Source organism: Flavobacterium frigoritolerans (assembly GCF_025847275.1).
Lineage (GTDB): Bacteria > Bacteroidota > Bacteroidia > Flavobacteriales > Flavobacteriaceae > Flavobacterium > Flavobacterium frigoritolerans.
Window position 1 is genome coordinate 57,672 of sequence record NZ_JAOZEV010000011.1, and the last position, 57,671, is coordinate 115,342.

At 32.2% G+C, this 57,671-nt stretch carries 52 protein-coding genes and 3 tRNA genes (2 of these 55 cut by a window edge); 17 read left to right on the top strand and 38 right to left on the bottom strand.

The genetic code is table 11. The annotated features are described in order from the left end of the window. From proS to rpsT, 5 genes are all read left to right on the top strand, one after another. A protein-coding gene (proS, locus tag OIU80_RS14010; RefSeq protein ID WP_264287623.1) for a proline--tRNA ligase crosses the window boundary here: on the top strand, window positions 1–1,153 show its 3' portion. The gene continues 326 nt to the left of window position 1, outside the view; the window shows 1,153 of its 1,479 coding nt (coding positions 327–1,479); its start codon lies off the left edge, out of view; the stop codon is at window positions 1,151–1,153. 76 nt (window positions 1,154–1,229) lie between these two features. Continuing rightward, window positions 1,230–1,301 (top strand) — tRNA-Glu (locus OIU80_RS14015). Between the two features lie 48 nt (window positions 1,302–1,349). Next, window positions 1,350–1,421 (top strand) — tRNA-Glu (locus OIU80_RS14020). Between the two features lie 44 nt (window positions 1,422–1,465). Beyond that, window positions 1,466–1,537: transfer RNA gene (locus OIU80_RS14025), tRNA-Glu, on the top strand. A 152-nt stretch (window positions 1,538–1,689) separates the two neighbouring features. Next, window positions 1,690–1,941 carry a 30S ribosomal protein S20 gene (gene rpsT / locus OIU80_RS14030; RefSeq protein ID WP_035622425.1) on the top strand — a complete coding sequence of 84 codons (252 nt, stop codon included), beginning with the start codon at window positions 1,690–1,692 and terminating at the stop codon, window positions 1,939–1,941. A gap of 109 nt (window positions 1,942–2,050) precedes the next feature. On the opposite strand, the gene OIU80_RS14035 is transcribed toward rpsT, so the two are convergent. Both OIU80_RS14035 and OIU80_RS14040 read right to left on the bottom strand, forming a co-directional pair. Beyond that, complete coding sequence (locus OIU80_RS14035) at window positions 2,051–2,467, bottom strand: response regulator (protein ID WP_264287624.1); 417 nt, start codon at window positions 2,465–2,467, stop codon at window positions 2,051–2,053. 1 nt (window position 2,468) lies between these two features. Beyond that, window positions 2,469–4,181, bottom strand: coding sequence for a PAS domain-containing sensor histidine kinase (locus tag OIU80_RS14040; protein ID WP_264287625.1), 1,713 nt, complete (start codon window positions 4,179–4,181; stop codon window positions 2,469–2,471). A gap of 172 nt (window positions 4,182–4,353) precedes the next feature. On the opposite strand from OIU80_RS14040, the gene typA reads away from it, so the two are divergent. Then, window positions 4,354–6,150: a translational GTPase TypA gene (typA, locus tag OIU80_RS14045; RefSeq protein WP_264287626.1), complete on the top strand. Its 1,797-nt coding sequence runs from the start codon at window positions 4,354–4,356 to the stop codon at window positions 6,148–6,150. Between the two features lie 136 nt (window positions 6,151–6,286). Here the strand turns inward: typA and OIU80_RS14050 are convergent, their stop codons facing one another. Genes OIU80_RS14050 through OIU80_RS14060 form a run of 3 tightly spaced genes read right to left on the bottom strand, consistent with a single transcriptional unit; the run spans window position 6,287 to window position 10,409 of the window. Next, window positions 6,287–8,626 carry a T9SS type B sorting domain-containing protein gene (locus OIU80_RS14050; protein WP_264287627.1) on the bottom strand — a complete coding sequence of 780 codons (2,340 nt, stop codon included), beginning with the start codon at window positions 8,624–8,626 and terminating at the stop codon, window positions 6,287–6,289. A gap of 31 nt (window positions 8,627–8,657) precedes the next feature. Continuing rightward, on the bottom strand, window positions 8,658–9,494 hold the full coding sequence (locus tag OIU80_RS14055; protein ID WP_264287628.1) for an ABC transporter permease: 837 nt from the start codon (window positions 9,492–9,494) through the stop codon (window positions 8,658–8,660). 3 nt (window positions 9,495–9,497) lie between these two features. Further along, a complete protein-coding gene (locus tag OIU80_RS14060; RefSeq protein WP_264287629.1) occupies window positions 9,498–10,409 on the bottom strand; it encodes an ABC transporter ATP-binding protein in 912 nt (303 codons plus the stop codon). Between the two features lie 98 nt (window positions 10,410–10,507). Between OIU80_RS14060 and OIU80_RS14065 the strand changes: the two genes are divergently transcribed. Together OIU80_RS14065 and OIU80_RS14070 are read left to right on the top strand one after the other, a co-directional pair. Beyond that, the gene (locus OIU80_RS14065; RefSeq protein WP_264287630.1) at window positions 10,508–11,560 is read left to right on the top strand and encodes a hypothetical protein; all 1,053 of its coding nucleotides are present in this window, start codon (window positions 10,508–10,510) and stop codon (window positions 11,558–11,560) included. A 17-nt stretch (window positions 11,561–11,577) separates the two neighbouring features. Then, window positions 11,578–12,438, top strand: coding sequence for an SdiA-regulated/phytase-like domain-containing protein (locus tag OIU80_RS14070; RefSeq protein WP_264287631.1), 861 nt, complete (start codon window positions 11,578–11,580; stop codon window positions 12,436–12,438). Here the strand turns inward: OIU80_RS14070 and OIU80_RS14075 are convergent, their stop codons facing one another. Further along, entirely contained in the window at window positions 12,439–16,173 is a 3,735-nt protein-coding gene (locus OIU80_RS14075) for a metallophosphoesterase (protein ID WP_264287632.1), read from the bottom strand. Window positions 16,174–16,198: 25 nt separating this feature from the next. Here OIU80_RS14075 and OIU80_RS14080 point away from each other — a divergent pair, with 25 nt between their 5' ends. Then, window positions 16,199–17,380 (top strand): Pycsar system effector family protein, encoded by a 1,182-nt coding sequence (locus tag OIU80_RS14080; protein WP_264287633.1) that lies wholly within the window; start codon window positions 16,199–16,201, stop codon window positions 17,378–17,380. A gap of 1 nt (window position 17,381) precedes the next feature. On the opposite strand, the gene OIU80_RS14085 is transcribed toward OIU80_RS14080, so the two are convergent. The 26 genes from OIU80_RS14085 to OIU80_RS14210 form a co-directional block, all read right to left on the bottom strand. Further along, window positions 17,382–19,751 carry a GAF domain-containing protein gene (locus OIU80_RS14085; protein WP_264287634.1) on the bottom strand — a complete coding sequence of 790 codons (2,370 nt, stop codon included), beginning with the start codon at window positions 19,749–19,751 and terminating at the stop codon, window positions 17,382–17,384. Between the two features lie 145 nt (window positions 19,752–19,896). Next, window positions 19,897–20,955, bottom strand: coding sequence for a nucleoid-associated protein (locus OIU80_RS14090; RefSeq protein ID WP_264287635.1), 1,059 nt, complete (start codon window positions 20,953–20,955; stop codon window positions 19,897–19,899). Between the two features lie 44 nt (window positions 20,956–20,999). Further along, window positions 21,000–21,359 carry a four helix bundle protein gene (locus tag OIU80_RS14095; protein ID WP_264287636.1) on the bottom strand — a complete coding sequence of 120 codons (360 nt, stop codon included), beginning with the start codon at window positions 21,357–21,359 and terminating at the stop codon, window positions 21,000–21,002. A gap of 109 nt (window positions 21,360–21,468) precedes the next feature. After that, window positions 21,469–22,008 (bottom strand): plasmid pRiA4b ORF-3 family protein, encoded by a 540-nt coding sequence (locus OIU80_RS14100; protein WP_264287637.1) that lies wholly within the window; start codon window positions 22,006–22,008, stop codon window positions 21,469–21,471. Between the two features lie 272 nt (window positions 22,009–22,280). Beyond that, complete coding sequence (locus OIU80_RS14105; RefSeq protein WP_264287638.1) at window positions 22,281–23,861, bottom strand: MDR family MFS transporter; 1,581 nt, start codon at window positions 23,859–23,861, stop codon at window positions 22,281–22,283. Between the two features lie 77 nt (window positions 23,862–23,938). Then, window positions 23,939–25,018: an HlyD family secretion protein gene (locus tag OIU80_RS14110; protein ID WP_264287639.1), complete on the bottom strand. Its 1,080-nt coding sequence runs from the start codon at window positions 25,016–25,018 to the stop codon at window positions 23,939–23,941. Window positions 25,019–25,030: 12 nt separating this feature from the next. Next, on the bottom strand, window positions 25,031–26,356 hold the full coding sequence (locus OIU80_RS14115; RefSeq protein WP_264287640.1) for a TolC family protein: 1,326 nt from the start codon (window positions 26,354–26,356) through the stop codon (window positions 25,031–25,033). After that, entirely contained in the window at window positions 26,346–26,975 is a 630-nt protein-coding gene (locus OIU80_RS14120) for a TetR/AcrR family transcriptional regulator (protein ID WP_264287641.1), read from the bottom strand. The genes OIU80_RS14115 and OIU80_RS14120 overlap by 11 nt, the downstream gene beginning before the upstream one ends. A gap of 187 nt (window positions 26,976–27,162) precedes the next feature. Next, window positions 27,163–27,843, bottom strand: a complete 681-nt coding sequence (locus OIU80_RS14125; protein WP_264287642.1) for a 2'-5' RNA ligase family protein — start codon at window positions 27,841–27,843, stop codon at window positions 27,163–27,165. 249 nt (window positions 27,844–28,092) lie between these two features. Next, window positions 28,093–28,854 carry a tryptophan synthase subunit alpha gene (gene trpA / locus OIU80_RS14130; protein ID WP_264287643.1) on the bottom strand — a complete coding sequence of 254 codons (762 nt, stop codon included), beginning with the start codon at window positions 28,852–28,854 and terminating at the stop codon, window positions 28,093–28,095. A gap of 71 nt (window positions 28,855–28,925) precedes the next feature. Then, a complete protein-coding gene (locus tag OIU80_RS14135; RefSeq protein ID WP_264287644.1) occupies window positions 28,926–29,663 on the bottom strand; it encodes a carbon-nitrogen hydrolase family protein in 738 nt (245 codons plus the stop codon). A gap of 168 nt (window positions 29,664–29,831) precedes the next feature. Then, on the bottom strand, window positions 29,832–31,013 hold the full coding sequence (trpB, locus tag OIU80_RS14140; RefSeq protein ID WP_195735802.1) for a tryptophan synthase subunit beta: 1,182 nt from the start codon (window positions 31,011–31,013) through the stop codon (window positions 29,832–29,834). A gap of 12 nt (window positions 31,014–31,025) precedes the next feature. Beyond that, window positions 31,026–31,658, bottom strand: coding sequence for a phosphoribosylanthranilate isomerase (locus tag OIU80_RS14145; protein ID WP_264287645.1), 633 nt, complete (start codon window positions 31,656–31,658; stop codon window positions 31,026–31,028). A 121-nt stretch (window positions 31,659–31,779) separates the two neighbouring features. After that, entirely contained in the window at window positions 31,780–32,559 is a 780-nt protein-coding gene (gene trpC / locus OIU80_RS14150) for an indole-3-glycerol phosphate synthase TrpC (protein WP_264287646.1), read from the bottom strand. Window positions 32,560–32,642: 83 nt separating this feature from the next. Continuing rightward, on the bottom strand, window positions 32,643–33,635 hold the full coding sequence (gene trpD / locus OIU80_RS14155; RefSeq protein WP_264287647.1) for an anthranilate phosphoribosyltransferase: 993 nt from the start codon (window positions 33,633–33,635) through the stop codon (window positions 32,643–32,645). A 74-nt stretch (window positions 33,636–33,709) separates the two neighbouring features. Next, window positions 33,710–34,117: a GNAT family N-acetyltransferase gene (locus OIU80_RS14160; RefSeq protein ID WP_264287648.1), complete on the bottom strand. Its 408-nt coding sequence runs from the start codon at window positions 34,115–34,117 to the stop codon at window positions 33,710–33,712. Window positions 34,118–34,220: 103 nt separating this feature from the next. After that, window positions 34,221–34,787 carry an anthranilate synthase component II gene (locus OIU80_RS14165; protein ID WP_195735797.1) on the bottom strand — a complete coding sequence of 189 codons (567 nt, stop codon included), beginning with the start codon at window positions 34,785–34,787 and terminating at the stop codon, window positions 34,221–34,223. A gap of 87 nt (window positions 34,788–34,874) precedes the next feature. Next, window positions 34,875–35,333: a hypothetical protein gene (locus OIU80_RS14170; RefSeq protein ID WP_264287649.1), complete on the bottom strand. Its 459-nt coding sequence runs from the start codon at window positions 35,331–35,333 to the stop codon at window positions 34,875–34,877. Window positions 35,334–35,388: 55 nt separating this feature from the next. Beyond that, entirely contained in the window at window positions 35,389–36,789 is a 1,401-nt protein-coding gene (locus OIU80_RS14175) for an anthranilate synthase component I family protein (protein ID WP_264287650.1), read from the bottom strand. Window positions 36,790–37,091: 302 nt separating this feature from the next. Beyond that, window positions 37,092–38,369 (bottom strand): hypothetical protein, encoded by a 1,278-nt coding sequence (locus OIU80_RS14180; protein ID WP_264287651.1) that lies wholly within the window; start codon window positions 38,367–38,369, stop codon window positions 37,092–37,094. Window positions 38,370–38,625: 256 nt separating this feature from the next. After that, window positions 38,626–39,192 carry a YceI family protein gene (locus tag OIU80_RS14185; protein ID WP_264287652.1) on the bottom strand — a complete coding sequence of 189 codons (567 nt, stop codon included), beginning with the start codon at window positions 39,190–39,192 and terminating at the stop codon, window positions 38,626–38,628. A 39-nt stretch (window positions 39,193–39,231) separates the two neighbouring features. After that, window positions 39,232–39,864 (bottom strand): NAD(P)H-dependent oxidoreductase, encoded by a 633-nt coding sequence (locus OIU80_RS14190; RefSeq protein ID WP_264287653.1) that lies wholly within the window; start codon window positions 39,862–39,864, stop codon window positions 39,232–39,234. A 14-nt stretch (window positions 39,865–39,878) separates the two neighbouring features. Continuing rightward, entirely contained in the window at window positions 39,879–40,340 is a 462-nt protein-coding gene (locus OIU80_RS14195; protein WP_264287654.1) for a MarR family winged helix-turn-helix transcriptional regulator, read from the bottom strand. Window positions 40,341–40,587: 247 nt separating this feature from the next. Beyond that, window positions 40,588–41,004: a YeeE/YedE family protein gene (locus OIU80_RS14200; RefSeq protein ID WP_264287655.1), complete on the bottom strand. Its 417-nt coding sequence runs from the start codon at window positions 41,002–41,004 to the stop codon at window positions 40,588–40,590. An 11-nt stretch (window positions 41,005–41,015) separates the two neighbouring features. Next, window positions 41,016–41,585, bottom strand: a complete 570-nt coding sequence (locus OIU80_RS14205; RefSeq protein WP_039116026.1) for a YeeE/YedE family protein — start codon at window positions 41,583–41,585, stop codon at window positions 41,016–41,018. Window positions 41,586–41,742: 157 nt separating this feature from the next. Beyond that, on the bottom strand, window positions 41,743–43,158 hold the full coding sequence (locus tag OIU80_RS14210) for an MBL fold metallo-hydrolase (protein WP_264287656.1): 1,416 nt from the start codon (window positions 43,156–43,158) through the stop codon (window positions 41,743–41,745). A gap of 331 nt (window positions 43,159–43,489) precedes the next feature. Between OIU80_RS14210 and OIU80_RS14215 the strand changes: the two genes are divergently transcribed. Together OIU80_RS14215 and cydB are read left to right on the top strand one after the other, a co-directional pair. Then, window positions 43,490–44,821 carry a cytochrome ubiquinol oxidase subunit I gene (locus OIU80_RS14215; RefSeq protein WP_264287712.1) on the top strand — a complete coding sequence of 444 codons (1,332 nt, stop codon included), beginning with the start codon at window positions 43,490–43,492 and terminating at the stop codon, window positions 44,819–44,821. A gap of 2 nt (window positions 44,822–44,823) precedes the next feature. Continuing rightward, on the top strand, window positions 44,824–45,900 hold the full coding sequence (cydB, locus tag OIU80_RS14220) for a cytochrome d ubiquinol oxidase subunit II (RefSeq protein WP_264287657.1): 1,077 nt from the start codon (window positions 44,824–44,826) through the stop codon (window positions 45,898–45,900). 374 nt (window positions 45,901–46,274) lie between these two features. Here cydB and OIU80_RS14225 read toward each other — a convergent pair whose 3' ends face one another. The 4 genes from OIU80_RS14225 to OIU80_RS14240 all read right to left on the bottom strand — a co-directional run bounded on the left by OIU80_RS14225 (window position 46,275) and on the right by OIU80_RS14240 (window position 49,674). Beyond that, complete coding sequence (locus tag OIU80_RS14225) at window positions 46,275–46,691, bottom strand: helix-turn-helix domain-containing protein (RefSeq protein WP_264287658.1); 417 nt, start codon at window positions 46,689–46,691, stop codon at window positions 46,275–46,277. 136 nt (window positions 46,692–46,827) lie between these two features. Further along, window positions 46,828–47,865 (bottom strand): SMI1/KNR4 family protein, encoded by a 1,038-nt coding sequence (locus OIU80_RS14230; RefSeq protein ID WP_264287659.1) that lies wholly within the window; start codon window positions 47,863–47,865, stop codon window positions 46,828–46,830. A gap of 204 nt (window positions 47,866–48,069) precedes the next feature. Beyond that, window positions 48,070–48,855, bottom strand: a complete 786-nt coding sequence (locus tag OIU80_RS14235; protein ID WP_264287660.1) for a sulfite exporter TauE/SafE family protein — start codon at window positions 48,853–48,855, stop codon at window positions 48,070–48,072. Between the two features lie 192 nt (window positions 48,856–49,047). Continuing rightward, window positions 49,048–49,674: a Crp/Fnr family transcriptional regulator gene (locus OIU80_RS14240; protein ID WP_264287661.1), complete on the bottom strand. Its 627-nt coding sequence runs from the start codon at window positions 49,672–49,674 to the stop codon at window positions 49,048–49,050. Between the two features lie 375 nt (window positions 49,675–50,049). Between OIU80_RS14240 and OIU80_RS14245 the strand changes: the two genes are divergently transcribed. From OIU80_RS14245 to OIU80_RS14255, 3 genes are all read left to right on the top strand, one after another. Further along, window positions 50,050–50,361 (top strand): rhodanese-like domain-containing protein, encoded by a 312-nt coding sequence (locus tag OIU80_RS14245; protein WP_264287662.1) that lies wholly within the window; start codon window positions 50,050–50,052, stop codon window positions 50,359–50,361. Window positions 50,362–50,430: 69 nt separating this feature from the next. Further along, window positions 50,431–52,011 (top strand): NADP-dependent glyceraldehyde-3-phosphate dehydrogenase, encoded by a 1,581-nt coding sequence (locus OIU80_RS14250; RefSeq protein WP_264287663.1) that lies wholly within the window; start codon window positions 50,431–50,433, stop codon window positions 52,009–52,011. 132 nt (window positions 52,012–52,143) lie between these two features. Then, window positions 52,144–52,755 (top strand): hypothetical protein, encoded by a 612-nt coding sequence (locus tag OIU80_RS14255; protein ID WP_264287664.1) that lies wholly within the window; start codon window positions 52,144–52,146, stop codon window positions 52,753–52,755. Window positions 52,756–52,849: 94 nt separating this feature from the next. Here OIU80_RS14255 and yaaA read toward each other — a convergent pair whose 3' ends face one another. Next, window positions 52,850–53,608: a peroxide stress protein YaaA gene (gene yaaA, locus OIU80_RS14260; protein WP_264287665.1), complete on the bottom strand. Its 759-nt coding sequence runs from the start codon at window positions 53,606–53,608 to the stop codon at window positions 52,850–52,852. 317 nt (window positions 53,609–53,925) lie between these two features. Between yaaA and OIU80_RS14265 the strand changes: the two genes are divergently transcribed. The 3 genes from OIU80_RS14265 (at window position 53,926) to OIU80_RS14275 (ending at window position 57,438) form a co-directional block, all read left to right on the top strand. Next, window positions 53,926–55,347 carry a CCA tRNA nucleotidyltransferase gene (locus OIU80_RS14265; RefSeq protein WP_264287713.1) on the top strand — a complete coding sequence of 474 codons (1,422 nt, stop codon included), beginning with the start codon at window positions 53,926–53,928 and terminating at the stop codon, window positions 55,345–55,347. 219 nt (window positions 55,348–55,566) lie between these two features. After that, a complete protein-coding gene (locus OIU80_RS14270; RefSeq protein WP_264287666.1) occupies window positions 55,567–56,595 on the top strand; it encodes a COX15/CtaA family protein in 1,029 nt (342 codons plus the stop codon). Between the two features lie 66 nt (window positions 56,596–56,661). After that, complete coding sequence (locus OIU80_RS14275) at window positions 56,662–57,438, top strand: CDP-alcohol phosphatidyltransferase family protein (protein ID WP_264287667.1); 777 nt, start codon at window positions 56,662–56,664, stop codon at window positions 57,436–57,438. A 178-nt stretch (window positions 57,439–57,616) separates the two neighbouring features. On the opposite strand, the gene OIU80_RS14280 is transcribed toward OIU80_RS14275, so the two are convergent. After that, window positions 57,617–57,671, bottom strand: the 3' portion of a protein-coding gene (locus OIU80_RS14280) for a LytR/AlgR family response regulator transcription factor (RefSeq protein WP_264287668.1). Its footprint extends 713 nt past the window's final position; only the last 55 of its 768 coding nucleotides appear in the window; its start codon lies beyond the right edge, outside the window; its stop codon occupies window positions 57,617–57,619.

Here is a 57,671-nt window from a genome sequence, read left to right on the forward strand (position 1 = left end):
TGATCCTAATGCTAAGTTAGAAGAAGAGCTAATTGTTCGTCCAACAAGTGAAGCTATTATATGGTCTACATATAAAGGATGGGTACAGTCGTATCGTGATTTACCTTTGTTAATCAATCAATGGGCAAATGTGGTTCGTTGGGAGATGAGAACTCGATTGTTTTTGAGAACAGCTGAATTTTTATGGCAAGAAGGGCATACGGCTCATGCTACAAGAAGTGAAGCTATCGAAGAGTCTGAGAAAATGATGAATGTATATGCCGAATTTGCTGAAGGGTTTATGGCAATTCCGGTTGTGAAAGGACTTAAGACAGAGTCAGAGCGATTTGCAGGAGCAGAAGAGACATATTGTATCGAAGCATTAATGCAGGATGGTAAAGCATTACAAGCCGGAACATCACATTTCTTAGGTCAGAACTTTGCAAAAGCATTTGATGTGAAGTTTGCTAATGCAGAAGGGAAACAAGAATATGTTTGGGGAACTTCTTGGGGAGTATCTACTCGATTAATGGGTGCTTTAGTAATGACACACTCTGATGATAAAGGATTGGTCTTGCCTCCAAATTTAGCTCCTATACAGGTGGTGATTGTTCCTATCCATAAAACAGATGAGCAATTGGCTGAAATTTCAGTTGTGGTTAATGAGTTAGTCTCTCAATTGAGAAAGCTTAATATAGCTGTGAAATATGATGACAGAACGACACAGAAGCCAGGATTTAAGTTTAATGAATATGAATTAAAAGGAGTGCCGATTAGAATTGCGGTTGGTCCTAAGGATTTAGAAAACGGAACTTTTGAAATTGCAAGAAGAGATACGTTAACAAAAGAAGTGGTTTCAAAAGAAGGAATTGTTACTTATGTGAATGATTTATTGGCTCAAATTCAAGTTGATTTGTATAATAAAGCATTAGATTATCGAAATTCGCATATTACTGAAGTAAATAATTTTGAAGAATTTAAAGAGGTTTTAGAGAATAAAGGAGGTTTTGTATCAGCACATTGGGATGGAACTGCAGCTACAGAAGAGAAGATTAAGGACTTAACGAAAGCAACCATTAGATGTATTCCTTTGGATGGAGTAGAAGAGGCGGGAAGCTGTGTTTTTACTGGTAATTCTTCTACTAGAAGAGTGCTTTTTGCTAAGGCATATTAATTTTTTTAATTTTTTTTGCTTTAGCTATTGTGCAACTAAAAAATAGGTGTATCTTTGCATCCGCATTAGGGAAGCAGGCCCGTTCGTCTATCGGTTAGGACGCATGGTTTTCATCCATGTAAGAGCGGTTCGATTCCGCTACGGGCTACTACTTTTTTTGCGTGTTAAAAGTTATTTGAAGATTGAATAATAAAATGGCCCGTTCGTCTATCGGTTAGGACGCATGGTTTTCATCCATGTAAGAGCGGTTCGATTCCGCTACGGGCTACAAATTCAATTTTTATTTAAATTGAAAAAACTTAGAAGAATACTGGTCCGTTCGTCTAGGGGTTAGGACTTCAGGATTTCGTCCTGGTAACAGGGGTTCGATTCCCTTACGGACTACTAAAATTAGTTGTGAATAAGTTTTGTAAAATAACAGCTGGTGTCTCGGTTTTTATTTTATTAGTTAAAGCTAAAGTGATTGTTTTGCAATTATGGGAGGCTTTTCTTTTTTAACTAGTATCTATAATTATTACATCTAAAATTAAAAAAAAATGGCAAATCATAAGTCAGCATTAAAAAGAATCAGAAGCAACGAAAAAAGAAGAGTTCTTAACAGATATCAGCACAAAACTACTCGTAATGCTATTAAAGCATTAAGAATAGCTACTGACAAGCAAGATGCTACTTCAAAATTATCAACTGTAATTTCTATGATTGATAAATTAGCGAAAAAGAATATCATTCATGATAACAAAGCGTCTAATTTAAAATCTAAATTAACGAAACATGTAGCTAAATTGTAATCATACAATTTGCTTAAAATATATGAAAAAACTCTCTTTTAGAGGGTTTTTTTTATGCTTAAAAAAAACTCCTTAAATAATTGTTTTAATTATTTAAGGAGTTTTTCTGTTAAATACTCATTTTGTTTTTTATGTATTCAAGCATTTGTAGGGTGATTGGTTTTGAGAGAAAGTCAAGTATCATCGGGTAGTTTTTTGCTTTTTCTAAATCTTCTGGATCAATTGTAGAGGATAATATGATTATGTTGGTGGTATTGAAGTCAGAGTAGTTAGATGTAGAGAAGTGGTCTAGGAATTCCCAGCCACCCATTACGGGCATGTTTAAGTCTAAGAAAATAAGCCGTGGTTTTTTATCGTTAAGATCGGTAGGCTTAGTGTTGTATTTAAGAGAGTTGAAGTATAATAAAGCTTCTTCACCGTTTTGTGCAGTCATTATTTCTTTAGAAAACTCAGCTTTTGTGATTACTTTTTTACATAACATTAGCGCTATGGGGTCGTCGTCTATGCATAAAATTTGATCAAACATTTTATTTGTTTTTAAATATTAGAGTAAATGAGGTTCCTTTGTCAACCTCGCTGTCTATACTGATTGTTCCTCCCATTGTTTCTACTTGAGATTTTACTAGGTATAATCCAAGTCCTTTGCTGTCGGGGTAATTGTGGAATCTTTGGTAAAGTCCGAAAACTTTATCTCTGTTTCTTTCAAGGTCAATTCCAATTCCGTTGTCTTTAAAGGTTAGTATTATGCTGTCTTCGGTTTGATTGGCTGAAATGGTGATTTTTAATTTGCGGTCTTTTGATCTGTATTTAATAGAATTGGTTAATAGATTTAATAATATACTTTCTAGGTAGGCTTTGTTGATGTTTAATACTGTTACTTTTTCGAAATTTAGTTTTATTATTGGTTTGTGTAATTCAATTTGAAAATTTAACTGATTGAATACATTCTCGAAAACTTCGTTTAGTAAAACTTCTTCCTTTTGGATTGATGGGTTGTCTTTAATTATGATAACTTTTACTAAATCATTAATAGTTTCGTTTAGTAAGTGAGTTGACTTATTGAATCCGTTTAATATTTCTTTTAACTCTTCATTTTCTATCGGAATGTCTTCTATGAGATTTAATAATCCGGTTAGGTTTGATAATGGCGATCTAAGATTATGAGAGGTTATGTAAGAGAATTGTTTTAAGTCTTTGTTGTTTTGAGTTAATTCTCTGATTAGGTGCTCTTTTTCTTTTTCTAGTTTTTTTTCTTCAGTTGTGTCTCTTTGTATTGATATCCAGTGGGAAACTTCATTTTCGGAATTAAAAATAGGGATCATTGAATAGCGAACCCAGTACTCCTCTTTGTTTTTGGTGTAGCTAATAGTTTCTATTGAGCACTCTTCTTTGTTTTTTATTGCTTTTATTAGTTTTCGGAGTTCGCTAGAGTCGGATTTTGGACCTTTAAAGATATTAGGTGATTTTCCTACTATTTCTTCAGATTGATATCCTGACATTTTTGAAAAAGATGGATTTACGTATACGATTTGAGGGATTTTACCATCATGTGAGTCAGCTTCGGTAATTAGGATAGAGTCTCGAGATTGAGTAATTACAGTTTCAAGTAGTTTTAATCGTTGTTCTTCTTCCTTTTGTTTTGTGATATCTTGTATGGCACCAATCATTCTTGTGGCTCTTCCGTTTTCATCTTTTAATAGAAAGCTACGGTGAAGAACGTATTTATAAGTAGCGTCAGCACATCTAAAACGATACTGATCTTGCCATTTTTCTGTTTTTTGTTCTATAAATGAATATAGTTTTACTGACATTCTGATGCTGTCTTCGGGATGGATTTTGTCAAACCACCATCTCGAGCTGTCGCCAACTTCTTCTGGTTTATATCCGAAAACACTTTCGATTCCTTTGTTCCAAGTAATGTTGTCTTCTTGGATTTTCCAGTCCCAAATTGTGTCACTGGTTGCTTTTGCAACTATGTTGTATTTCTCGTTGGATTCTTTGATTTCGTCATTCGATTTTTTTAGTTTTTCGAATACTGTAATGTTTCTGGCGTCGTTTTTTGATAGTATATACCTGAAGAGAAGACCAGTTAGAATAATGAAAACAAGATCTTTTATGAAACTGAAATAATAGTATTGAGTATTTGAGATATTGTTAAGCAAGTATTTGTGGCAAATGATTGCCAGAAATAGAGAAATGACAAAGTAAATTAATGTAATTTGATTGGTTTTGTTTTTCATTACTCAAATATAATTAATAATTACCAAATTATTAAACATCAATTATAAGATATTTGAAAGGCTTGAAATAAAGCTAGTTTTTGTACGTAATCAGTTAAGAATATGTAAACTATTCCCGAAATAGTTTTTATATTAAAAAAAAGTGTACCTTTGCACCCATTAAAAATCTCAGATGGAATCTATTAGAAATATTGCAATTATTGCCCACGTCGATCACGGTAAAACCACTTTGGTTGATAAAATTATGTATCACTGTCAGTTATTTCGTGACAACGAAAACACAGGTGATTTAATTCTTGATAATAATGATTTAGAGCGTGAGAGGGGTATTACTATTACTTCTAAGAACGTTTCGGTTCAATACAAAGGAACTAAAATCAATATTATCGATACTCCTGGTCACGCCGATTTTGGTGGTGAAGTAGAACGTGTACTAAACATGGCCGATGGTGTATGTTTGCTAGTAGATGCTTTTGAAGGACCAATGCCACAAACTCGTTTTGTATTACAAAAGGCAATCGACTTAGGTTTGAAGCCATGCGTAGTTATCAACAAAGTTGATAAGGAAAACTGTACTCCAGAAGAAGTACATGAAAAAGTTTTTGACTTAATGTTTGAATTAGGTGCTTCAGAAGAACAATTGGATTTTCCAACTGTTTATGGATCAGCTAAAAATAACTGGATGTCTGATGATTTCAGAAATCAAACAGAAAACATTGAGCCTTTACTAGATATGGTAATTGCTAATGTTCCAGCTCCTAAAGTTTCTGAAGGAACTCCACAAATGTTAATTACATCTTTGGATTTCTCTGCATTTACAGGTCGTATCGCTATTGGTCGTCTTGAAAGAGGAATTTTAAAAGAAGGTATGCCAATTTCTTTGGTAAAAAGAGATGGTAAAATTATAAAATCAAGAATTAAAGAATTACACACTTTTGAAGGACTTGGTCGTAAAAAAGTAGAGCAAGTAATTGCAGGTGATATCTGTGCTATTATTGGAGTTGAAGGATTTGAGATTGGTGACACTATTGCTGATCACGAAAATCCAGAAGCTTTACAAACAATTGCTATTGATGAGCCTACAATGAGTATGTTGTTTACAATTAATGATTCTCCTTTCTTTGGTAAAGAGGGTAAATTTGTAACTTCTCGTCATATTAGAGAAAGATTAACAAAAGAATTAGAGAAAAACTTAGCTATGAAGTTAGGTGAAACTGATTCTGCTGATAAATTCATGGTTTTTGGTCGTGGAGTACTTCACTTATCTGTTCTTATTGAAACAATGAGAAGAGAAGGTTACGAATTACAAATCGGTCAACCACAAGTTATTATCAAAGAAATTGATGGTAAAAAATGTGAGCCAATTGAGGAATTAACAATCGATTTACCAGAAAATCTTTCAGGTAGAGCAGTTGAGTTCGTAACAGTTCGTAAAGGTGAAATGTTGAGTATGGAGACTAAAGGTGAGCGTATGATTATTAAATTTAATATTCCATCTCGTGGAATTATTGGATTAAGAAATCAATTGCTTACTGCTACTGCTGGTGAAGCGATTATGTCACACCGTTTTATAGGATATGAGCCTTTCAAAGGAGAAATTTCTGGACGTAACAAAGGTTCATTGATTTCTATGGAAAAAGGAAAAGCTATTCCTTATTCTATCGATAAATTACAAGATCGTGGTAAGTTTTTTGTTGAACCAAATGCCGAAATCTACGAAGGTCAGGTAATTGGAGAAAACTCTCGTGCTGATGATATGTGTGTAAACGTAACTAAAGAGAAAAAACAATCTAACGTTCGTTCATCAGGAAATGATGAAAAAGCAAGAATCATCCCTCCAATTATTTTCTCATTAGAGGAAGCATTAGAGTACATTCAAAAAGATGAATATGTAGAGGTAACTCCAAAATCTATTCGTTTGAGAAAAATCTATTTGACAGAAACTGATAGAAAAAGATTTAAAATCTAATCAGAATATATATAGTACTAAAAAAGCCATTCACATTGTGAATGGCTTTTTTTATGCTTGTATTTTTTATAAATATTGTTTCATGATATTTTGAAACTAATGGCAAGTTTCAAAATTTTAATGATTTGTAGATTGGTTATCTTTTTAAACTGAAGTGGCCTTTGACTTCTTTTCCATTTTCAAATAGCAAAGTAAACCAGTAATCATCAGAGGGTAGTTGGCGCCCTGTATAATTTCCATCCCATCCTATGTTTGTAGAGCTCATTTGTTTTATCAACTTTCCATAACGATCAAATATAGAGATAGAGTAATCGGGCATCTGATCTAGATTTTTGATTCTCCAAGTGTCATTATAACCATCTCCGTTAGGAGTGAAGAATCTTGGGTAGTCAAGAACGTAAAAATCGGATGATATAGTTGTTCCGCAACCATTCTTATCTCTTGCGTATGCTTTGTAAATTCCAGCAGAAACATCTTTAAATAATGGATTGTCTTGATAATCTATTCCGTTTAGTGAAAATTCATAATTTCCAATTCCAGTATATTCTACTAAAACTGAATTTTCATTTGCAGAAAAATCTTTAATCTTGGTTTCTGTAATTATAGCCACATCTGAAGCAACAACATTGAATTTCTTAGTTTTTTCACAACCATTTATATCAGATACTGTAATAGAATAATTTCCAACACTATTTACAGGAATTGTATTTGAGGTTGATCCTGTGTTCCAGTTATAACTTTCAAACCCTGTAGCAACAGTTAAATCAATTGTAGCATCTTTACATAAAAAGACAGTTTCAGTATCAAAATTAGGAGGGTTAAATATATTGATTACTAATTCAATTGGAGTTACAGCATAACAGTCTGGACCATTTATAATACGAGCATATATGGTTTGATTAAATGCAATGGTATTTTTGAAATTATTTGGTAGAGGATTTGCTTCAGTGATTGCATTGTTTTTAGTTGTATAATAATTTACTAATAACCCTAGAGGTAGCCCGTTTATAAGCTGTGGAGTAACTTGACTGTCTAAATTAAATTCATATAATCCATCTGTGTCTTCATCGCAAACAGCAATAGGATTTTGTGGAAGTATGATGTTGTTTGATATTTTTAATTGAAGCTCAGCATATTTAGCACAGCCAATTTTATTTTCAACTCTTGCATGAATAATTTCTGTAGGTGAATTATTAGTGTAACTTTTAGGATCAGCAATTGGATTTAATTTTGCTTGAGCATCTGCTAATGATCTGTAATATACGATGTTTAAATTGGGATCATTGTTCTTAATTATTGCATCAGCTTTGGTTAGATTAAATGTAGTACTGTTATCTGAATCTATGTCACATTGAATTAATGTCGCATTTGTTGTTGTAATTTCTGGCGCATACTCAATTTTTATTTCATCAGAAGCAGTACATGTCGAGGGTGCCATTAAAACATTTACTTTGTATGTTCCAGCTTCCTTAACTGTAAATGTGGGACCTGTTACTGTATTGTCTTTTATGCCATCTTTATACCATTCATAGCTATAATTTGAGCCTGCTGGAGAATATAATTTTGTGTCTAGTACTAATTCAGCTCCATAGCATAATGGATTGTTTGTGGTTGTTTCTCGGTCTTCTCCCAAGTCTATTTTTGAAGTAAAGCTTCCTGCTTCAAGAAAAATAGCCGAATCATAGTATGCATTTCTATCATCGGCGATTACTAATTTTATGTGATACGTTTTTCCTGCAACTACATTAGTTTCAGATTTCATTACAATAGTTTGCCCTGCATAATTTGTAGCGCCTGATCCAACGGTATTAAATCCGTTAAAATAAATTTCATTTACTGCTTGGCATCCTGGAACTATATTACCTTTATTATCTGTAACTGAGGCAGTTTTTGGGCGAACGTTCATAGATGAAACTGGTGTATTGGTGTTTGGCAATACTGCTAAGTTTTTATATGGCTCACTGCTGTTTTTTTCTTTTATCAGAAAAGCAAACCCATCAGAATAATAGCATGGATATACATTTTGGTATTCATTAGACGCAAAAATATAGTTGAAACTTATGAAATTTGTTAATGGTGAAAAATCAAATTCCAAAACAGTAGCATTTATAGATTTTATGCCTAATATCTGATCTAAATCTGAATCACCCAACCATGAGTTACTTCCGCCACCGCCATCATCATTTTGTAAAGGGCCAATCGAGTTTTGGCTGCTCCAAGTGCTAAGTACAACTCCTTCTTTAAAGGGGAAATTGCTCGTGCCAGCATTAAAATAAGCAAAACTTTGTTGTCCTGGAGTATGTTCGTCACCACTCGTTTGAGGATTTTTTACGGTAGCGCAGGAACTATTCACCAATACTTTTTCTATTAATTCCTGAGATGTTTTGGTATCATCAATAATAATGTATTGCGCATTGGATTTTGTCCCAAGACAAAAAATGAAAATTACCGATATGATTATTTTTACTGACTCCATTATTTTCTAAAAAAGGGTACAAACAAATATACTATAGATCTCGATTCTTTAGTAGTTTGTATGAAAAGAAAATGAAAAGGAATGTCCAAATCAAAACAATTACAACCGAAATGTAATCAACATTATAGTTTTTTATGTTTTCAACTCCCATTTGTGCTCCAATATTTTTTATTACTGATAATCTTGTAAATGGTTCAACAATTAAATTAGACATAGCTTCTAAAGGAAGTAAGCGAATAAAATAATCAGCAAATTTACTTTCTGGAAAAAGTATAAATGCAAAAATAGTTTTTATAAAACCTTCAAGAATACTCCAAACAAGTAAGAATCCCAATGCAAATGCCGAACGTTTTACCAATATTCCTAAAAATAAACAGAAGGAAAAGAACCCAATTAGTTTTATGAAAAATGCAAAAAGATATTCCATACCCGAAAAAATAATTCCAATTTCGGTATAAGAAGAAAAACACAAACCTAAGATTAAGCTCATTATGAATACAAAAACTGTAGAGCAAAATGCAAATAGAATTACGGTGTAGAACTTCGATAAAACAAATTCTTTTTTGCTTAGACCATCAATAAGATTTTGTTTTAAAGTGCCATAGCTGTATTCATTTGCCATCATTGAGACAATTACTATTGCTAAGAAAAACTTTAACCAAGCTGCAATATAAGTATTGAAATGCCAAATGAAAGGAAAGTTGAAAATTCCTATTTCGGCTAAATGAAATTTAAAAACCCCCAAGTCAAATTTGATAGAGGCAATTAATGCGATAAATGAAAGAAGAATAAAATAGGTTAACGTTAAGACACGGCTGGCTTTATTTTTCCAAATTTTTTGTAGTTCTATAGAGAGAAGTCTGTTCATGGGTTATTTATTTTTTATAGAAGCGTTATTGGTTAGTTCTAGAAATTGTTCTTCTAGGCTATTTTTACGTTTTACTAAATGGTTTAATGTGATGTTTTGTGAAAATAAAAAACGGTTTAAATCTGCGGCATTTAAATCGTTTTTTAAATAAACCAGAATCATTTCTTTTTCTTTTATAATACGATCGACTGCAGGATGAGTTTCTGTTACAGTAATTAATTTTTCAGTATCATCAGCTTGTATTTCAAAGAAACCTTCATTTGCTGACATGCCACCAACTGGGCCAGAATATAAAATTTCTCCTTTTCTTAAAACAACAACATCAGTACATACTTTTTCGACTTCATCTAATAAATGAGAGGCAAGTAATATAGTTGTTCCTTGTGAGGCTATTTTTTTTATGATATCACGAATCTGATGAATTCCTTGTGGATCTAAGCCATTTGTAGGTTCATCAAGAATTAATATTTCGGGGTCATTCAATAAGGCTGATGCAATAGCTAAACGCTGTTTCATCCCTAATGAGAAAGTACTAAACTTGCTGTTTTTTCGCTCGTTTAAACCTACTAATTCTAATTTTTCATTTATTTTAGAATAATCTATGTTCTTGATTTTACAAACCAATTTCAGATTTTCTTCAGCAGTCATGTAAGGGTAAAAGTTAGGTCTTTCGATAATGGCACCTACTTTTTTTAATGCATCATGGGTTTGTATTTTTCCACCAAACCAGCTGTATTGCCCAGAAGTTTTGTTTACTACATTTAAAACGATTCCTAATGTTGTAGATTTTCCGCTTCCGTTAGGGCCTAGAATTCCATAAACGCGGCCTTTTTTTATTTCGAAAGAAATATCCTTCAGAGCCTGAATTCGCCCATATCTTTTATGAAGGTTCTGTATTGTAAGTATTGTTTCCAAATTTATTTGCGGTTTTAGTTTTTAGTAAGACGTGTCAGTTTAGTTTTTGTTACTGAATGGTTTATATTTAATGTAAATTTGTATCAAATATATTCAAAATGAGTGAACCTTTAATGTTTTTTAAAAAACCATCATATCCATTAACAAATCCGCTGTTGGATTATTTAGAACGTTATGAACGAATCTCAAAAGTTTCGGTTTTTTATGATGATTTATTACGTTTTTCAGGTGCTATAAATGTATATGATAAACACGATAAAGATACCTTATGGATCCGTGTTTATTATAATGAATTTGAGAGAAATGAAATTGATTTGAATCTAAAGAAGATTTATTCGCTTTTGCATTCTGATGGTAACACAGATATTATCCAATTCTTGAATATTGATGCAATTGATTATTGTACGTTTGGTAATTCTAAACCTTTCAGAATTAAAGTTCGAAATATTTTAAATGATAATTATGTTCATTTTTATATTAAAAAGGCAGATGCTTCTCGAATTTATGGTCTTGAATTAGAGGAAATACTATCTCCTGATAAAATAAACTTTTTGGTATATAAGGATACTTTAATCGAAGAGCATATAATTGGTATTCCGGGAGATATTTTTATGAGTACACTACTTAAAAATTGTACTGAAACAGAAAAATCTCAAATTGCTAAAGAATTTGTGAAATTCAATGAACGCTGTATGATTAGGCTTTTGGGTGATATGCGGGCGTATAATTATGTAATTGTCCCGATTCATGATTTTGACCAAGTAGTATATAAAATTCGTCCAATCGATTTTGATCAGCAATGTTATGAAGGGAATTTTAAAGTGTATAGGCCACAGTTTTTTAAAGAAAATTACCCAATGATTGAATTGATTAAAGATAAACTAGAAGATCGGTCAATTGTGCAATACAAAGATGAGGAGCGTGCAATTTTAGCAAAACGTATTCACTCTGCTGATAGCAGAATTAAAAAGTTATTGCATATCATGAGTGAAGATACTATTTCGCCCGAAGCAAATTTAAATCAACTAAAAATGGAATTATACCGTTATACTAATGATTTGAATTTTAAAAATGCAAAATCAATGGGGCATATTATGTCGGCTGCATTTGGTTTTATTACTAGAAATTTTAAAAATACTAACCTGATATAGAATCTTAAATTTATTATATGAAAAATTATATCTCACTTATTGTTGCATTTATTTTGTTGGCTTGTCAGCAAGATTCTAGTGTATTGAAAACATTATATCCGTTGCCTAAAAAACTAAAAGAAGTTTCTGGAATTACTTATCTTCCTGAAAATAATATGCTTTGGACTTTAGAGGACAGTGGTAATGCTAATAAAATTTATGGATTAAATGCTCAGGGTGAAATTGCCAAAACAGTTACAATTACAAATGCTACTAATATCGATTGGGAAGATATTACAAAAGACAAAGCAGGTAATTTATACATTGGTGATTTTGGAAACAATGATAACATACGTAAAGATTTATGTATCTATAGAATAGATAAATCGGCTTTAGGAAAAGAAAATGCTGTCTCTAGTTATAAAATTTCATTTGCATATCCTGAACAAAAAGATTTTCCTCCTAAGAAAACCCAAATGTTTTATGACGTTGAAGGCTTTTTTGAGTTTAAAAATAATTTCTATTTGTTTACTAAAAACCGAAGCAAAAATTTTGATGGCACTGCATCTATTTATAAAATACCAAATGCGGCAGGAACACAAAAAGCTACTTTAATAGGTACATTTAAAACATGTAGTAATTACAATCATTGTGCAATTACTAGTGCTGCAATTAGTCCAGATATGAAAAAAGTAGTTGTTTTATGTCACGATAAAATAATACTTTTTCAAGGTTTTGGAGGAGATAAATTTTATAAAGGGACACAAACAGAGATTGATTTAGATCATTTTTCTCAAAAAGAAGCCGTTGTTTTTAAAGACAATAAAACATTATTAATAGCTGATGAAAAGACAAAAAAAGTTGGTGGTAAAGTATATGAATTTAGTTTTAAAAAATAATTAAAAACCAAATCCTATACCAAACGCAATTCTAGCTTCTTCGTCTACGCTTTTAAAATAAGTAAGTCTAGCAGTGATCACATCCAATCCGTTGAGCCATAAACCGCCTCCAAAGGATTGGTGCCACTTGTTTGAATTTTCTCCTGTAACCCAAACACGCCCATAATCAAATCCGCCAAGAATTCCGTAAGACATTGGCAAGATACTTTTTCTTATTTTTCCTAAATTCCAGCGGACATCACTACTTTGATAAAAAGACTGATTTCCCAAGAAACGCTGATTTCTATATCCTCTTAAATCATAATCACCACCTAATGTTGCTCCTTGGAAAAAATCGAAATTATTATTAAAGAGTATTTTTGATTTAATTATAGTTGCAAAAACAAGTTTACCATTTGAATCAATTTTGTGATTGAAATTAATTTTACTTTCTAATGTCGGAAAGTTTTGTTTGTTGTCATCCAGATTTATTTTCCAGCTTCCAGCCACCGAAAATCCAAATCCCATAGATGGGAATGATGGAAGATCGTAGTTCTCATAACTGTATTTTACTGTTGCTCCGGCATATTGTTGGCTTTTAAAAACATCAGGAGCGGCTACTCCAGGTGTATTTATAAATCTGCCTGATGTTTCTTCAATTCTAATTTTCTCAAAAGATGTCGCAAAATTAATTTCACTTCCATATTTACCTACTTTCTTAATGGATGGGGCTACTTTTATAGCACGCATACGAACACGGTTGTAATTCATACCTAAATCTTCATCATTGTTTACAGTCTCATTACCATAACCAAAATAGTTTATCGTAAAGTTAGGACTAGTTAAAACTGATTGTATGTCAAAATCCCATTTGCCTAAAACTTTTGGAAAATGCCCGTCGTAAATAAGTTCATATCCATCGGTTGCAAAAAAGTAATTGGCTTTTAATATGTGTTTTTGTGTATATGGGTTTTGGTTGAATTTGTTTACTGTATAGTTGGCAATAATACCTAATTTCACACCGTCATCAGGATTAAATCCACCAAAAGGCAAGCCTGAGAAAGCATTGTATTTTACTTTTTCATAATCATAAAGATTCGTTTGGTAATCATCTGTAAGTGCTGTTTTGGTTTTTGAATCTAAATCGTAAGTATTTTTTTTTGATTTAAAATCATAAATTTTTACTCTTTTTCCGTTGGTCACTACATATGAATCATTGTTTTGACCACCTATTAAACGAATGTTTATTCGAGAATTATGATCTCCTTTTACTTCAAAAACGTCATCATCATCTAATCCGTAAACCCAAAGATTTTTGGTTTTACCAGCTGTGAAATTTTTTGTGTAAATTAATTCTTCACCATTTTTCTTGATGCGATATACCTCGACATCAAGTTTGTTTTTTGCTTTATGCGTAATTATAAATTTATCTTTTTTGTCCGTTCCAACGATTAAAGCTGTTTTTTGTAGCACTCTATAATATTCTGTAGCATATTTTTGGAGTTTCTCTTTTCGTAGTTTTAATTTACGTTTAATGTCTGTAAGAGTTTCGTCTTGTACTTCTTTTGGTAAATTATTAAAAGAAGCATCTATTTCAGCGTCAGTTAGATTCTCTTGTATGTATTTGGCTTGATCAATCCAGTCTTTTTCATTGGCTGTTTTTAAGAAAGCAATATCCTGAGGATAAGGTTCACGGTTAAACCATTTTACATTCCTTATATCATCTTTAAACGATTGCATATGACGTAATGCGGGCATATGCATTAAAAGTGAAAGCAATGCACCATCGTATTTTGTAAAAGCCTGATCTCGATCTCTGGGAATTGGTTTGTAAATAATTTTATCTCCCTCGTTATATTCACCCCAACGCCATTGGTCACTGTGTCTGTCCCAATCACCAATGAGCATGTCAAATAATCGGGCTTTTATGTATTCTTTTTCGTCAATAGTATATTTTTCATCTTTATGAAGATTTTTCATCACATCATCGGTACTGATTATGTTTAGCGGTTTTCCAAAAGTCTTTAAACTTATTTGGCTACTAGATGGACGTTCTTCTACCATGTACAATTCATCTCCGAAATTATAATTATATCCTTTAAGAATTTCTTGTTTAGGAATATAATATAAAACAGGATTGGTATGTGATATTCCAACTTTATCTGCGAGATTACCTACCGCAAATGGGGTATAAGGATGAGAAGTTGTATAGAAGTCTAATAAGAAGTTCTCAGCATACGTATCATCAAATTGATCTTGTACAAATTGATCCTTAAATGCTACAGATTGAAGAAAACGGGAAGCGCTTTTTTTCAAAGCACGCATCACATATTCTTTTCCGTCTTTATCTACAATTCGCAATGATTTTGATTGATGTCCTCCGCCTTCTCTTTTTGGTGTAATACCGCCAAAAAGAGTGTCTAAAGAAACTGTTTTGGCTTCAATTGGCATGCTGTAATATTTTCTATAATGTTTTCCGAATAAAAATTTATGAAAAATACTTTTCTTAGTCATTTCACTCGAATAAATAGAAGCCTTTGTTGTTGCATTAAACTTGGCTGGTAAGTTTTCATGATACACGGTGTCTTTTACTGTGATGATATTTTGATCAAATAGCAGTTTTTCTTTTTTGTTTTCATTGCCATAAAAAGCAAGTCTGGCGTCTCCGTTTTTATAAAGAGTTAATGATGCATATCCATTGCCACCATATGAAAAATCATTCGGATATACAGCCCTTGCAGCTTCAGATTTTGAACCAGCACCGCTTATAATTTGTTTAATATTACTCTTGTTGATGTATTGTAAATTATGATCATGACCAGAAATTACGATAACATTATCTTGGCTTTGTAAAAGGGTTTTTACCCTTTTTACAAACTGTGTATATACTTTATTTTGTATGTCTTGCGGGCTTACTCCCGATGTTTTACGAAGCAAATTTATTACTGAACCAATAACAGGAAGAGGAATCTTTTGTTCTAAAGGGAATAGTTGTTTCTCTAACGAAAATTGACCTCCATGCGTACCATTACTCATTAAAGGATGATGAACCGCTATTAGAACAGTTTTTTCTCTGTTTTTATTTAAAATACTTTCTAATTCTTCAAAGAAAGCTTCACGGGTTTTAATATCGCAATTATCATTCATAGTAGGGTTGTCATCCCAGTCTTCTAAAAACCATTGACTGTCTATAACTATTAAAGTAGTTTGTTTGTTTATTTTTAGCTGTTCAATAGCACAGGATTTTTGTGGTAAGAATGCTTTTTTATTGTTTAAGTATGTCGTTACGAATTTTGATTGGCGTTCTATTCCTTCAATTCCGCTATACCAATCGTGATTACCAGGAATAAAAATTGTTTTTCCATTGTAACCTTTTGTTAATTCTAGCTGATTTGTTAGTTTTTTTTCGGCAAGAGCTGTAGCATCTGGATCTTTTTCACTAGGAAATCCGTAAGGGTAAATATTGTCCCCTAAAAATAAAAGTGTCGAGTTTTTATCTGAACTTTGGAGTCTCTTGTGTAAAAGCTCAAGAGTTTGTTGTGCTTGTTCCTCATCGGCATTTCCTGCATCTCCAACTAAATATAAAGTATGGGCAATTTTTGTAGTATCTAATGCGTTTTGTGAAATAGGATTTTGTACGTCTTTTCCAAATTGCGCATGATGCGTTGCACAGGACTGAATTAAAAAGAAACCAAAAAATCCAATTAAATATGTGTTAATCTTATTTGTAAAATGATTATCCGAAAACAATTTCATAATTTAGTTGTATAAAAATATGTTTATGAACCTACTAGAGCAGTCCGAAGATTTTGTTTATAACTTACTCAAAGATAAACTTTCTATTCTATATTCGTACCATAATTTTCGCCACACTACAAGTGTTGTAGATGCTGTTAAAGAGTTATGTGTTAATGAAAGAATAGGGAGTGATGACGAAGAAAAACTTTTGATTGCTGCCTGGTTTCATGATACAGGATATATTAAAGGTTTTGAAAATCATGAGATAGAGAGTGTGCGAATTGTTACAGAATTTTTAAGTGATAAAAATAAGTCTCCTGAATTTATAGCAAACATTTCAAGTTTAATTGCTGCTACAGCCAAATATCATGAACCTCTGACTCATTTAGAAAAGATAATGAAAGATGCAGATTACATTCATCTTACAACTAGAGAATATGCCACCAGTTGCGAACTTTTAAGAATAGAATGGGAGAATACAGAGAATAAAATATTTTCGAATGAAGAGTGGGAAAGAGTAAATTTAAACTTTTTAGAAAACATACATCGGTTTTATACTGATTATGCCAAAGAAAAATGGCAACCTTTAAAAGAAAAAAATTTAAAACGGATTCATAAAAAAATGGAGAAGAAAGAATCAAATAGCACCAACGAATTTGGTGAAATTATTAAGAAAAAGAAAGATAAGATAGAGAAACCAGACCGAGGTATTGATACTCTTTTTAGGGTGACATTAGGAAATCATACTCGATTAAGCGGTATTGCTGATAGTAAAGCCAATATTTTGTTGTCTGTAAACGCAATAATTATTTCGATAGCACTTTCAACAATTATCCCAAAACTGGATAGTCCTAAGAATGCACATTTGGTTATTCCTACTTTTATAATGTTGATATCTAGTGTGATCACTATAATTTTTGCTATACTTTCGACAAGGCCAAAAGTTACTACAGGTGTATTTACCCGAGAAGATATCGAAGCAAAAAAAATTAATTTATTGTTCTTTGGAAACTTTTACAAAATGCCTTTGCATGAGTATGAATGGGCAATGAACGAAATGATGAAAGACAAAAATTATTTGTACGATACAATGATTAAAGATTTGTATTTTTTAGGTATCGTACTCGAAAGAAAATACCGTTTGTTAAGAGTAGCTTATAATCTTTTTATGGTTGGTATTATTATTACAGTCTTAGCATTTATAATTGCATTTATTTCGCTTTAAGTTAGTTTAGTTCATCTAGTAAATCCTGATAGGTTATTTTTATAGCAGATGGTAGATTATTTACCACTTTAACCCGAATAGCTTTTAGACCTGAAACACCTTGTAAATCTTCTACCTCAAATTGTTCTATTTGAGGTTCTAGTATTTTCTTGAATTGTAGGTATTTAATGTATTTTAAATATTCTGCTTCTTCACTATTATGAGAATATACAATTGTTATTTTTTCTTTTTCCGTAATACGTTCTTTACTATCCTTGATATGCGCTTTATCAATACGTTTTTTTACCACTTCGTATCGGGCATTATAAGTTCCATCAACATCAAAACGTTTTTCATCCATTCTAAAACGGATAGAAATAGGGGAGCTAAATACTAAAATTAAAGATGTAACATCAAGCTCATACGGTAATGAAGCTTTAAGCTGATGGTGTGCTAATTCCATTTCGCATAATGTTTGTAATTGCCATAATCTTAAATTATGGAGATACATTACATCAAATGGTTTTGTAGGCGCAATAGAGGCTCCTATGTATAAATTATGTTCTACACCATCGGTTTTAAATCGTTCGTAATAATGAGGATATATTTGTTGCGCTTCGATTTGTTTTTTGTCAAGGATAACAGCTAGTTTCTTATTGATAATAGACATTGCATTATCAAATTTTTTTCTTTCCTGATAAAATAAACCTGTTTTTTCGTCTAAACCTTTAAAGTATTTTTGTTCTAGTTTTTCTGCTTCAGAATTACTTTTAGTATTTTTTAAAATAGGATGAATTTCGTCTTCAATATAGCGTTGTATATGTTGTTCCGAATCTGCTTTTAAGGGCGAATCAAGTTCTTCAAGAAGCGATTGTAATTCGAATTTACGCTGCTCTAAAAGAATTAAATTTGTGTTTTCTTTTTGACTCGCAAAAATTTGCAATAACATTTCCAGCTGATTTTTCAGATCGGCTTTTACAGTTTGATTTCGATGCTCCGATGAACCTTTAATATCAATTTGTCCGTATAACGGAAACACTTCTTTAAAGACAATTTCTTTAAAAATATAATCTTTCGTGTGATTGCTATTCTGAAAGTATTTTTGAGATTCTTCTCTAAATTTCCAATAAACACTCGGATGAATTGTAGTATATTCTCTTTGAATTACTGCTTCTATCTGATGTTGCATGTCATTGTTGTATCTTTCTATTGTGTCGACTAGATAAGGTAGAACCAGATCTAATTTTTTAGCATTTATAGTGTTAAGTGCTCTTGGTGTAGCCGAAACTAATTCGACAACGCCTAATAATTTATTATCTTTTATAACTGGAGCAAAAACGCAACTGCTAATGTTTTGACTACGTAAAAGTTCTCCAAGTTTTATATTCTCCTTTTGCTCTATAAATTTCTCAACATTCGAAATTATAAGAGGTTCTTTGTGTTCTAGTAAGTTTTCAAAAGTGCAACCGAATACAGCATTTTTACAATCCATTTCATGATTAAAAGGAAGTAAGAAGCTGGATAATTCGCTATCTTTTTCTAGCTGTGGAGGTTTTATAAATTTTTCCTGTTCAGGGTTGTAAATTAAAAAACCAACTTTAAGATTTGGTATCTTAAAAATAGATCTAAATATGCTTTCGATATTTTTACTTTCAGTTGCTTTTTTGGTGTCTGATTTTAATAAATTAGTCTTTAAGTTAGAAATAGCATTTTCTGTAGTAGCATCAAATAAAATAATAATACCAAAACCTTTTAGGGTCCAGCTTTCAACAGGGAATTTTTCTCTCCATAAAGCAATATCATCATAGTTGTCAATCAATAAATCAATATCCTCTTGTGTCAGCTTTGGAGCATTTTCAGAAGGAATGATTTCCATGAAATCAGCATTGTATAAAATACGGTAGTGGTTTATGATTCCGTTAGAATCTGGAATATCATAAAAAAAAGGTTTATTGAAATCTATGTTTTGTTTGTAGTAAGCCCCAAGAATTAAACAACAATTGGCAATGTAGAATTGTTGTTCATCGAAATCACGAATGGTTACATCAAAATTTGTACCTGCATCTTTAAGTATTTTTTTAAATCTTTCGGTATAATTGAATGTAAAGTTTTGAAACGGAATAGTAACAGCTTTAATTTCGTTATTTGTTAATGCTGTAGGGAATAAATCGGCTAATAAATGATTGATTATAGTCTCATGTTTTTTTATCACCGAAAAATCTTCAATTCCTGTTTGTAATTCAGGAATAGCTTCTATTTCCTTTAAAAGTGCCTTGGCATAATTAGACCGATAATCAATATCTGATTGTGCAATTTCCTCTAAAGCTTCAATAAGTTTATGAAATGATATTAGAGTTTTAAAAGGGCTTTCATCGAATAAATGATACTTCATGGCACTATTATTTATTAGTATACAAAATTACTAATAAACAGCATCTAAGCCCTTTATTTTTGCCTTTATTTTTATAAAAAAAGCCTCAACTATTGCAGTTGAGGCTTTGATTTTGAGTAAGTGTGAAATTGAATAAGAATTAATATTAACTCTTCTCTTCTTTATTGAAGTAAACTAAGTAATAATACATTTGTTTTTCTTCATCCCAACCTTTTTCTACAAATTTTTCAGCACTTTCAGGATTAATAAAATCCATCTTGATTTGTATATGTGTATCTAGATTGATAACGTTTTTGATTGATTTTCTTGCATCAGAAACGGCAGAGTTAGCAATAGGGAAAGTTGTAATATCTTCGATACTGTATTTCTCTCCTTTATCAACTTTGTAGTTTTTAAATTCAGGAATTAAATCTGGATTATCTAATACTTCGTTAAGGAAGTTAGTTTCTTCAAACTGGTCGTTCTTTGCGAAATAATTCACAGAACGGTTCATGAACATTACTTCTTCTTTTTTATCTTCTGCTGGTAAAACTACATCTTTAGCAAAGCTCTGACAGAATTTTAAATACTTCTTAGTAATGAAGTTTTCGTCTTCAAATGCATCTACAGATAAAAAGTGCTCTAACCAGTAACGCGCGTCATAACGGTTGCTATCTACAGTTAAGATTTTATAACCTTCTTCTTTTTTATAATTAAAAATCAAACACCCTTTGTCTAGTTTGTTAAGGTTGATACCTTGTTGCAAAATCATTTCAAGGTTGCTGTCTTTTTCTTCAAATTGTAAAAAGTCTGCTTGTAGTTCGCTTTTAAAAATTCCAATTGCATCAACAACATTATTATCGATACTTAAGTTGGTTAAATACGTTACATAAACCTCACCGTTTTTAATATGCGGGTGATTTGATTGCTCGTATAAATGCGTAGTAATTCTTTTTGAAACCTCCTGTAAATTTCCTGGATTGTCAAAAATCTCAGTAGCATATTTAAACATGTCGTTATAATCCAAATCGACTTCGTGTGCAAACTGATAATAGTTTTCTTCTTTCTCTCTAAAAGGCTTAAAAAAGTATTCTTTTATCAAAGGAACAATCTCATCATTTAAATTAAATGGCTGGTCTGATAAAAAAATAGCTTCGTTTCTGCTCTTGTTTCCTACGCGGTGAATCGCAAGCGTGTCGATGTGGGTGTTGAAAAGGTTTATCATGTGTGTTAGGGTACAAAGGTTCTGAGTTGCAAAGGTTCAAAGGTTTAGTTTCGTTGTTTTATTTTTCGAATAAAAGCACTTAACATCCGTTCTATTTCTCTACTGTCTCCGTTTATTTTATTAAATTGAATTTCGTTTATATATTTTAGATTGAAAGAAATTTCAAGCTGAGTCTGCATTTCGAATAATGATGAGATGGAGATATTTAAAAAACGCAAATAATCATTATTTCCATCTCTTCCATATCCTTCTGCTATATTACTTGGTATTGATATTGAACTTCTACGAATTTGTGAAGTTAGGCTATATATTTCTTCTTTGGGAAATGAATTTGTAAGTTGATAGATTTCGGTAACTAAAGTCATTGATTTTTGCCAAATCAAAAGGTCTCTAAAAGTATTCATAGTTTTATATTTAAAATGTAAACATAATCTAATTCTTACTTTTTAAAACGTAGGATTTAAAATAAAAACCTCTGAACCTTTGTTGCTCTGAACCTTTGAACCTTTTTAACTAATTCCAATTCTCTTCAAATCCATAATCTTCGAAACTGTCGTCTCCTTCGAACATATCTAAATCATCTTGGTCTAAATCATCTTCAAATTCACCATAGATATCATCGTGCATATCTGCTTCAAAATTTTTCTCGCCTGAATCATCTGGCATTTCTCCATGAGAGAATAACGTTTCAGGGTAGGTATTACCAGCAGCTTGCTCTTCTATTGCAGCTAATTCAACCAAAAATGTCCACATATGAATAAAATCGTAGACATATATAATTTTAGTGTTCTCTTTATCTAATAGGTCTGATAAAGTGTAATCACTCATTGTTTTTTGTTCTCCAAGAACATCTCCAGTATCAAAAAGAGGGATTTCTTCTTCTTGATTCCAAGTTTCATCGCAGGTATAAAACGAAGCTACTTCCATTCCGTCAAAACCAAAAGCATTGAAGATGGCATTGTGTAAATCTTCTAAAGTATCCTCTTCAAGAATTGCTATATCTCTAAAAATATCTTCTTCTGCATCTAGAATTACTCTAAATTTATAAACCATAACTTAACTATTTTTTTGTTTTTATTGCTGCCAAAAAGCAAGTGCAAATATACTCTATAAATATTATTTCACAACGAAATAAATCTTTATTGTGTTTGATAATACCGCATAATTATTCGTAAGATAGTTGTATATTATCAGGTTCGTATTCAATAATAAAGATAGTTTTTTATCCTAAATAATGTACGTAAAAATAAAAAGCCCTTGCGAAAATTTTTTCGCAAGGGCTTTAAATATAGGTGCTTAAGATTGTTTATTTTATATCTGCTTTATTAATGCATTGCATCGGCAGGGTTAATCTTGTTTTTTCCTTTCTTGATTAAAAAGATAATAGGAATACAGCATAAAAACATAATACCTAAGTACATAAATATATCCATGTATGCCAAAACAGTACTTTGTTTCATTACCGAATAATCTATTACCTGATAGGCTTTATTTAAAGCTTCATTACTACTAAATCCTTTCGACATAAATCCTTTTTGTAGTATGGCAACTCTTTGTTGTACTTCAAATTTACTTGCGTCTAAATGAGATACTAAATCAACACGATGTTTCTGACTGAATCTTGTAATGAAGGTGGTGATAATTGCAATACCAAATGAACCTCCTAATTGTCGCATCATTCCTGTAAAAGCCGCTCCTTCACCAATATGTTTTCCTTGCAAGGTAGAAAGTGATAATGTTGTTATAGGTACAAAAAGTAATCCTAAACCAATACCTCTTAAAATTAATGGCCAGTATAAATGTTCAACTCCTGTATCGGGAGTCATATTGTTATACATCATGAAGGTAAAGAAAAAGAAAATCAAAAATCCAACTCCTACCATATATCCTTGCGGAACTCCTCGCTGAATTAATTTACCAATAATAGGCATCATAAAAGCGGTTGTAATCGACCCCGGAATAAGTAATAAACCCGCATCGGTTGCAGTCCATCCTAAGACAGATTGTGTATAAATCGGGATAATCAATGTTGATCCATAAAGTCCAAAACCAAGAATGAAACACATTATGGTACCAATACGAAGATTTCCATCTTTAAGTACACTCAAATTTACAATTGGGTGTTTATAGGTGAGTTCTCGCCATATGAATAATATTAATCCAAAAACGGTTACTACACTTAATGTTACAATCACTGGATCATTAAACCAATCGTCTTGCTGTCCATGTTCCAGAACGAATTGCAAAGATCCAATAAATGACGCCAAGAATATTATTCCCCACCAATCGACTTGATTGGCTTTTAGTTTCTCACCATATTTTGGGCTTCTTACAAAAGAAAGTGCCAAGATAGTAGCAATAATTCCAAGTGGAATATTAATATAAAAAATATAAGGCCAAGAATAATTATCTACTAAATACCCTCCTAAAGGCGGACCTAAAGTTGGACCTACAATAACTCCCATTCCGTAAATTGCCTGAGCCATTCCTCGTTTTGCAACTGGATAACTTTCGGTTATAATGGTTTGTGCTGTAACTAGTAACGCACCACCACCAAGTCCCTGAATAAATCGGAATGCAATAAGTTCCCAAATATTGGAGGCATTACCACATAAAAAAGAAGATAAGGTGAAAATTATAATCGACGTTACAAAATAATTTCGTCTTCCAAATTGTTGTGACAACCAACTCGTCATTGGGATTACAATAACATTTGCAATAGCATAAGCAGTAATAACCCATGCAACGTCTGTTAATGTGGCACCGAGACTTCCTCTCATGTCGGTTAAAGCTACGTTTACGATAGTTGTATCTACGATTTCTAGCAAAGCACAAAGTACTGCTGTTATCGTAATTAAAACTCGTCTGTAGCCATATTCTACTAAATCATCTTCTACTTTTACCATTTTGTTGTATTAGAATACTTTTCTAAAATGAATGTATAATCCTTTTCCAAGATATTCAACCTTGGTTAAGTGCATTTTTATTTTATATGTACATCTACATCCACGTTCATTCCTGGTCTCAATAATTTTATTTTTTCAACATCATTATCAGCGTCCAAGTTAATTTTTACGGGTAATCTTTGAATTGTTTTTACAAAGTTTCCAGTTGCATTATCAGGAGGAAGTAAAGAAAAACGAGACCCTGTTGCAGGAGAAAATGAAGTAAGAGTTCCTTTAAATTCATAATTAGGATAAGCATCTACTTTTAATGTTACTTTTTGACCAACAACCATTTTGTTAAGTTGTGTTTCTTTAAAGTTTGCTACAACCCAAGCTTCAGAATTATTGATGATATAAAACAAAGATTGTCCTGGTTGAACCAATTGTCCTGGCTGGATATCAACTTTAGAAACCTGACCGTCAATTGCTGCAGTAACTACAGTATAAGACAAGTTTAAATGAGCAACATCTAATAATGTTTTTGCTTTTTTGATATTTGCAGCAGCAACTTCAGTTTGTTTATCTGTAGCTTTAGATTTAGCCTGAATTACTGATTTTTGGTAAGCACTTGCTTTTTCTTGTTGTTGTAAAACACGTACTTGGCTTTCAGCTTCTTCTTTTGCACTTAAAGCTTTTTCGTACTGTTGTTTTGTAATTGTATGGCTTTTGTATAAGTTGTTGTAACGGTTGTAATCATTTGTTATTTGTGCTAATCTAATTTTTGCACTTTCGATATTACCACCAGCAGATCTTACATTTGCATCCGAAACTGAGATATTTGCCAGTGCACTTCCAATATCCGCTTTTGCAGCTTCAAATGAACCTTCAGCACCTAATAAAGCAGCATTTGCTTCGTCAATTTTTAATTGGTAATCTCTTTTGTCGATTGTAAATAAAGTATCTCCTTTTTTTACAAAGTCATTATCTTTTACATAAACTTTACTTATATATCCCGAAACTCTTGGAATAATTGGATTCATTTTTTTCTCTATTTGGGCATCATCCGTTTCTTCGTGAGCAAGAGAGTGCATGTATTTGTAGATCCCGTAAGTTCCACCAACTAGAACCAAAAGTGCTAGTATAATTATAAATTTGGTATTTGTTTTTTTCTTTTCCATGTGGGCTGTCGATTATATTTTTGTAAGATTGAATGATTGTGATAATTGTCCTGTTGCTGAAAGCATTTCGTAATATCTATGAATTATATCGGCTTTAGATGTAGCTGTATTTACTTTAGCACTAAGGTTTTCTACATCGGCCTCAAGTAAATCATTGGTATCAGCAAGACCATTGTCGAACTTATCTTTTAAGATTCTATAATTTTCTGATGCTTGCTCTAGAGCTAAGTCGTAAACCGAGCTTTGTTTTAAAGCTAAGTTATAGTTCTCTATTGCTTGTTGTACTTCGACTTTAATATAATTTGTCAAAATTTCTTCTGAGCTTTTTACTTCATCTGCTTTACTCTGAGCCTGTTTTATATCGGCTCCTTTTTTTAATATTCCGCTAAGATCATAAGAAACGCCAACTCCAAAATTCATTGCATTTTGTACGGTAAGAATGTTTCTAACATCAACAGCAGCATAACCACCTAATAATGAAACAGTAGGGTAGTAAGCACTTTTTGCCATTTTTATACTAGATTCACTAGCTTTTTCCTGATAACGCAATGCTTCTAAATCTTTACGATTTTCCAAAGCTGGTTGCTCATTTGTTGGAATATTATCTGTTTTATAATTGATGAAATCATTTTCTCTAACAACTAATTTTGTAGAAGAATCTAATTTAAGTAGCGTTATCAAATAATAATTTAAAATGTTTAGATTTTTATTTGCTTCATCTATTGATAGTTGAATTTTAGAAACCAATAGTTGTGATTTCAATAAATCATTTCTTGGGATGATTCCATTTTTTTCTAATTCGATAAAATCAGTTACACGCTGCTTCGCTTGTTTTTGATTTTCATTTAAAAGTTCAATAGTTTTTTGAGTCTTGTACAAATCGGTATAGTAATTAACTACTCTTAAAGCTATATCTTCTTTAGTTTTTAATGAAGTTGCAAGTTCTGCTTGGTACAAATTTTCAGATAGTTTAATACTGTTCTGAATTTTGAAACCTGCAAATATTGGTAAGCTAGCGCTAAGCTGTCCCAACATCAACTGATCAGGATTTGGCATTGAACCTGAACCGCTTTCCTGATTCATTTTTAAATTTACATCTGCACCAGCCAATCTTTGATATTGTCCAGAGGCTTTTAAATCTGGATATTGATTGTTTTTTGTAGATTTAAGTTCGTACTTTTTAGTGTTGACTTTTGTGTTTGCCAACGTGACTTCGTCACTCTTCTCCCATGCTATTCGTACAGCATCATCTAGGGTAAGACTCGTTTTTTCTTGAGCTTCTAATGAGGAAATTCCGATTAAGAAAACCCCAAAGAGCATTAGTGGATTAATTTTCATAAACAAGTAAGGCTTTTATAGTTTGTTGAATGTGTTTTGTTAAGTGTGTTTTTATGTAATCGTTATATAAAGCTTCGGTATTTAAATTCAGTATTTTCTCGAAGAAGATTTTGTTCATATGGAAATGAAAAAAAGTTCCGAGGATAGTAGGAGTTATTAATGGGATAATGACATCTTTTCGGAAAACACCTTTTTCCTGACCTTCATGAATAATGCTTTCTAGTGATTTAAGATTGCCTTTCTTTAATTCGGTAAAGTGATTTAAAGTTTTTTCTCTTTTCTTAGATGTCAATTCAAAATGCATAATTCTGAAAATTCCTCCGTTGCAGTTAATCTTATTGATATAAAGTTCGATTAACTTATTTACTTTATCGATGGGTTCTAAATCTTCTTGTAGTAAATTTTCTAATTGTAGTTTCAGATCCGATGTTCGATATATAATCAACGATTCGAGTAATCGTTCTTTGGAACCAAAATAATACGACACCATTGCAATGTTAATTTTTGCTTCTTTGGCGATATTTCGTATCGAAGTTCCTTCAAATCCTTTATCAGAAAATAGCTTTTCTGCAACCTTGAGAATTTGAATTTTTTTCTCGTTTAATTCGATGTGTGACATGAGTGGGTTTCTAATCGGGTACAAAATTAAACAAGTGTTTAATTTAAACAGCTGTTTAGTTTTTATTTAACATAATTTTAACTAAAATATTCCTTTATAAGTGAATGTTTATTTTGTTATATAGTACTGATTATCAATATCATATGTTAATTATAACGATGTAGGAAATTTATGATTTAAGGAATAATTAGATTTTAAAATCAGATAAATTTTCAACAATTTCAGCTCTTTGGTACCAATCATTATGTACCAATTCGAGGTTTTTTATTTCAAATTTTCCGAAGTTATAATCACGGTATTTGTGCAGTGTTTTTAAGAATAAATCCTTGTTATTTATAGGGTTTCTGAACCGTACAACTGTTAAATGTGTAGTAAATAAAGAATACCTTTTGTCGATACTTTGTTCGAGAGTAGTTTGTTTAAACGCTGTACGAAGATTATCTCGTAAATCGTTTATACTTGTGTCGCTTGGAAATCCCTGAATCATAACTGCCGAAGGAGAAGCGGTAATTCCGTGTAGATTAATTACTGATTTATTTAAACCAGTAATGCATTTATTGATTACAGCAATATAATCTTGTAACGTGATGTTGTTTAAATCAAAGCCGTCATAACAAGATATAATAGACATTACTGTGATGTGAATATCCGAATTTGGATAATAATATTGAGAAGCATCAACTTCTTTTAATTCATTTAAAAAAAGTTGAATGCTATTTTTAATCTCTTCTGTAGGTCGAATTAATAGTGTAATTCCAAAACGGTTATCGCTCAAATTATCTATTTGTGTATCTATAACATAATTGTCATTTGATATTTTTTCACAGGATGCTGTGAACAAATTAGTATAATGAGTAGCTAAATCCATTTTGTATTGACTTTTTTAAATCTATCTAACCTTTTAATCAAGCTATGTTACAGTAAGTCCCAGCGAGACGTTATATTTATAGAAATTTCAATCATTTTTTAAGAAACCCCATCAGGGTGACATTTTAGCAATCGCAAGATAAACAAAAATATCGCTCTGCTGGAGCTAATTGGAAGAACGTATTGTATCGGCTATAAATAGTACCGCTCCTCTGGAGCTTTTAATAATAGAATTAAAAAGATTAATATATTATCTAATCGCCTTTACAAACTCGGCAATATTTCCAGTTCCTTTTTCAGATAAATGTTTGATAAAAGCACTTCCGATGATAGCTCCTTTAGCAAATTTAGTTGCCTGATTGAAAGTTTCTTTATTAGAAATTCCAAATCCAATTACCTGTGGGCTTTTAAGATTCATATTTGCAATTCTTTCAAAATAGCTTTCCTCTGTATTGCCAAAACCAGATTGAGAACCAGTAACGCTGGCAGAACTTACCATATATATGAATCCGTTTGAGACACTATCTATAAATTCAATACGCTCATCAGATGTTTGTGGAGTAATCAGAAATACGTTTATAATACCGTATTTTTCAAAAGTCTCTTTGTATTGTTCTGCATAAACATCAACAGGAAGATCTGGAATAATTAATCCGTCGATTCCAATTGCTGCACATTTTTTACAGAATTCCTCAACTCCGTATTGCAATATAGGATTAAAATAGCCCATTATTATCAACGGAATCTTTACGCTTTCGCGAATATTTTCCAGTTGATCAAATAAAATTTGTGTCGTCATTCCGTTATGCAATGCCTGAGTAGAACTTGCTTGAATTGTTGGTCCATCTGCCAAAGGATCACTAAATGGTAATCCGATTTCGATCATATCGATTCCGTTTTTTTCTAGATCCTGAATGATTTGTACGGTGTCATTAAGATTAGGATATCCTGCAGAAAAATAGATAGAAAGTATCTTTTTATCTTCTTGTAGTTTTTGATTTATTCTGTTCATTTTTTTATTTTTTTATGCTAACAGGTTTAAGAAAAACTGTTAGGTATTTTATTAATCTTGATATTGTCTTTTTAATCTATTACAAATTCATTTGTCCAGATTTCATTGAGATTTTTTACAATCAATAATCCAGAATCTGAATCATTCATCTGAGCGATTAATTCTCCTTTATTATTCCAAAACGCGCTTTTTCCACCCGAAGCATATCCCCATGATTCTCCGCTAAAATTAGACATAAGTACATTCATATTATAGGTACCAGCATAATCTTGCAAAGCTTTGTAAGCTACAGGAATTCCGTTTGGAGTAAAGAATATACTAGCAATATAAATTGCCGTTTTATTTTCGCTTGCATTTTTTGGATGCAACGGATTATCGATATCGGCACAAATAGCAAAAGAGATTTTTTTATTCTCTAATTCGATTGTTGGATTATAATCAAAAGACGATTGATAATAAATATCTTCGCCTTCATGAAGAAATTGTTTGGTATAAATAGAAACCGAATTATCGGGTGAAATAATAAATTCTCCGATAAATAATTGTTCCTTAATTTTTATAGGTGCTCCAGCTACAATCACAATCTTATTTTCTACAGCTAATTTTTTTAAATGATCCAATCGTGAGTCGTTTTCTATGAAAGTAAGTTCACTCGCATTTTCTCTTTCGTACCCCGTGATCGATAGTTCTGGAAATACGATTAAATCGGCATTTTTTGTTGCCGCCAATGCTATAAGACGATAATGATCTAATAAATTAGAATCTATATCTCCGCGTTTGGGTTTGGTCTGAGCTGCAGCTAATATCATTTTAATAATTATGTGTTGTTTTACTGTGAGATTTTTTATTGATTATGTGTGTTTGCGTTAGGGATAAAAGCGATATCCTTTTTTAGGCTTTTTTTCTGCCTTAAAAAGATTTAGCGTCCCGATAGTTATCGGGAAGCCCGACCGTTTTTTTCTGATGGAAACGCCCAACTATAACTTGAAATAATCGATATAGGTATTTAAATCTTTATCGCCACGACCTGATAAATTGATAACTACGATTTCGTCGGGACCAAATTTCTTTTGTTCCAGAACGGCAAAGGCATGTGCACTTTCGATAGCAGGAATAATCCCTTCTGTTTTTGATAATTGTAAACCAAATTGCATGGCTTCATCGTCTGTAATCGAAATAAACTCGGCTCTGCCAGATGCGAATAAATGGGCGTGCATTGGTCCAACTCCCGGGTAATCTAAACCTGCTGAAATAGAATAAGGTTCGGTGATTTGTCCGTCGGGAGTTTGCATTAACAATGTTTTACTTCCGTGAATGATTCCGATTTTTCCTAATGCTGACGTTGCAGCACTTTCGCCTGAGTCAACTCCTAAACCAGCAGCTTCTACAGCAATAATATTTACGTCTTTTTCGTCTAAGAAATGGTAAAAAGCTCCAGCAGCATTACTTCCTCCGCCTACGCAAGCGATAACGTGATCTGGGTTTTCACGGCCTTCTTTTTCTAATAATTGTGTTTTTATCTCGGCAGAAATTACACTCTGAAAACGTGCTACCATATCAGGATAAGGATGTGGACCAACGACAGAACCGATGATATAATAAGTATCGACAGGATTATTAATCCAATCGCGAATGGCTTCGTTTGTAGCATCTTTTAAGGTTTTTGAACCCGAAAGTGCTGGACGAACTTCTGCCCCTAGCATTTTCATACGAGCCACATTTGGTGCTTGACGCTTAATGTCGATTTCACCCATATAAACAATACATTGCAATCCCATTAAAGCACAAACTGTAGCAGTTGCAACGCCGTGTTGACCCGCGCCAGTTTCTGCAATAATTCGGTTTTTACCAAGACGTTTTGCTAGCAAAATTTGACCAATTGTATTGTTTACTTTATGCGCACCAGTATGGCATAAATCTTCTCTTTTTAAATAGATTTTGGTATTGTATTTTTTCGAAAGTCTTTCGGCAAAATACAATGGGGTAGGGCGACCTACATAATCTTTTAATAGTGCATCGAACTCAGCTTGAAAGCTAGGGTCGGCAGTAATCTTTAAGTAGTTCTGGCGTAGTTCTTCTACATTTGGATATAACATTTCTGGAATGTAGGCTCCTCCAAATTCTCCATAATAGCCTTTTTCGTTTACGTGAAAACTCATTTTGTTCAAAGTTTAAATGTTTAAAGTCGCAAGATTTTGCTTGAAACTATATAATATGTTTTTATCTTTTAATCCTGGTTCGATTTCGAATTTACTGTTTACATCGATGGCATAAATAGGTAAATTGGTTTTCAAAATCTCTTTTATTGTTGCTACTTCATCAATCCCGATTCCGCCACTAAGGAAGAATGGTTTTACTGAATTGTATTGGTTTAATATTTTCCAATCAAAAGTGGTTCCGTTTCCGCCAGGTAATTTTCCTTTAGTATCAAAAAGGAAATAATCACAAACCGATTCGTATGGTTTTAATACTTCAAAATCAAAATTTTCATCAGCAGAGAATACTTTGATAAGTTCGATCTTAGTATCAATTTTATTTTTTAGTTCTTGACAAAACGCTACCGATTCGTGACCGTGTAATTGAATAGCTTGCAAATCGTATTTTGAAATTTTGCTTAGAATATCTTCCTGACTTTGATTTACAAAAACACCAACTTTCTTTATCGACTTTGGCAAATTAGGAATGATTCCGTCAAAATAGCGTGCCGATTTCTCCCAGAAGATGAATCCCATATAATCGGGTAGGAGCGAACCTACTTCGGTTATATTATCGGGATATTTCATACCGCAGATTTTTAATTTCATTTTCGTTGTGTTTTTTACCGCAAAGGGCGCAAAGAGTTTTTATATTCTATGTCATTAAAACGCTAAGTTCGCAAAGCTTTGGGCTAAATTTGTATACGTTTTTATGCCTATTGCTTAATGCCTAAAGCTTCTTAATAAATTCTGTCGCTGCTTGTCCAGCATTATCTGTTTTCATGAAATTCTCTCCAATTAAGAAACCTTTGTAACCGTATGGTTTTAATTCGTTAATGGCTTCGATAGATGAGATTCCACTTTCAGAAACTTTTACAAAATCATCAGGAATTTGTGCTGCTAATTGTTTGCTGAAATCCAAGCTAACTTCGAAAGTTTTTAGATTTCGGTTATTAACACCAATCATATCTAGTGTTGGTATTATCGATTTTTCTAATTCTTCCTGATTATGAACTTCTAGTAAAACTTCTAATCCTAAACTTTTTGCAAATTTAGATAATGACTTTATTTCTTCTCTTGTTAGAACAGCTGCGATAAGCAAAATTAAATCGGCTCCAAATGCTTTGGCTTCTAATATCTGATATTCATCGACAATAAATTCTTTTCGCAATAATGGAATATTTACTGACGCTCTTGCTAGAAGTAAATCATCGAGTGAACCACCAAAATATTTCCCATCTGTTAAAACAGAAATTCCACAAGCTCCTGCATTTTCATATCCTTTCACCACTTCTTCTACCGTAAAACTTTGGTTTATTATCGATTTAGAAGGTGAACGACGTTTGTGCTCGGCAATGATTCCTGTAGAACTTGCTTTTAGGTTTTGACTTAAAGAAATAGTTTTTCTCTCGAAGAAAACCGAAGCTTCTAGTTGCGAAACTGGAATTATTGATTTCTTGAGAATGACTTCTCTTTTTTTGTCAACTATTATTTTATCTAAAATATTCATTGTTTTTTTATTTCAGGTTTCAAGCTTCAAGTTTCACGTTCCAATAATTTGAAACCAGAAACAAACAAAACTTGAAACTATTTTTACTTACTTAAATCTTTCAATTTATTCAAAGCTACTAATCCTTTACCAGAAAACAAGCTTTCTTTTGCCAGTTCAAAACCTTCTTGTGGAGTACACTTTGTAACTGTCGCAATTGCCATTGCAGCATTGGCGCAAACTACATTGTTCTGAGCTTCTGTACCTTTTCCAGAAAGAATATTGATAAACATATCCGCTGATTCGTCGATTGTTTTTCCACCTTCAATTTCGCTTTGCGCTAAAGTACGAATGCCAAAATCACTTGGATTTAACATGCCTTCCATTGTACTGGTAATAATTTTTGTTGGCCCAGTTAAAGAAACCTCATCGTAACCATCAAGCGAATGCAGGATAGTGAAATTTACATCGGTATTTTGATATAAATACGCATACATTCTAGCTAATTCCAGATTAAAAACTCCGACTAATTGGTTCTTAGGAAATGATGGATTTACCATTGGTCCCAACATATTAAAGAACGTTTTTACTGCTAATTCTTTTCTTATAGGTCCAACATTTTTCATAGCAGGGTGAAACAATGGTGCATGAAGCACACAAATTCCAGCTTTATCTATACATTTTTCTATGAAATCGGCATCATTGGTGAATTTGATTCCCATTTTTTCCATTACGTTGCTAGAACCTGAAATAGATGAAACTCCGTAATTACCGTGTTTGGCAACTTTTATTCCTGCACCAGCAGCTATAAATGATGCTAGAGTCGAAATATTGAAAGTATCTTTTCCGTCACCACCAGTTCCGCATAAATCGATAGTATTGTAAGCCGATAAATCTACACGAATGCATAAATTTAATAGAGCTTCACGAAAGCCAGCCATTTCATCGATGCTAATACTGCGCATCATAAATATGGTAAGAAACGCCGAAATCTGACTCGGGTTATAATCACCATTTGATATATTAGTCAATACGGTTTTTGCCTCTTCTTTAGTAAGAAGCTCGTGATTGATTAATCTGTTTAATATATTTTTCATTCTTTTTAAGGTTCTAAGTTGCTAAGCTACTAAGGTTGTGAGTTTTTTACTGTAAACTGATACTGAATACTTTCTTAATGTTCATTTCCTTGATAAATCCACATTGGTTCTGTTTGTCCCGCTCTTTCAAATCCATTTTTTTTATAAAAATCTATTGATTTTCCGTCTGCGGTTAACATTTGCATATGAAAATCACGATATTTTTCTTGCATTTTATCACAAATCATTTTGCCTATCCCTTTACCTTGGTATTCTGGGAGTACTAATAAATGTGGATAATATACCGTTAAATAACCATCAGAAATTGCATTTCCAAGTCCAACCAGTTTTGTATCATCCCAAGCTGTAATTAAAGTTTCAGAATTTAAAAGCCCTTTATATAATAGGTCAGGTTTTTCAGCCGAACTCCATTCATTGGCTTTGTATAATCTTATTATATCTTCAATATTAATTTCTTTGGTTTCTAAAATTTTAATATTCATTTTTTTAAGTTGCTAAGGTTCTAAGATTCTGAGTTACTAAGTTTTTTTTCTTTAAATAGTAAACTGCGACTGAATACTGCGACAGATTACTGTAAACTAAAGACTAGCTTTTAATCCAGTTCTCTAACATTTTTTTTCCGTTTGGTGTTAATACACTTTCAGGATGAAATTGAACTCCGCGCACATCATAGGTTCTGTGCCTTAATGACATTACCTGACCGTTTTCGTCGTAAGATGTAGCTTCAAGGACATCGGGTAAAGTTGCATCTACAACCCATGAATGATAACGACCAACTTCAAATTCTTTTTCTAATCCTTCAAACAAAATTTCATCATCGACAACTGTTTTTACATTAGTTGCTACACCATGATATACTTTGTCTAGGTTTGATAATGTTCCCCCAAAAACTTCTCCAATAGCCTGTTGTCCTAAACAAACTCCAAGAATACTTTTGGTTGGTGCATATTTTTGAATAACAGCTTTTAGCAAACCTGCTTCGTCTGGAATTCCTGGTCCTGGAGAAAGTAATATTTTGTCGAAACTTGCAATTTCATCAATATCAAACTCATCATTTCTATATACAGTTACTTCGCAATCTAAATCTTCCAGATAATGTACTAGATTATAAGTGAAGCTATCGTAGTTATCTATTACTAATATTTTTTTCATTTTTTTTGAGGTTCTAAGTTGCTAAGATTCTGAGTTACTACGTTTTTAAACTGTGACTGAATACTGAAACTGGCAACTAATTTTTATTTATTTTTCTCGAACGTATTTTTCGACAATTATTCTATTTATTCCAAGTTTTTCAATTTTCTCAATTCCTTTTTGAATTAAGGTATCATTTTTAACTTTTACTGTAAAATCAAATTTACTGTTCTCCCAGTCTCTATTATTGAAATATTCTAAATTCTCTGTATATGTACTATCTTTTAAAGTATATTTTCCTCCACCTCCGAAGAATAGTGCATCGGCTTTTTTACCATTATTTAAGTCGTGGTTAAAGAATGCAAAGTGTGAGTCATTTATAATTTTAATCATTTTGGTTTTTGGGTCGAATGTTGAAAAAGTAGAATCTTTTTCGGTTGTCTCTGCCGATATAAGTCGCCAGGTTCCTTCGATATCTTTTTTAGATGTTGTTGTTTCTTGCTTGCTCTTATCGTTGCAAGAAGTTAAAAATGCCATAACCAATAATAATCCAATAGTGTTTTTCATAGTTTTTAGGTTTTAGTTAATATTTTGGTTCAAGTTTACAAACTGCAACTGAATACTAAATTTTTTCTGCCATTTCTAGCGCAGTATTTAATGCTCTCAATTTATTATATACTTCTTGCATTTCGCTTTCTTCGTCAGAACTTGCTACAATTCCGGCTCCAGCTTGGCAATGTAATTGGTGGTTTTTGCTCAAGAAAGTTCTAATCATGATGGCATGGTTAAAGTTGCCTTCAAAATCCATTACACCGATAGCACCACCATAAAAAGTACGATTGGTTTTTTCGTATTCTTCTATAAGTTGCATGGCTCTGTGTTTTGGTGCACCGCTTAAAGTTCCTGCAGGAAAAGTATCTGCTACAACTTGCATTGTAGTTGCTTTTTCATGTAAATGTCCTGTAACTTTTGATACTAAGTGGATAACATGTGAGAAAAACTGAACTTCACGATATTTCTCGACATTTACATCATGTCCGTTACGGCTTAAATCATTTCTTGCTAAGTCGACTAACATTACGTGTTCGCTATTTTCTTTTTTATCTTCTGATAATTGTTTAGCTAGAATTGCGTCTTGCTCATCGTTTCCAGTTCTTTTGAAAGTTCCGGCAATAGGATGAATTTCGGCTTTACGATCTTTTACAATGATTTGAGCTTCGGGTGAAGAACCAAATATCTTGAAATCACCGTAATCAAAAAAGAATAAATAAGGAGAAGGGTTGATGCTTCTTAATGCTCTGTACACATTAAATTCGTCTCCTTTAAATCCTTGTGTAAATCGGCGTGATAAAACCAATTGGAATACATCGCCACGGAAGCAATGTTTTTTTGCTAAAGCAACATTATGTTTAAATTCTTCATCGGTAAGATTTGAGAATCCTTCGCCTTCTTTAGAGAATTGGTACGAAGCTATATTTCTTGATTGTAATAATTGCTCTATTTCTGAGATATTATTTCTTCCATCTACGCTGTGGCAAAAAATGTAAGCTTCGTTTTTGAAGTGATTTATTGCAATTATATTTTGGTAAACTGCATAATATACATCAGGAATAGAAATGCTATTGTCTTTTTTTGCAATAGTTACTTTTTCAAAATAACGAACGGCATCGTAAGAAATGTATCCGAATAATCCGTTATTGATGAACTTGAAATCATTCTTTTCTGATTTAAATTGTCCTGAAAACTCCTGAATTATTTCGGGAATATTAGTAGAACTGTCGATAGCTATTTTTTCTGAAGTTCCATCAGGATAATTTTTAGAAATAGTTTCGTTCTCAATTTTAATGCTTGCAATAGGGTTGCAGCAGATATAGGAGAAACTATTGTCATTACCATGATAATCGCTACTTTCTAGCAGTAAACTATTAGGGAATTTATCTCTAATTTTAAAATAAATGCTCACTGGCGTTACAGTGTCAGCAAGAATTTGTTTGTAGTGTGTGTTTAGTATAAAAGGTTTCAATGTGTTGGTTTTTTAAATTTTAATATATTGTTTTCTAGAAAATTTTGAACAAAAAAAAAGGCTTGTCGTGATGACAAGCCTTTTATATTTATAGTTTGAATAATACCATAGGAAGCTTCGTTCACGACGTTTGACGTAAATTGTTCCACCACCAAGTATTATTTGTAATTGTTTTCATAAACTTTTTTTGTTGGTACAAATATATAAATGTAATTTGAGTATTCGTCTATATTATTTTAAAAAAAACATCTACTTTTTTGAGTTTTTTGTTAAATTTAATTGAAGGAGGCAGTTTTAAAGGCTTAATTTCCACTAGCTAAAGTGTTATTTACGTTCATTCTAAAATCAGGATTAGCCTTAATATTTGGTTCAGTAAATAATGCGACATTTCTTATAGATGTGTATTCTAAGCCGAAAGCAGGGTTCTGATACCAGTTATTAATGCCCGAATCAAAGTTAGAATTTTCGCTTAAAATACCACCTTGGCAGTTATTAATGATCAATCCGCTTAGTTTTATTTTTTCAAGATTTACCAGTCCATCTCCAATTTTACCTTGAAGTATAACAAATGGTGTAAAGCCCGAGATCACACTATTATTTAATGCAAAATAACTATTTTCTCCTATATGCGCTGCTTCGCGTACTAGCCCTTGATTGCTTTCTTCAAGATTTATTAATGTAATGTTATTAGCAGTTATCTTGGTTAGTTTTTTACTAGTATCGCTGTTTTCGATTTTGTCGTAAGAGTCGATTTCAAAACATCGTGAGCCTGAAATATCCGAAGAGTAGGGATGACGAATGGCTATACTATTGTTTATGGCGCATTGTACTCCTTGTGTAAAATCAAAATCATCATCTGTAGCTCGGTAGGAAACTAAGTTATTCATAACGACATCACCACCGTAAGCTTCAAATGAGTCATCATTGGAATAACTTATTTGGATATATTCAAGTTTGGTTTTACGTCCAATTCCTGCCAGTGATAAGCCATTAATTTCTTTTAACGAATTTAATTTTCTGCCGGAATATTCGATGCGGATGTATTTTAAAATGCCTGAATTATCCTCAGCGTCTTGTCCTCCATAATGATTTACAACAGGATCAAGATTAAAATCTAGGAAACTTACGCCGCCCATTTTATTGATAGGAGCTTTACCAAGAAGAATTATTCCGCCCCAATCACCAGGTTTTCTTTCGGCAACATTCTTATTAGATGTAAAGATAATTGGATCTGTTTCTAGGCCTTCGGCTATTATCTTGGAGCCATTTGTTATTACCAATGTACCACAAGTTTTATCATCTCCTCTTATTACTGTTCCAGGTTCGATTGTTAAAACGGCATTGTTTGTTACGTAAACGACACCAACCAATTGATAAGTATTTCGTTTGTATAATTTGGTATCCTTATCAATAGTTCCAGCCAGAATGTTTGTAGCTTCATTATACTCTGTTGAAGCAGGTTTAAAATTGGTCCATTTATTCATCCAGTTTGATGCTCCAACAATCCCTTTTTGTTGTTGCGCATTGACTATTATGCTACTTATTAAACAAATAATTACAAGGTGTAAATTTTTTTTCATAGTACTGTCTTTTGCAAAATTTGATTTTTTTTGGATAAAAGCTTTTTGTTTAAAACAAAAACTTTTTTGATTGAGCCAAAATTAGATGAGGTTTGTTAATCAAAGAATGATAAGATATTATGAAAGTGTTATTATAACTTTATGAACGTTATTTTATCTGTTTAGAATATTGTTATTTTTTTTAAGTTAAAATTAAAGCAAAAAAATCCCATCTGCCGTGGCCGATGGGATTTTTCGAATTAGTAAGTGTGTAATATTAGAATTTCAAAGCTACAGTTAATTCAAAATCATCATTGATAGTTTTGTCTCCTAAGTTTTCGAAGAAGTTTCCTGAGTTGTATTTAATATCATATTTAGTTCTGTCAACTTTAAATGCAGTTGTAGCAGTATTACCATTTACAGTAATATCAAAAGTTACTGGTTTAGTAATTCCTTTGATAGTTAAATCTGCAGTTACAGTGTAAACATCAGTTGCTTTAGCTCCGATAGTTTTGAAAACTAATTTAGCAGTTGGGAATTTTTCAGTTCCAAAGAAGTCATCAGCTTTCAAGTGACCGTTTAATTTTCCTTGGTATTCACCAGAAAGGTCAGTTGCGTTGATAGAAGTCATATCTACAGTGAAAGTTCCACCAGCTAATTTTTTACCTTTAAATACTAAAGCACCATCTTTTAGGTTTACAGTACCAGAGTGTTCTCCTGTTACTTTTTTACCAACCCATTTAACTGTACTTGTTTTAACGTCAACTTTTTTAGTTTGAGCGTTGATTGAAACTGATGATAGAGCTACCACTAGGGCTAGAGCAATTGTTTTTAGATTTTTCATTTTGTTTGTTTTTTGTTTTTAATGAATTTGGATTAATAATTATAGTGTGATAAATAATTCTTCTTGAGATTTTCTTACTTTTTTATGATGCTGTGTTGCATCTTCTTCGTGTCTGTAACCTACAGTTGCAATTACCGAAGCATTTAAATGCAAAGCATCTAAACCAAGGATTTCATTAAATGCAGCTTGATCAAAACCTTCCATTGGCGTAACGTCAATTTTTAATTCGGCAGCAGCGTTTAATAAGTTTCCTAATGCTAAGTAAGTTTGTTTAGATGTCCAAATGTTTTTTGCATCTGGTGAAAGAGTCGTGATTTTAGATTTCATAAAATCGCTATATCCAGATAGTGATTCAGCTGGAATTCCTCTTGTTTCGCTAATGTTTTTGACAAAATTGTTAATTGCATCATCACCAATATTAGTGTCATTTGCAAAAACTACCAAATGAGAAGCATCTACAATTTGAGATTGTCCCCAAGCTGCTCCTTGTAATTTTGCTCTTAATTCTGGTGATTCAACAAAAATTACTTTGTATGGTTGTAGTCCGTAAGAAGATGAACTTAAGCGTATTGCTTCTTTTAATGTATTTAAATCTTCAGCAGATATTTTTTTGGTCGCATCAAACTTTTTGGTTGCGTATCTCCAATTTTGATTTTCTAGGAAAGTATTCATTTTATTTATTTGTATTAATTTTTTTGATTTCTAAATTTTTCTAATAACTCATTTAATAATTCTAATTCTTCTGTAGTCAGATTTTCAGAAAAAACAGTTTCATGTTCTATTACCTTTGGGTCTAATTCGGTTAAAACATCTAATCCTTTTTCGGTAATCGAAACTTCTATTTTTCGTCTATTATTTGGACATACATTTCTGGTAACAAAATCCTTCAGTAATAACTTATCGACTAATCGGGTTGTATTGCTTGTTTTTGCCAGCATACGGTCTTGTATAACACACATATTAGCTGGATTTCCTTTTTGTCCTCTTAATATGCGTAGCACATTATATTGCTCTCCTGATAAATCATAAGGTTTTAATACCTCATTAAATTTATCCTGAAGCACATTTTGTGTGTACATAATATTCAGAATAACTCTTTTTGGATTATCCATCTTAACGGTACTTTTTATTACATCTTCAATTGTCATAGTCGTAAGTGTATAATTTGTATATACAAATGTAATACGTTTTATAGTTGTATATACAAATGTATCGTTAAATTTTCGTTAATATTATTTATGGAAGTTTTTCGTGGTATGAAATCGACTTTAAAATTAATAAAATTTAATTTATAATTTATTGGTTTTTATGTGTTTAAAAATTATTTTGACAAAATAAAAAAGCTCCATATGTTATTTTCATATGGAGCTCTATATAATAAAGGTGTACTAAATATTAATGAGGCAAGTTGTCTTTAAAATAACCATAAACCCAAGTTCCTGCTATTGCACTTACCAATGTTACTGCAATTACAGTAACTCCAGTTCCTATTTGTGCAAAAAGAGGACCAGGGCATGCTCCGGTAATTGCCCAGCCAAATCCAAATAATAAGCCACCATAAATCTGACCTTTACTAAAAGTTTTAGGCTCAATCTTGATTTCTTCTCCCTGAATAGTTTTTACTTTGAATTTTTTTATCAAAAAAACGGATAACATTCCTACTGCAACTGCACTTCCGATTACACCATACATAAAGAAAGATTGTAAACGGAACATTTCCTGAATACGGTACCAGCTAATGATTTCGGCTTTTACGAATACTATGCCGAATACAATTCCGACAAGCATATATTTTAAGTTTGAAATTTTCATTTTTTAGGGATTTAAAGTGAAAGTATATAAGGAAGAATCAGGTTTGCCATTACAAATCCGCCAATCATAAAGCAAATTGTTGCTACTAGTGATGGCCATTGCAAATTAGAAATCCCCATGATTGCGTGTCCGCTTGTACATCCTCCCGCATAACGCGTTCCGAATCCTACAAGAAAACCACCCACTACAATCATTATAAAACCACGTAGCGTTAATAAACTTTCCCATGAAAAAAGCTGAACTGGCATTAATCCCGAATTATCGGTAATTCCATAAGTAGCCAATTCGGTAGTAAGTTTTGAGTTTATTTCGATAGCATTTGGATTCGATAAGAAAACAGTTGCTATGATTCCGCCTAAGAAAATTCCGAAGACAAAAAATAAATTCCAGCTTTCTTTTTTCCAATCGTATTTAAAAAATGAAATATTTGCAGGAATACACATGGCACATATATGGCGTAAAGACGAACTAATACCAAATGCTTTATTACCAAAAATTAATAAAATAGGAACAGTCAATCCTATTAACGGACCTGAAACGTACCAAGGCCATGGTTCTTTTATGATTTCAATTAAATTCATTTGTTGCTTTTTTATTTAGGTTCAAAGCGGCAAAGGTTCAGAGGTTGAAATCTTTGTCGTTTTATGTCTTTGTTACTTTTTTATTTAGGTTTGGAGCGGCAAAGGTACAGAGGCTAAAACCTTTGTCGCTTTGTACCTCTGTACCTTTACTACTTATTTATTTTAAAACTTTACTTTGACACATAAAATCTGATTTTGGAATGGTAGTTTTTGCAATAGCATTAAAACCACCTTCGATTTCGGTGAAGTTTCTAAATCCGCGTGCTTGTAATATCGATGCAGCAATCATACTTCTGTATCCACCAGCGCAATGCAAATAAAAATGTTCTTTTGGGTCGATGTCTTTTACCCAGTCATTAATATAAGCCAATGGTTTGTTGTAAGCATCTTCTATATGTTCGGCACTATATTCGGTTTCTTTACGAATGTCGATTACTTTGTTTTCTTCAGGTTTGAACTCGTTTGCAAATTGTTCAGGTGTAATTCTGTTTACGGTATCAATTTCATAACCTGCATTTTTCCAAGCATCAAAACCACCTTCAAGATGACCGATAATCGAATCAAAACCTACGCGACTTAATCGGGTTACAGTTTCTTCTTCTAATCCTTTTTCGGTTACCAATACAATAGGTTGTTTTACATCGGCAATAAGCGTACCAACCCATGGAGCAAAATCTCCATTGATGCCTATATTCACTGATTGCGGAATAAATCCTTTGCTAAAATTGCTGTTATTTCTTGTGTCTAAAATCAAAGCGCCAGTTTCTTCGACTATAGCTTCAAATTCATCTACTTTTATAGCTTTCATTCCATTGTGTAAAACAGATTCGAAACTTTCGTAGCCACTTTTGTTCATAGCCACATTCATGCTAAAATAAGCAGGAGGAGGCAATAATCCATCAGTAACTTCTGTAATGAATTCGGCTTCAGTCATATTAGCACGTAAAGCATAATTGGTTGCTTTTTGGTTCCCAATAGTCGATACTGTTTCTTTGCTCATGTTTTTACCACAAGCACTTCCTGCACCATGAGCTGGATATACAATAACGTCATCTGCTAAAGTCATTATTTTTGTTCGTAACGAATTAAATAATATTGCAGCCAATTGATCTTGTGTCATTCCAGCAGCTTTTTGAGCTAAATCAGGACGACCTACATCTCCTATAAATAGAGTATCTCCAGAAAAAAGAGCATAATCTTTTCCGCTTTCATCTATTAATAAATAAGAAGTACTCTCCATAGTATGTCCCGGAGTATGTAATGCTTTTATGGTTATGTTTCCCAACTTAAATTCTTGTCCATCAGTTGCAGAAACACAATCGTATCCACATTCAGCATTTGGGCCATATATAATTGGAGCACCAGTTTCTTTGCTTAAATCGACATGTCCTGAAACGAAATCGGCATGGAAATGAGTTTCAAAAATGTATTTTAGTTTTACCTGATCACGATTTAAACGATCTAAGTAGGGTTGTATTTCTCTGAGCGGGTCTATAATAGCAGCTTCTCCATTACAAGTAATGTAGTAGGCTCCTTGTGCTAAACATCCAGTATAAATTTGTTCAATTTTCATTGTTGTGTAATCTTAAATAATGTTTAGCAAAGGTAAGTTAGTTTTTTTGTTTAGCCAGTGACTAATGTTACACAAATTTGTTTTGTGTATTTAGAAAAAAATTAACCATATAAATTGTGTAAATAAATATAATCGTCAAATTAATCATCATAAAGCAAAGCTTTAATGGACTTATATAGCTTATATGTTTAAAAAAAAGGTACGATTCAACTATTTTGAACTAACTAAAAGTTTTTACAAAGACAAGACGATAAAGTTTTTTTTATGACAGTAAATGTTAGTTTTAATAGGTAAATTTGCGAGACCTCATAATAAAATAATATACGCTAGTATGGAAGAAATGCTTTTTTATGACCGAATGCAGTTTGCATTTACAATAACCTTTCACTACCTCTTTCCGCAACTTACAATGGGACTTTCATTAATCATTGTATATTTTAAATGGAAGTATCTCCGAACTAATAACGAACAATACAACCACGCCACTCATTTTTGGATGAGAATTTTTGCATTGAATTTTGCAATGGGGGTTGTTACGGGGATTCCGATGGAGTTTCAGTTTGGAACCAATTGGGCTAAGTTCTCGGAATTAACAGGTGGAATCATCGGACAAACCCTTGCTATGGAAGGGATGTTTTCTTTTTTCTTAGAATCATCATTTCTTGGGATATTTTTATTTGGCGAAAAACTGCTTGGACATAAATGGCATTTTGTCACCGGATTATTAATATGTATTGGTTCGTGGGCAAGTGGCTATTTAATAATAGCGACACATTCCTGGATGCAAAACCCTGTAGGGTATGAAATCCTTGAAAACGGAAGATTTGTATTAACCAATTTTAAGGCTTTATTTCTTAATCCTTGGTTATGGCCTTCTTATTTGCATAATCAGGCTGCATCTATGGTAACGAGTTCATTTGTTGTTGCCGGAATTGGTGCTTTTTATATTTTGAGCAAAAAGAATCTTACTTACGGAAAACTATTCGTAAAAACGGGTGTTATTTTCGGATTGATTTCTTGTGTAATTGTAGCTGTTCCAACAGGCGATTTATTAGCTAAAAATGTTGTAAAATATCAGCCTGTAACTTTTGCTGCTATGGAAGGAATTTTTCATACCGAGAAAAAAGGATCTGAAATTGTTCTTATAGGTCAGCCCGATGTAAAAGATAAAAAATTAGATAATAAAATAGCAGTACCTAATATTTTGAGTTTCTTAACTTACGGAAGCTGGCATCAAGAAATTAAAGGACTAGATCAGTTTGATGAAAGTGTTCATCCAACTAATATCTCTGGATTGTATTATGCCTATCATATCATGGTAGGGTTGGGAACGATATTTATTGGATTGATGGCTTTTGCTGTTTTACAGCTTTGCAGGAAAAAATTATTCGAAACTAAATGGATTTTATGGTCGCTACTTTTTATGCTTCCGTTTCCATATATCGCTAATACTGCTGGATGGTACACTGCCGAATTAGGACGTCAACCTTGGTTGGTTTATAATTTATTGCGTACTGCCGAAGGTGGCTCACCAACCGTTTCCTCAGGGAATACATTGTTTACATTGTTAGGATTTATAGGATTGTATCTTTTATTGGGCATGTTGTTTTTGCTTTTGGTTGGAAAAATCATCAATAAAGGACCTCACACAGAAAAAATATAATTATGGAATTTTTTTGGTACGTAGTTTTAATGGGAATTCTAGCCGTGTACATTGTATTAGATGGTTATGATTTTGGAGCAGGAATTATTCATTTATTTTTTGCTAAAACAGAAAAAGATAAAAAAGCAATAACCAATGCAATTGGTCCTTTTTGGGATGCCAATGAAGTATGGATTATTGCCGCGGGAGGAGTTTTGTTTTTTGCTTTCCCAATATTATATGCTTCTTCATTCAGTGGGTTTTATTTGCCTTTGATTATGATTTTGTGGTTGCTTATTTTTAGAGCAATAGGACTCGAAATGCGCGGACAAATTCATCACCCAATGTGGGAAGTAGTTTGGGACAAGGCATTTGGGATTGCGAGTTTACTGCTGGCTTTATTCTTTGGGATTGCTTTAGGGAATATTGTTCGTGGGGTAAATTTAGGAATGGTTGTAAATGGAGTTTCTACTCAGGAAGCTCATTTCTTCTTTTTGCCTTTGTGGAATCCTACATTTAGTCCGCAAGCCAATGAATTAGGGATTATCGATTGGTTTACGTTGTTTCTTGGGATTGTGAGTGTAGTTGCTCTTACGATTCATGGAGCAAACTGGATTATCTTTAAAACCAATTCTTCATTAAATGAAAAGCTTAAAAATGTGGTTTTTAAACTTAATATAGTATTGCTGATTTTGGTATTTATATCCTTGCAAATCTGGCATTTTATTGAACCAAAACCCTTTCATAATTTTATTGAAACGCCAATACTCTGGATTTTTCCTTTGATTACTTTTATCGGGATTGTAGGTTTGTTTAAAGTACGAACGTATAAAAAAGACGGTTCAGGATTTGTGTTTTCGACATTGTTTCTTGTTGGAGGTTTTGCTTCAACGGCAGTTTCAATTTTTCCAAATGTATTGCCATCAACAAATAGTGTTAATCCTTCCTTAACGATTTACAATGCAGCAGCTCACGAATACGGATTATCAGTAGGAATGAGTTGGTTTTTTATCGCTCTGGCTTTGGTAATTGTATATTTTGTAATTCAATATAAAGTATTCAGTGGTAAAATGGACGATATTGGGTATGGTGAGCATTAAGGGTTTTTAGCCACGAATTAACGAATTGATTTATCAGTTTTTGTTTAAATAGCTATTGGTTTTAATCGGTGGCTATTTTTTTATCTCTATTTTTGACCATAGCCCACGGTTTCAACTGTTGGTTATGTTTGTAACATGTTATTTGTGTTTGTAATCGAGCTAGGTTGGATTTTAAATCGATGCCCGCAACCTACTTTTAAAAAAAAATAAAAAGATATAGTGTCCCGATAGCTATCGGGAAGCCCAACCGAAGGGAACGCCCATAAAATAAAAATCCGTTTACTCTAAGGAATAAACGGATTTTTTAGTTTTAATCTTTGTCAAATTTTTAAATTTTGACAAAGATTATTCTTGTATTAATTAATTTTGGACGACTATTTATCTTTTAGTAATTTTTCTAAATATTCAATTTTTTCTTTTTCTGCCAGAACTAAACGTTCGTAGAGTTTTTTGTTTTCATCGTAAGATTCAATCAATTTCTCAAGGGGATTAAAATTGTATACTGGATATGCGGCATTTTGACCATTATTAATACTGTTATCGTGAAAACTATTAAAATAATTAATCATATTTTCATCTGAAAAATTTTTTATTGCTTCAACTGATACACCTAATGCTATTGCGATTGCTTTTAGTTTTTCAGGCTCTACAGTTTCGTTTGATTCAATATTCGAAATAGATTGTTGGCTTATGCCAATTGCGTCGGCAAGTGCTTCTTGTTTCATACCTCGAAGTTCTCTGATTCGGCTTATGTTCCTGCCAATATGTTTTGGTTTTGTCGCTGTGCTCATAATTCAAAGGTATTTAAAAATTCTTTTCCAAAATAGTTTTTTGGTGAAAAACTAGTTACTCAGGTAAGATACTAGTTGTGTTTTTCGGATTTACTCTTTGTCAGAATTCTTTTTACTTTGACAAAGATTGAAGACGTTACTCTACAATATCTTTTAAAAAATCAACGAAGGAGTCTGCGTATTTTTCGAATTCCCATTTTCCATTTCCGTGCATACTTGTATATATTGGAGCGTCGTTGTTTGTAATGTTAGCAATGTCAATGCAATATGGATCAGCGCCTGCATCGGCAATTACAATATAATTAGAAGGCCAATCGGTAAGAATTTCAGATGTCATTGCGTTGAATGAATAACCATTTTGAGATTTGATTAAAGTATCTGCTCCATATAAATTCAATCCTTGAAAGAATTTTTCATCGTCTATAAATACATTAATTGGAGAATAGTTCTTAAGAAATAGCAGATAATTTTCTGGTAGTTTCCATTTTTGTTCTATTGCTTCAATTTTGTTTTTATCTGCTATTGCGAGCCAATCCGAAGGATTTGATAAATCTTGTTGCTTGCTTCTTTCTATTTTTAATTTGTTGTCTAGTTTAGAAACTGCTTTTTCTAGTTCTGTTTTTGGATTTCTTAAGGTTGGATGAATTTGGGGTTCTTTATGACCTGAACCTTGTTTGTAGGCTTTGTTTTGCCAATCTAATAATTCATCAATCCTAAAGTTTTCAATTTTCCAATAACCAGGATCTTGTGGTAAATCACGGTCAAAAGGCTGGTTGCTGTGTATGGCAATACTTTTTATAGCTTTTGCCCGAACGTCTGTTGGCAAGCTTTCGTTTTGCGCTAATTCAATGAGTGTTTTATATGCTTTTATTCCTTTTGTTTTTAGGAGTCCGTCAATTCCCCAATAAGTAAGTTCTGGTTTTGTAATTGTCCATTCGAAGAAGTCACTATAATTTGTTTCGTCTTCTTTAACTAGATTAATAATGTCAGTCAATAAGAATTCTCTCCAATGTAGCATTTTGCCATTTTTAGAATATTGGATAAAAATTTCGATAACTTTTTCTCTGTCAGACGGGGAGAAGCTTTTTATTAGATTGTCTTTTATTTTAGAAAATTTACTTCCGTCATCTTCTGTAAATAAACTTTCTTCGAATTGTTTGATTGTTTTGGCCATAAGGTTGATTCGTAATATCAGTATCAAGTTAAATGTACTGAAAAAGTTTCTTTGACCTTACTATTATTCAATGATTATTTTAATATACAATTCTAAACATAACCTCAAAAAACAGAGCGTTTTTCATCTTTGTCAAAGTTTAAAACTCTGACAAAGATTACTAAACAAGTAAAACTAAAAAAACTATCTGCTTGGAACTTCTTCTTAAAAGAAAACTTCTTTTGTAATAATATAAAATCCCATAACAAGTACAAACCATCCGAAGATTGGTTTTAATTTCGTGCCGTCAATTCTTTTAGAAAGTTGTGTTCCTATGAGCATTCCCAAGAGTGCAATGCCCGAAATTTCTAATAAAAAAGTATAATTTACTGGGGTTCCAACGTATAAATCACCTCCAAATCCTATAGAGGAATTTATAAAAATGATAAGGAGTGATGTTCCTACTGCTTGCTTCATCGGTAGATTAGCAAAGAATATTAAGGCAGGAATGATCAAAAAACCTCCGCCAGCACCAAGAAAACCAGTTACAATTCCAACTATAAATCCAATTATACTTAGTTGGGTGTAATTTGTTGTGTTTGTTTTTAGTTCTGGTTTGTTTTTTCGGATCATCGAGATGGCTGCAGTTATCATTAATACCGAAAAAATCAGCATGATTAAAAAATCCTTAGAAACCGTATATGAGGCAATAGAAAATAGTGTTGCTGCTATTTGAGGGAAGATTACTTCTCGTATAATTAATATGGAAATAACTGATGGGATAGCAAAATAAAGTGCCGATTTTAGCTTGAGATTTCCCATTTTATAATGGCTATAACTTCCAAATAAAGCTGTTACACCAACAATGAATAAAGAATAGGTAGTTGCTTGCCCAGGATTTATCTTAAACAGATAAACTAAAATAGGAATAGTAAGTATAGATCCTCCACCGCCAATTAAGCCTAATGATATTCCTATGATAATTGAAGCAAAATAACCTATATATTCCATTGATGTTTGTTTTGATACAAAGGTTGTTTCTTAAAACGTAAGGCACAGTAACATTTATCACATTGGGTTTATTAAATATGAATTTCGTTTTAACGTTAAAAAATATTATTACCATTAAAGTATTAAGTATCATTAAGCTAAATCTTAATTTCTATTAATCTCTTAATGGTGAAAAAAGTAAACCTAAATGTTTTATTTTAAAAGTTCAATTTGGTTTCGATTAAGTTTTACCAAACCACGTTGTTCCATTTTTTTTAATAAGCGAGAAATCACTTCTCTTGATGTATTAAGTTCGGTTGCAATTTCCTGATGAGATACTTTTAATTCGGTACATTCGCAAGCATCTTTATGACGTTTGAGGTAAAACTCCAAGCGTTCATCCATAGATCGAAAAGCAATACTATCTACAACTTCTAAGACTTCTTCAAAACGACTTCTGTAGGTTTCAATTACAAATTCGTACCAGCTGCGGTGTTCCATCATCCATTTGTCCATTAAGGTTAATGGAATCATTACTACCGAAACATCTTCGACTACTTTTGCCATAATTTGGCTTTTCTCGCTTTTGGTCGCACAAATCATAGATATGGCACAAGCCTGACCTGGTTGTAAATAATACATAAAAAACTCACCACCATCTTCACCTTCACGGTAAATCTTGATTTTGCCTTTGGTTATCAAAACCGTATTTTTTATGTATTGTCCAGTTCGCATTAAAATTGTTCCAGCTTCTGAATCCTGCATAGTAGCATTACTTTCGATAGCTGAAATTAATTCGTTGGAAAAGTTTGGAAAAATGTTTTTTAAAGGAGTTTGCATCGTTTGTTTTTTTTACACTAAGAAGAGTTTTTTGCCATTAAGAGATTAATAGAAATTAAGACTACTGCTTAATGAAACTTGTTTTATGGCTTTTTATGAAAATGACTTTAAAAGTTATAATTTATTACAAATATAGCCGATTATTATGGTATTAATTAGATGAGGATAGTGTTTAACAGCCAATTTTTGAAAATAGTAATATCCTATTTTCTATGGGTTTTATAGACTATAATTTTAAAAATAATTTATAGAAGCTAGAATTCATTGATTATTATATGTTTGCTAAAACGTTTTCTACGAATTATAATATAATTCACAAATTCAGAGTTTATAGTTTAACAAAAACGTTGTAATTTTACCTAAAAATACGATATCATGAATTTATCACAAGAAGATTGGGTAGCTCAATTTGAAGCTGACGAAAAAGCAGTTATACTTGATGTAAGAACTGAAGACGAATATAATGATGGCTATATAGAAAATGCTCTTAATATTGATATCAATAAAGGACAGGCTTTTATATATGAGCTAGAAGAATTAGATAAAAATAAAAACTATTATGTGTATTGCCGCTCTGGAGCCAGAAGTGCTAAAGCATGTCAAATAATGAATGAGATGGGGTTTGATAACGCCTACAATTTATTAGGAGGAATACTGGCCTGGGAAGGAGATACTGTAACACCATAAATAAAAAAGAGGCGCGTGCCTCTTTTTTATTTTATAATAACTAATAACCAAAAACTAAATAACCAAATAATGAGCTTTATACCAGAGGAATACCAAATAAATACTCCATTGGTACAGGATACCTATCTTGTAAACGGAGAGTTAAAAAAATGGACAGGACAAACCACTCCTGTATTTTCTACAATTTCGTCTACCGAAAAATATACGCCAACTTTATTAGGATCTATTCCTTTTATGGGTGAAGCCGAAGCGATGGAAGTTGTTGAGTCTGCAACTGCAGCTTATAACAAAGGACAAGGCTTATGGCCTACAATGAAAGTTGTGGATCGTATAAAATGTATGGAAAATTTTGTTTCTCAAATGAAAACAACCCGTGCCGAAGTTGTAAAACTATTGATGTGGGAAATCGGGAAATCATTAGGAGATTCAGAGAAAGAATTTGATAGAACAGTAGAGTATATTTACGATACTATCGAAAGTTATAAAGAGTTAAATTCTCGTGGTGCAAGTTTCACTAAAGTACAAGGAATAAATGCCATGGTGCGAAGAGGACCACTAGGAGTTGTACTGTGCCTAGGGCCTTATAATTACCCACTGAATGAAACATTTTCATTGCTTATTCCGGCATTGATTATGGGAAATCCTGTAATCTTTAAACCAGCAAAGCACGGTGTTTTATTATTATCACCATTATTAGAAGCTTTTAGAAGTAGTTTTCCCAAAGGAGCAATCAATATTGTTTATGGTAGAGGTAGAGAAGTAGCATCGCCAATTATGAAATCTGGAAAAGTCGATATTTTGGCTTTAATAGGAAATAGTAAATCGGCTATTGCACTACAAGATCAGCATCCGAATAAAAACAGATTGCGTTTAGTACTAGGATTAGAAGCAAAAAATCCTGCGATAATTTTACCAGATGCCGATTTAGATTTGGCTATTCAGGAATGTGTTGTTGGGACATTATCGTTTAACGGACAACGCTGTACTGCACTAAAGATTTTATATGTACATGAATCTATAGCCGAGGAATTTAATAAACGTTTTTCAGCAAAAGTAGATTCATTGGTTTTTGGAAATCCATGGGATAAATCAGTTTCGCTTACACCACTTCCTGAGCCAGAGAAGCCACATTATATTCAGGAATTAATACACGATGCTACTAGCAAAGGAGCAAAAATAATTAATGAAAAAGGAGGATTACACACTGAGAATTATATATTCCCTGCTGTTTTGTTTCCTATAAATAAAAAAATGCGTGTATATCACGAAGAACAATTTGGACCAGTTGTACCTATCTTGACCTTTAAGGATATTCAAGAACCATTAAATGATATGGCTGAGTCAAATTACGGACAACAAGTAAGTTTGTTTGGTAAAGACATCAAAACTATTGCACCACTTATAGATACCTTGGTAAATTTAGTGTGCAGAGTAAATTTGAATAGTTCTTGCCAAAGAGGGCCAGATGTTTTCCCATTTACTGGTCGTAAAGATTCGGCTGTAGGAACCTTAAGTATTCACGATGCTTTGCGTTCGTTCTCTATTAGGACTTTCGTAGCATCAAAAGATAATGATTACAATAATGCCATTTTGCAAGAATTATTAAATAGTAAAGAATCGAATTTTATAAATACCGATTATATCTTGTAGTAGCTATTTTTTAATGTTTAAAGCCGTCTTAATCCTTTTGGAATAAGACGGCTTTTTTTTTACAGATAAAAGAGATTTTATTTATTTTATAGTATTTTTGCTTCAAAATACTTTATAGAATTATAATACAATATGAAAAACTTTACATTATTTTTTATTTTATCATTTTCAATTCAATCTTGGTCACAGTCAGATCAAAAAATGTGGCTCCAAAAGAATAAATATGATTTGGCTATTTCTTATTTTGATAAAAATGAATTTGGTGCAGCTGCAGACTTATTTTTATTTGCCTATAAAATAAAACCAGATTCTGAATTAGGGAAAATTTCTAAAAATAAATTTGATTCATTAAAACCAGTTGTTAGAAAAAAACTAATCGATAAATTGGTTGGAACATGGAAAATGAATGGAAACATTCCGAGTTGGTCACAGAGGAACTTAAAAAGTGATAAGGCTGAAAATGAGTTGATGATTATTGATCCAGATAAAATTTCTTATTATTTGCAAAATAATAGTACGAAAGAAATGAAACTGATTAAAACTGAGGAGATTATTTTTTATGATTCTTTTGAAAAAAATAACCACGTAAAAGAAATTTTGACTTCGGATATGCGATTATGGAGTTATTATATAGATGAATATTCAAAAAACCTTCGAGCTATTAATACTGGTAGAGTAACTGCTACTGGAAAAACCAAAATTGATTTAGATAATGAAGAAATGTATTACGAACGAATCAATTAGAATACAAGACATTCGATAGTATAGATTGATTGTATTTAAAAACCGTCTAATTCTGTAAAGAAAGAGACGGTTTTGTTTGATGATAAGTTTTGTTTTATCGGGTGAAAACCAGATTGTTATCTTTTGAAAGATTAGCATCAAAATGATATCCTTCATAGTTAAAACCTTTTAAATCATCAATAGTTTCGGCATTGGTATCTATAATGTAACGTACCATCATTCCTCTTGCTTTCTTGGCGAAGAAACTAATAATCTTGAGTTTCCCATCTTTATAATCTTTAAAGTCAGGAGTAATTACAGGAACTTTTAAAGCCTTAACATCTACAGCCGAGAAATATTCATTACTTGCAAGGTTTACAAATAGCTCCTCTTTGTTAAGTTCTTTATTTAGCGTTTTTGTAACGGTGTCTTTCCAATATTCATATAGATTTTTTGCTTCGCCAATAGGTAATTTGGTTCCCATTTCTAATCGGTAAGCCTGAATTAAATCTAGTGGTTTTAAAATACCGTATAAGCCAGATAATATGCGTAGTTTATCTTGTAAGACGTCTAGTTTTTCTGCAGGAATTGTATAAGCATCTAAGCCAGTATATACATCACCATCAAAAGTAAATATTGCTGGGCGAGCATTTTCGGGAGTGAAAGGAGTTTTCCATTCCTGATTGCGTTGCCAGTTTAGCTGAGCTAATTTATCTGAAATATGCATTAATTCGGATAACTCAGAAGGATTTTTTTGTTTTAAAACTTTATGAACTTGTCTGGCTTCTTTTAGTAAGCTAGCTTCAGTATATTGAGAAGTTGGTAATTCTTTTTCGAAATTTAAAGACTTTGCAGGTGATATAACAATTTTCATTTTCTACTTTTTTGTACAGTCTCAAAAGTACAAATAGTAATCAAAAAAATAATGGATATAGATTGATTTGTTTGATAGTAATATAGATCTATTATATCAATGTATATAAAAGAGATAAAACAATTTTACTTCTATCTGTTTTTTTTATAATTATTGCTTTTTAATGAAATAATATAGTTGGAAATGCTAAATATTAAAAAAAGTGTGCTTTAGATTATAAAAGGCGTATAGTATGTTGTAAATTTGCGCATGGTAAAATTATCTATATATTATTTTACTGTTATTTTATAAAAATTAGAGAATTCGTGGCTAAAAAAATAAATTATAAAGGTGCTCTGCAAAATAAAATTTTCGAAATTATCTCGCAAGCTTCTAAAGAACTTAATGTAGAAAGTTACGTAATTGGAGGTTTTGTAAGAGACTTGCTTTTAAACCGGGATTCTAAAAAAGACATTGATATAGTTGCTGTAGGAAGTGGAATAGAATTGGCATTAAAAGTTTCAGAATTACTACCTAAACAACCAAAAGTGCAGGTTTTTAAAACTTATGGAACAGCAATGTTACGTTTTGAAGATACTGAAATAGAATTTGTTGGTGCACGAAAAGAGTCTTATCATTTTGAAAGCCGTAATCCTGTTGTAGAGAATGGGACGCTTCAGGATGACCAGAACCGTCGTGATTTGACTATAAATGCATTAGCATTATCTTTGAATGAAGCTACTTTCGGAGATTTATCAGATCCTTTTGACGGATTAACTGATTTAGAAAATAAAATCATCAAAACTCCTCTGGATCCAGATATTACTTTTTCTGATGATCCATTACGTATGTTGCGAGCAATTCGATTTGCAAATCAGCTAGGATTTGAAATTGAAGAAAATTCATTGAAATCAATTACTAAAAATGCTGAGCGAATCAATATTATTTCGGGTGAGCGAATTGTCGATGAATTAAATAAAATCCTTTCTACAGATAAACCTTCAGTTGGATTTTTATTGTTATTTCAAACAGGACTTCTTGATATTATTTTACCTGAATTAACTGATTTGAATCAAGTTGAAGAAATAGAAGGACATACACATAAAAATAATTTTTATCACACATTAGAGGTTGTCGATAATATCTGTCCAAATACCGATGATGTTTGGTTGCGTTGGTCAGCTTTATTGCATGATATTGGAAAAGCACCGACGAAACGTTTTAGCAAAAAACAAGGATGGACGTTTCATGGGCATGAATTTTTAGGTGGTAAAATGGTCAAAAAGATATTTGAACGTTTACACATGCCATTGAATAACAAAATGAAATTTGTGCAAAAGATGGTGATCATGAGTTCGCGGCCAATTGTATTATCACAAGATATTGTGACAGATAGTGCTGTTCGCCGTTTAGTTTTTGATGCTGGTGAAGATGTAGAGAATTTAATGACTTTATGTGAAGCTGATATAACAACTAAAAACCCGGGTAAATTCAAGAAATATCATAAAAATTTCGAAATTGTACGCAGGAAAATTGTTGAGGTTGAAGAACGTGATCATGTTAGAAAATTTCAACCACCAATTTCGGGAGAAGAGATTATGGAAATCTATAACTTAAAACCTTCTAAAGAAATTGGAATGTTAAAAGAAGCCATAAAAGAAGCGATCTTAGAAGGTGAAATTCCAAATGAATATGAAGCAGCATACGAATTTATGCTTAAAAAAGGAGAAAAGCTTGGATTGGTTAAAGTTGCAAAGTAACAAAGATTCAAAGTTGCAAAGGTTTTACCAATATTGCGTAGAAAAGGTGCTAAGGCACTGAGAAGCTAAGTGACTAAGTTTATAAAAGATAAAAAAACTTAGTATCTCAGTGCCTTAGCATCTTAGAACCTTAATTAAAATTTATTAGAGAATTATTAACCCAAAATAGGAGACTCTGCAACTTTGCATCTTTGCAACTTTGTATCTCAAAAAAATAAAATGAAAAGAGAAAATAAATCAGTAATCATTTGGCTGTTGTCAGGATGTTTTTTATTGTTTTTAATGGTTGTTGTAGGAGGGATTACCCGATTAACAAACTCAGGATTATCAATGACCGATTGGCACTTGGTAACAGATACTTTTCCTCCTATGAGTGAGGCAAAGTGGAATGAGGCTTTTGAGCAATATAAAAAGTTTCCAGAATATCAAAAAATTAATATTCATAATGATTTTCAGCTTTCAGATTATAAAATGATTTATTTCTGGGAATGGTTTCACCGTTTCATAGGACGTATCATTGGGTTGGTTTTCTTTATTCCATTTGTTTATTTTTTAATCAAGAAGAAACTAGACAGTTCTACAATAAAAAAATGTATTGTTCTTTTGGCAATGGGTGGTTTTCAAGGTTTCTTGGGATGGTTTATGGTACGAAGCGGCTTAATTGATAATCCAGATGTAAGTCATTTTAGGCTTTCACTGCATTTAACTTTTGCTTTTGTAACCTTTGCTTATACATTATGGGTGGCGCTGGATTTAATTTATCCTGAAAGAAATAGAATTACCATTAATATTACTCTTCGTAATATTGCCAGGATAGCTTTGGTTTTTCTTTTGATACAAATAATTTATGGAGGTTTTGTAGCTGGATTAAACGCTGGATTAATTCACAATCATTGGCCATTAATGAGTGACGGAGAATTTATTCATGACTCGGTTTTTATTGAGCAACCTACACTTATTAAAAATTTAATAGAAGGTAAAAGTGGCGTACAGTTTGTACACAGAACTTTTGCTTATGTTGTTGTTGCTATTATACTCTTTTTATACTTTAAAAGCACACAATTTGCTCTTAACAAGACACAATCTACAGGGATCAAAATATTAGTTGTTTTTGTGTTTTTGCAATTTATTTTAGGCGTTTTTACACTTTTATATCATGTACCAATTGCGTTAGGTTTAATTCACCAAATAATGGCATTTTTCCTTTTAAGCGCAATGACATACACATTGCATAGATTAAGTAAATAAATAATAATTTTTATTCGTAAATTACACTGACTATATTGTCGCAACTTTTTTGTTTACAAAACATAGATGTCTAAACTTGCCGCACAAGATAAATTTTATGATTTATCCGATTATGGAAGACCTTTTGGAAGGTTTTTTGCTAAAAAGTTACAAAATACACGATTTACACCTATAGATGTAACCTTGCTTTTTGGAATTTCGGGGTTGATTGCGATTTATTGTATTCTAGAAAAGTATTTTTATTGGGCAGGTTTTTTTATAATATTAAAATCTATTATTGATGCTGCCGATGGAGAGTTGGCACGTATAAAAAACACACCGTCCTATACAGGAAGATATCTCGATAGTATATTTGATATTATTTTGAATTTCTTGTTCTTAATAAGTATCTGTTACGTTTCTAAAACGACTTTACCTATCACAATCCTTGCCTTTTTATGCATACAGTTGCAAGGTACATTATACAATTATTACTATGTAATTCTGCGAAATAAATCGGTAGGAGGAGATAGAACCAGTAAGATTTTCGAAGATAAAATTCCTAATGCTTTACCAGGAGAAAATCAAAAATCAGTTATTCTCTTGCATCAGGTTTATATTATTGTATATGGGCTTTTTGATAAAATAATCCACGCACTTGATAGTGATGCTTATAAGGTTAAAACATTCCCAAACTGGTTTATGACTTTTGTTTCTTTATACGGATTAGGTTTTCAATTATTACTTATAGCACTTATGCTAGCAATGGATGGTATTGAATATATAGCCCCTTTTTTTATTGGTTACTCTGTCCTGATTTTTGTAATGATAGGAATTAGAAAGTATTTTTACCCTGTAGTGTAGTAATTTAACCGCAAAGAGCGCAAAGTTTTTACCTTTCTACCTTCTTTAAATTAACCGCAAAGCTTGCAAAGTTATTTTAGTTCAGTTAAAAATTCGTGAAATTCGAGGCTAACTTTTTCAGCAACAACTAGTAGTCCATTTAGTCCTTTAAATCTGTGGTAAAAAAGTCTATTAAAAACTAGCCAATCCAGTTCTTGAAATCTGAAACTTTCTCACGACTTACAATTACTTCT

Excerpts from the sequence above, each read along its gene's own strand:
- OIU80_RS14135 (WP_264287644.1), bottom strand. The coding sequence starts at position 29,663 with ATGATATTAGCTGCAGCTCAGACCAAACCCAAACGCGGAGATATAGAT.
- trpD (WP_264287647.1), bottom strand. The coding sequence starts at position 33,635 with ATGAAAAATATATTAAACAGATTAATCAATCACGAGCTTCTTACTAAA.
- OIU80_RS14240 (WP_264287661.1), bottom strand. The coding sequence starts at position 49,674 with ATGCAAACTCCTTTAAAAAACATTTTTCCAAACTTTTCCAACGAATTA.
- OIU80_RS14120 (WP_264287641.1), bottom strand. The coding sequence starts at position 26,975 with ATGTCACACATCGAATTAAACGAGAAAAAAATTCAAATTCTCAAGGTT.
- OIU80_RS14075 (WP_264287632.1), bottom strand. The coding sequence starts at position 16,173 with ATGAAATTGTTTTCGGATAATCATTTTACAAATAAGATTAACACATAT.
- OIU80_RS14095 (WP_264287636.1), bottom strand. The coding sequence starts at position 21,359 with ATGAATACTTTTAGAGACCTTTTGATTTGGCAAAAATCAATGACTTTA.
- OIU80_RS14070 (WP_264287631.1), top strand. The coding sequence starts at position 11,578 with ATGAAAAATTATATCTCACTTATTGTTGCATTTATTTTGTTGGCTTGT.
- OIU80_RS14230 (WP_264287659.1), bottom strand. The coding sequence starts at position 47,865 with ATGGCCAAAACAATCAAACAATTCGAAGAAAGTTTATTTACAGAAGAT.
- OIU80_RS14235 (WP_264287660.1), bottom strand. The coding sequence starts at position 48,855 with ATGGAATATATAGGTTATTTTGCTTCAATTATCATAGGAATATCATTA.
- OIU80_RS14065 (WP_264287630.1), top strand. The coding sequence starts at position 10,508 with ATGAGTGAACCTTTAATGTTTTTTAAAAAACCATCATATCCATTAACA.
- OIU80_RS14090 (WP_264287635.1), bottom strand. The coding sequence starts at position 20,955 with ATGATAAACCTTTTCAACACCCACATCGACACGCTTGCGATTCACCGC.
- OIU80_RS14080 (WP_264287633.1), top strand. The coding sequence starts at position 16,199 with ATGAACCTACTAGAGCAGTCCGAAGATTTTGTTTATAACTTACTCAAA.
- trpB (WP_195735802.1), bottom strand. The coding sequence starts at position 31,013 with ATGAGTTTTCACGTAAACGAAAAAGGCTATTATGGAGAATTTGGAGGA.
- yaaA (WP_264287665.1), bottom strand. The coding sequence starts at position 53,608 with ATGAAAATTGTTATATCACCTGCAAAGTCTTTAAATTTCGAAAAAGAA.
- OIU80_RS14180 (WP_264287651.1), bottom strand. The coding sequence starts at position 38,369 with ATGAAAAAAAATTTACACCTTGTAATTATTTGTTTAATAAGTAGCATA.
- OIU80_RS14050 (WP_264287627.1), bottom strand. The coding sequence starts at position 8,626 with ATGGAGTCAGTAAAAATAATCATATCGGTAATTTTCATTTTTTGTCTT.
- OIU80_RS14035 (WP_264287624.1), bottom strand. The coding sequence starts at position 2,467 with ATGTTTGATCAAATTTTATGCATAGACGACGACCCCATAGCGCTAATG.
- rpsT (WP_035622425.1), top strand. The coding sequence starts at position 1,690 with ATGGCAAATCATAAGTCAGCATTAAAAAGAATCAGAAGCAACGAAAAA.
- OIU80_RS14165 (WP_195735797.1), bottom strand. The coding sequence starts at position 34,787 with ATGAAAAAAATATTAGTAATAGATAACTACGATAGCTTCACTTATAAT.
- trpC (WP_264287646.1), bottom strand. The coding sequence starts at position 32,559 with ATGAATATTTTAGATAAAATAATAGTTGACAAAAAAAGAGAAGTCATT.
- OIU80_RS14115 (WP_264287640.1), bottom strand. The coding sequence starts at position 26,356 with ATGAAAATTAATCCACTAATGCTCTTTGGGGTTTTCTTAATCGGAATT.
- OIU80_RS14110 (WP_264287639.1), bottom strand. The coding sequence starts at position 25,018 with ATGGAAAAGAAAAAAACAAATACCAAATTTATAATTATACTAGCACTT.
- OIU80_RS14270 (WP_264287666.1), top strand. The coding sequence starts at position 55,567 with ATGAAAAGAGAAAATAAATCAGTAATCATTTGGCTGTTGTCAGGATGT.
- OIU80_RS14170 (WP_264287649.1), bottom strand. The coding sequence starts at position 35,333 with ATGAAAAACACTATTGGATTATTATTGGTTATGGCATTTTTAACTTCT.
- OIU80_RS14200 (WP_264287655.1), bottom strand. The coding sequence starts at position 41,004 with ATGAAAATTTCAAACTTAAAATATATGCTTGTCGGAATTGTATTCGGC.
- OIU80_RS14040 (WP_264287625.1), bottom strand. The coding sequence starts at position 4,181 with ATGAAAAACAAAACCAATCAAATTACATTAATTTACTTTGTCATTTCT.
- OIU80_RS14250 (WP_264287663.1), top strand. The coding sequence starts at position 50,431 with ATGAGCTTTATACCAGAGGAATACCAAATAAATACTCCATTGGTACAG.
- OIU80_RS14225 (WP_264287658.1), bottom strand. The coding sequence starts at position 46,691 with ATGAGCACAGCGACAAAACCAAAACATATTGGCAGGAACATAAGCCGA.
- OIU80_RS14055 (WP_264287628.1), bottom strand. The coding sequence starts at position 9,494 with ATGAACAGACTTCTCTCTATAGAACTACAAAAAATTTGGAAAAATAAA.
- typA (WP_264287626.1), top strand. The coding sequence starts at position 4,354 with ATGGAATCTATTAGAAATATTGCAATTATTGCCCACGTCGATCACGGT.
- cydB (WP_264287657.1), top strand. The coding sequence starts at position 44,824 with ATGGAATTTTTTTGGTACGTAGTTTTAATGGGAATTCTAGCCGTGTAC.
- OIU80_RS14145 (WP_264287645.1), bottom strand. The coding sequence starts at position 31,658 with ATGAAATTAAAAATCTGCGGTATGAAATATCCCGATAATATAACCGAA.
- OIU80_RS14185 (WP_264287652.1), bottom strand. The coding sequence starts at position 39,192 with ATGAAAAATCTAAAAACAATTGCTCTAGCCCTAGTGGTAGCTCTATCA.
- OIU80_RS14275 (WP_264287667.1), top strand. The coding sequence starts at position 56,662 with ATGTCTAAACTTGCCGCACAAGATAAATTTTATGATTTATCCGATTAT.
- OIU80_RS14205 (WP_039116026.1), bottom strand. The coding sequence starts at position 41,585 with ATGAATTTAATTGAAATCATAAAAGAACCATGGCCTTGGTACGTTTCA.
- OIU80_RS14195 (WP_264287654.1), bottom strand. The coding sequence starts at position 40,340 with ATGACAATTGAAGATGTAATAAAAAGTACCGTTAAGATGGATAATCCA.
- OIU80_RS14210 (WP_264287656.1), bottom strand. The coding sequence starts at position 43,158 with ATGAAAATTGAACAAATTTATACTGGATGTTTAGCACAAGGAGCCTAC.
- OIU80_RS14190 (WP_264287653.1), bottom strand. The coding sequence starts at position 39,864 with ATGAATACTTTCCTAGAAAATCAAAATTGGAGATACGCAACCAAAAAG.
- OIU80_RS14085 (WP_264287634.1), bottom strand. The coding sequence starts at position 19,751 with ATGAAGTATCATTTATTCGATGAAAGCCCTTTTAAAACTCTAATATCA.
- OIU80_RS14245 (WP_264287662.1), top strand. The coding sequence starts at position 50,050 with ATGAATTTATCACAAGAAGATTGGGTAGCTCAATTTGAAGCTGACGAA.
- OIU80_RS14160 (WP_264287648.1), bottom strand. The coding sequence starts at position 34,117 with ATGAATATTAAAATTTTAGAAACCAAAGAAATTAATATTGAAGATATA.
- OIU80_RS14105 (WP_264287638.1), bottom strand. The coding sequence starts at position 23,861 with ATGGTAAAAGTAGAAGATGATTTAGTAGAATATGGCTACAGACGAGTT.
- OIU80_RS14125 (WP_264287642.1), bottom strand. The coding sequence starts at position 27,843 with ATGGATTTAGCTACTCATTATACTAATTTGTTCACAGCATCCTGTGAA.
- OIU80_RS14100 (WP_264287637.1), bottom strand. The coding sequence starts at position 22,008 with ATGGTTTATAAATTTAGAGTAATTCTAGATGCAGAAGAAGATATTTTT.
- trpA (WP_264287643.1), bottom strand. The coding sequence starts at position 28,854 with ATGAACAGAATAAATCAAAAACTACAAGAAGATAAAAAGATACTTTCT.
- OIU80_RS14255 (WP_264287664.1), top strand. The coding sequence starts at position 52,144 with ATGAAAAACTTTACATTATTTTTTATTTTATCATTTTCAATTCAATCT.
- OIU80_RS14215 (WP_264287712.1), top strand. The coding sequence starts at position 43,490 with ATGGAAGAAATGCTTTTTTATGACCGAATGCAGTTTGCATTTACAATA.